General features: G+C 48.6%; 46 protein-coding genes, 25 tRNA genes, 2 rRNA genes, 1 pseudogene and 3 riboswitches (2 of these 77 cut by a window edge). Of the genes and pseudogenes, 68 read left to right on the top strand and 6 right to left on the bottom strand.

All coding sequences use genetic code 11. The features are described from left to right. From ACKPCD_RS03650 to ACKPCD_RS03885, 48 genes are all read left to right on the top strand, one after another. A 23S ribosomal RNA gene (locus ACKPCD_RS03650) occupies positions 1–2,897 on the top strand; it begins 18 nt to the left of the window's first position. Between the two features lie 94 nt (positions 2,898–2,991). After that, positions 2,992–3,107 (top strand): 5S ribosomal RNA (gene rrf, locus ACKPCD_RS03655). 21 nt (positions 3,108–3,128) lie between these two features. Further along, positions 3,129–3,202 (top strand) — tRNA-Asn (locus ACKPCD_RS03660). Between the two features lie 15 nt (positions 3,203–3,217). After that, positions 3,218–3,290 (top strand) — tRNA-Lys (locus ACKPCD_RS03665). 3 nt (positions 3,291–3,293) lie between these two features. After that, positions 3,294–3,375: transfer RNA gene (locus ACKPCD_RS03670), tRNA-Leu, on the top strand. 12 nt (positions 3,376–3,387) lie between these two features. Then, a tRNA-Thr gene (locus tag ACKPCD_RS03675) sits at positions 3,388–3,463 on the top strand. Between the two features lie 3 nt (positions 3,464–3,466). Then, positions 3,467–3,538 (top strand) — tRNA-Gly (locus tag ACKPCD_RS03680). 33 nt (positions 3,539–3,571) lie between these two features. Continuing rightward, positions 3,572–3,645 (top strand) — tRNA-Arg (locus tag ACKPCD_RS03685). A gap of 18 nt (positions 3,646–3,663) precedes the next feature. Then, positions 3,664–3,737 (top strand) — tRNA-Pro (locus ACKPCD_RS03690). A 15-nt stretch (positions 3,738–3,752) separates the two neighbouring features. Beyond that, positions 3,753–3,825: transfer RNA gene (locus ACKPCD_RS03695), tRNA-Ala, on the top strand. Positions 3,826–3,837: 12 nt separating this feature from the next. Next, positions 3,838–3,911: transfer RNA gene (locus ACKPCD_RS03700), tRNA-Met, on the top strand. Positions 3,912–3,925: 14 nt separating this feature from the next. Beyond that, a tRNA-Ile gene (locus ACKPCD_RS03705) sits at positions 3,926–3,999 on the top strand. A gap of 21 nt (positions 4,000–4,020) precedes the next feature. Beyond that, positions 4,021–4,110: transfer RNA gene (locus tag ACKPCD_RS03710), tRNA-Ser, on the top strand. A 103-nt stretch (positions 4,111–4,213) separates the two neighbouring features. Beyond that, positions 4,214–4,286 (top strand) — tRNA-Met (locus tag ACKPCD_RS03715). Positions 4,287–4,323: 37 nt separating this feature from the next. Next, positions 4,324–4,399: transfer RNA gene (locus ACKPCD_RS03720), tRNA-Asp, on the top strand. Between the two features lies 1 nt (position 4,400). Further along, positions 4,401–4,471: transfer RNA gene (locus ACKPCD_RS03725), tRNA-Gly, on the top strand. Positions 4,472–4,482: 11 nt separating this feature from the next. Continuing rightward, positions 4,483–4,556 (top strand) — tRNA-Ile (locus ACKPCD_RS03730). 39 nt (positions 4,557–4,595) lie between these two features. After that, a tRNA-Ser gene (locus tag ACKPCD_RS03735) sits at positions 4,596–4,683 on the top strand. Positions 4,684–4,711: 28 nt separating this feature from the next. Beyond that, positions 4,712–4,783 (top strand) — tRNA-Glu (locus tag ACKPCD_RS03740). A gap of 77 nt (positions 4,784–4,860) precedes the next feature. Further along, a tRNA-Val gene (locus ACKPCD_RS03745) sits at positions 4,861–4,933 on the top strand. Positions 4,934–4,935: 2 nt separating this feature from the next. After that, positions 4,936–5,008, top strand: a tRNA-Asp gene (locus ACKPCD_RS03750). A gap of 18 nt (positions 5,009–5,026) precedes the next feature. After that, positions 5,027–5,099 (top strand) — tRNA-Phe (locus tag ACKPCD_RS03755). A 14-nt stretch (positions 5,100–5,113) separates the two neighbouring features. Beyond that, positions 5,114–5,194: transfer RNA gene (locus ACKPCD_RS03760), tRNA-Tyr, on the top strand. Positions 5,195–5,205: 11 nt separating this feature from the next. Then, positions 5,206–5,278: transfer RNA gene (locus ACKPCD_RS03765), tRNA-His, on the top strand. Between the two features lie 8 nt (positions 5,279–5,286). Then, positions 5,287–5,358 (top strand) — tRNA-Gln (locus ACKPCD_RS03770). Positions 5,359–5,390: 32 nt separating this feature from the next. Further along, positions 5,391–5,461, top strand: a tRNA-Cys gene (locus ACKPCD_RS03775). 39 nt (positions 5,462–5,500) lie between these two features. Beyond that, a tRNA-Leu gene (locus ACKPCD_RS03780) sits at positions 5,501–5,584 on the top strand. Positions 5,585–5,744: 160 nt separating this feature from the next. Next, complete coding sequence (locus tag ACKPCD_RS03785) at positions 5,745–6,083, top strand: winged helix-turn-helix transcriptional regulator (RefSeq protein WP_068561675.1); 339 nt, start codon at positions 5,745–5,747, stop codon at positions 6,081–6,083. 400 nt (positions 6,084–6,483) lie between these two features. Further along, positions 6,484–6,774 carry a hypothetical protein gene (locus ACKPCD_RS03790; RefSeq protein WP_276641010.1) on the top strand — a complete coding sequence of 97 codons (291 nt, stop codon included), beginning with the start codon at positions 6,484–6,486 and terminating at the stop codon, positions 6,772–6,774. A 13-nt stretch (positions 6,775–6,787) separates the two neighbouring features. Next, positions 6,788–7,417 (top strand): ABC transporter permease, encoded by a 630-nt coding sequence (locus tag ACKPCD_RS03795; protein ID WP_321434035.1) that lies wholly within the window; start codon positions 6,788–6,790, stop codon positions 7,415–7,417. Beyond that, on the top strand, positions 7,418–8,326 hold the full coding sequence (locus tag ACKPCD_RS03800) for a glycine betaine ABC transporter substrate-binding protein (protein ID WP_321434036.1): 909 nt from the start codon (positions 7,418–7,420) through the stop codon (positions 8,324–8,326). It abuts the gene before it with no gap. A 17-nt stretch (positions 8,327–8,343) separates the two neighbouring features. Next, positions 8,344–9,117 carry an ABC transporter ATP-binding protein gene (locus ACKPCD_RS03805; protein ID WP_068561671.1) on the top strand — a complete coding sequence of 258 codons (774 nt, stop codon included), beginning with the start codon at positions 8,344–8,346 and terminating at the stop codon, positions 9,115–9,117. Then, positions 9,114–9,737, top strand: coding sequence for an ABC transporter permease (locus ACKPCD_RS03810; RefSeq protein ID WP_321434037.1), 624 nt, complete (start codon positions 9,114–9,116; stop codon positions 9,735–9,737). Before ACKPCD_RS03805 ends, ACKPCD_RS03810 begins: the two co-directional genes overlap by 4 nt. Before the next feature lie 21 nt (positions 9,738–9,758). Then, on the top strand, positions 9,759–10,634 hold the full coding sequence (locus tag ACKPCD_RS03815) for a DUF5131 family protein (RefSeq protein ID WP_321434038.1): 876 nt from the start codon (positions 9,759–9,761) through the stop codon (positions 10,632–10,634). Positions 10,635–10,657: 23 nt separating this feature from the next. After that, positions 10,658–11,641 carry a zinc-binding dehydrogenase gene (locus ACKPCD_RS03820; RefSeq protein WP_321434039.1) on the top strand — a complete coding sequence of 328 codons (984 nt, stop codon included), beginning with the start codon at positions 10,658–10,660 and terminating at the stop codon, positions 11,639–11,641. Between the two features lie 36 nt (positions 11,642–11,677). Next, positions 11,678–11,780, top strand: a riboswitch (TPP riboswitch). A 62-nt stretch (positions 11,781–11,842) separates the two neighbouring features. Next, a riboswitch (TPP riboswitch) is annotated at positions 11,843–11,944 on the top strand. Positions 11,945–12,075: 131 nt separating this feature from the next. Then, a complete protein-coding gene (gene thiW / locus ACKPCD_RS03825; protein ID WP_321434040.1) occupies positions 12,076–12,567 on the top strand; it encodes an energy coupling factor transporter S component ThiW in 492 nt (163 codons plus the stop codon). Between the two features lie 219 nt (positions 12,568–12,786). Continuing rightward, a complete protein-coding gene (locus ACKPCD_RS03830) occupies positions 12,787–13,602 on the top strand; it encodes a MurR/RpiR family transcriptional regulator (protein WP_321434041.1) in 816 nt (271 codons plus the stop codon). A 68-nt stretch (positions 13,603–13,670) separates the two neighbouring features. Beyond that, on the top strand, positions 13,671–14,816 hold the full coding sequence (gene nagA, locus ACKPCD_RS03835) for an N-acetylglucosamine-6-phosphate deacetylase (protein ID WP_321434042.1): 1,146 nt from the start codon (positions 13,671–13,673) through the stop codon (positions 14,814–14,816). 10 nt (positions 14,817–14,826) lie between these two features. Continuing rightward, the gene (nagB, locus tag ACKPCD_RS03840) at positions 14,827–15,534 is read left to right on the top strand and encodes a glucosamine-6-phosphate deaminase (protein ID WP_321434043.1); all 708 of its coding nucleotides are present in this window, start codon (positions 14,827–14,829) and stop codon (positions 15,532–15,534) included. A 127-nt stretch (positions 15,535–15,661) separates the two neighbouring features. Then, positions 15,662–16,249, top strand: coding sequence for a dihydroxyacetone kinase subunit DhaL (gene dhaL / locus ACKPCD_RS03845; RefSeq protein WP_321434044.1), 588 nt, complete (start codon positions 15,662–15,664; stop codon positions 16,247–16,249). Beyond that, the gene (dhaM, locus tag ACKPCD_RS03850) at positions 16,242–16,616 is read left to right on the top strand and encodes a dihydroxyacetone kinase phosphoryl donor subunit DhaM (protein WP_068561662.1); all 375 of its coding nucleotides are present in this window, start codon (positions 16,242–16,244) and stop codon (positions 16,614–16,616) included. The genes dhaL and dhaM overlap by 8 nt, the downstream gene beginning before the upstream one ends. 220 nt (positions 16,617–16,836) lie before the next feature. Further along, positions 16,837–18,279, top strand: a complete 1,443-nt coding sequence (locus ACKPCD_RS03855; RefSeq protein ID WP_321434045.1) for an oxaloacetate decarboxylase subunit alpha — start codon at positions 16,837–16,839, stop codon at positions 18,277–18,279. Between the two features lie 18 nt (positions 18,280–18,297). Continuing rightward, the gene (locus tag ACKPCD_RS03860) at positions 18,298–18,594 is read left to right on the top strand and encodes an OadG family transporter subunit (RefSeq protein ID WP_321434534.1); all 297 of its coding nucleotides are present in this window, start codon (positions 18,298–18,300) and stop codon (positions 18,592–18,594) included. A 34-nt stretch (positions 18,595–18,628) separates the two neighbouring features. After that, positions 18,629–18,976, top strand: coding sequence for a biotin/lipoyl-containing protein (locus ACKPCD_RS03865; protein ID WP_321434046.1), 348 nt, complete (start codon positions 18,629–18,631; stop codon positions 18,974–18,976). Between the two features lie 16 nt (positions 18,977–18,992). Next, positions 18,993–20,123: a sodium ion-translocating decarboxylase subunit beta gene (locus ACKPCD_RS03870; protein ID WP_321434047.1), complete on the top strand. Its 1,131-nt coding sequence runs from the start codon at positions 18,993–18,995 to the stop codon at positions 20,121–20,123. 154 nt (positions 20,124–20,277) lie between these two features. Beyond that, positions 20,278–21,786 (top strand): multicopper oxidase family protein, encoded by a 1,509-nt coding sequence (locus tag ACKPCD_RS03875; RefSeq protein WP_321434048.1) that lies wholly within the window; start codon positions 20,278–20,280, stop codon positions 21,784–21,786. A 33-nt stretch (positions 21,787–21,819) separates the two neighbouring features. Next, positions 21,820–22,503: a response regulator transcription factor gene (locus ACKPCD_RS03880; RefSeq protein WP_321434049.1), complete on the top strand. Its 684-nt coding sequence runs from the start codon at positions 21,820–21,822 to the stop codon at positions 22,501–22,503. After that, positions 22,500–23,894 carry a sensor histidine kinase gene (locus ACKPCD_RS03885; RefSeq protein WP_321434050.1) on the top strand — a complete coding sequence of 465 codons (1,395 nt, stop codon included), beginning with the start codon at positions 22,500–22,502 and terminating at the stop codon, positions 23,892–23,894. Before ACKPCD_RS03880 ends, ACKPCD_RS03885 begins: the two co-directional genes overlap by 4 nt. A 213-nt stretch (positions 23,895–24,107) precedes the next feature. Here ACKPCD_RS03885 and ACKPCD_RS03890 read toward each other — a convergent pair whose 3' ends face one another. Together ACKPCD_RS03890 and ACKPCD_RS03895 are read right to left on the bottom strand one after the other, a co-directional pair. Beyond that, a complete protein-coding gene (locus ACKPCD_RS03890) occupies positions 24,108–24,302 on the bottom strand; it encodes an SHOCT domain-containing protein (protein ID WP_321434051.1) in 195 nt (64 codons plus the stop codon). A 144-nt stretch (positions 24,303–24,446) separates the two neighbouring features. Then, positions 24,447–26,432 carry a copper-translocating P-type ATPase gene (locus ACKPCD_RS03895; protein WP_321434052.1) on the bottom strand — a complete coding sequence of 662 codons (1,986 nt, stop codon included), beginning with the start codon at positions 26,430–26,432 and terminating at the stop codon, positions 24,447–24,449. A gap of 893 nt (positions 26,433–27,325) precedes the next feature. Here ACKPCD_RS03895 and ACKPCD_RS03900 point away from each other — a divergent pair. The 7 genes from ACKPCD_RS03900 (at position 27,326) to ACKPCD_RS03930 (ending at position 37,326) form a co-directional block, all read left to right on the top strand. Next, positions 27,326–28,882: a PTS transporter subunit EIIC gene (locus ACKPCD_RS03900; RefSeq protein WP_321434053.1), complete on the top strand. Its 1,557-nt coding sequence runs from the start codon at positions 27,326–27,328 to the stop codon at positions 28,880–28,882. Positions 28,883–28,919: 37 nt separating this feature from the next. Then, the gene (locus tag ACKPCD_RS03905) at positions 28,920–30,257 is read left to right on the top strand and encodes a 6-phospho-alpha-glucosidase (protein WP_321434535.1); all 1,338 of its coding nucleotides are present in this window, start codon (positions 28,920–28,922) and stop codon (positions 30,255–30,257) included. Between the two features lie 93 nt (positions 30,258–30,350). Next, positions 30,351–31,118, top strand: coding sequence for a MurR/RpiR family transcriptional regulator (locus tag ACKPCD_RS03910; protein ID WP_321434054.1), 768 nt, complete (start codon positions 30,351–30,353; stop codon positions 31,116–31,118). Positions 31,119–31,483: 365 nt separating this feature from the next. Continuing rightward, positions 31,484–31,640, top strand: a riboswitch (adenosylcobalamin (AdoCbl) riboswitch). Between the two features lie 87 nt (positions 31,641–31,727). Further along, the gene (locus ACKPCD_RS03915; RefSeq protein WP_168173257.1) at positions 31,728–32,150 is read left to right on the top strand and encodes a DUF4430 domain-containing protein; all 423 of its coding nucleotides are present in this window, start codon (positions 31,728–31,730) and stop codon (positions 32,148–32,150) included. After that, positions 32,129–32,680 (top strand): ECF transporter S component, encoded by a 552-nt coding sequence (locus tag ACKPCD_RS03920; RefSeq protein WP_321434055.1) that lies wholly within the window; start codon positions 32,129–32,131, stop codon positions 32,678–32,680. Before ACKPCD_RS03915 ends, ACKPCD_RS03920 begins: the two co-directional genes overlap by 22 nt. A 120-nt stretch (positions 32,681–32,800) precedes the next feature. After that, positions 32,801–34,996 carry a DNA topoisomerase III gene (locus ACKPCD_RS03925; RefSeq protein ID WP_321434056.1) on the top strand — a complete coding sequence of 732 codons (2,196 nt, stop codon included), beginning with the start codon at positions 32,801–32,803 and terminating at the stop codon, positions 34,994–34,996. A 155-nt stretch (positions 34,997–35,151) separates the two neighbouring features. Continuing rightward, complete coding sequence (locus ACKPCD_RS03930) at positions 35,152–37,326, top strand: type IA DNA topoisomerase (RefSeq protein ID WP_321434057.1); 2,175 nt, start codon at positions 35,152–35,154, stop codon at positions 37,324–37,326. A 50-nt stretch (positions 37,327–37,376) separates the two neighbouring features. Here ACKPCD_RS03930 and ACKPCD_RS03935 read toward each other — a convergent pair whose 3' ends face one another. Both ACKPCD_RS03935 and ACKPCD_RS03940 read right to left on the bottom strand, forming a co-directional pair. Further along, positions 37,377–37,718 carry a heavy metal-binding domain-containing protein gene (locus ACKPCD_RS03935; RefSeq protein WP_086989737.1) on the bottom strand — a complete coding sequence of 114 codons (342 nt, stop codon included), beginning with the start codon at positions 37,716–37,718 and terminating at the stop codon, positions 37,377–37,379. A 463-nt stretch (positions 37,719–38,181) separates the two neighbouring features. Then, positions 38,182–39,416 (bottom strand): annotated as a pseudogene (locus tag ACKPCD_RS03940) (RNA-guided endonuclease TnpB family protein). Between the two features lie 190 nt (positions 39,417–39,606). Between ACKPCD_RS03940 and gloA2 the strand changes: the two are divergent. The 11 genes from gloA2 (at position 39,607) to ACKPCD_RS03995 (ending at position 53,002) form a co-directional block, all read left to right on the top strand. Beyond that, complete coding sequence (gene gloA2, locus ACKPCD_RS03945) at positions 39,607–39,987, top strand: SMU1112c/YaeR family gloxylase I-like metalloprotein (RefSeq protein ID WP_321434059.1); 381 nt, start codon at positions 39,607–39,609, stop codon at positions 39,985–39,987. A 208-nt stretch (positions 39,988–40,195) separates the two neighbouring features. Next, on the top strand, positions 40,196–41,545 hold the full coding sequence (locus tag ACKPCD_RS03950; RefSeq protein ID WP_321434060.1) for a PTS sugar transporter subunit IIC: 1,350 nt from the start codon (positions 40,196–40,198) through the stop codon (positions 41,543–41,545). Between the two features lie 30 nt (positions 41,546–41,575). Beyond that, positions 41,576–42,991 (top strand): glycoside hydrolase family 1 protein, encoded by a 1,416-nt coding sequence (locus tag ACKPCD_RS03955; protein WP_321434061.1) that lies wholly within the window; start codon positions 41,576–41,578, stop codon positions 42,989–42,991. Positions 42,992–43,096: 105 nt separating this feature from the next. Continuing rightward, the gene (locus ACKPCD_RS03960) at positions 43,097–43,828 is read left to right on the top strand and encodes a GntR family transcriptional regulator (RefSeq protein WP_321434062.1); all 732 of its coding nucleotides are present in this window, start codon (positions 43,097–43,099) and stop codon (positions 43,826–43,828) included. Positions 43,829–44,116: 288 nt separating this feature from the next. Further along, positions 44,117–45,106 (top strand): L-glyceraldehyde 3-phosphate reductase, encoded by a 990-nt coding sequence (gene mgrA, locus ACKPCD_RS03965; RefSeq protein WP_321434063.1) that lies wholly within the window; start codon positions 44,117–44,119, stop codon positions 45,104–45,106. A gap of 169 nt (positions 45,107–45,275) precedes the next feature. Further along, entirely contained in the window at positions 45,276–46,172 is an 897-nt protein-coding gene (locus ACKPCD_RS03970; protein WP_321434064.1) for a DMT family transporter, read from the top strand. Between the two features lie 144 nt (positions 46,173–46,316). Further along, entirely contained in the window at positions 46,317–47,303 is a 987-nt protein-coding gene (locus ACKPCD_RS03975; protein ID WP_321434065.1) for a LacI family DNA-binding transcriptional regulator, read from the top strand. Between the two features lie 178 nt (positions 47,304–47,481). Further along, positions 47,482–48,774: a galactooligosaccharide ABC transporter substrate-binding protein GanS gene (locus tag ACKPCD_RS03980; RefSeq protein ID WP_321434066.1), complete on the top strand. Its 1,293-nt coding sequence runs from the start codon at positions 47,482–47,484 to the stop codon at positions 48,772–48,774. A 33-nt stretch (positions 48,775–48,807) separates the two neighbouring features. Next, positions 48,808–50,070 carry an ABC transporter permease subunit gene (locus ACKPCD_RS03985; RefSeq protein WP_321434536.1) on the top strand — a complete coding sequence of 421 codons (1,263 nt, stop codon included), beginning with the start codon at positions 48,808–48,810 and terminating at the stop codon, positions 50,068–50,070. Positions 50,071–50,072: 2 nt separating this feature from the next. Beyond that, entirely contained in the window at positions 50,073–50,921 is an 849-nt protein-coding gene (locus ACKPCD_RS03990; RefSeq protein WP_068561638.1) for a galactooligosaccharide ABC transporter permease GanQ, read from the top strand. A gap of 29 nt (positions 50,922–50,950) precedes the next feature. Beyond that, positions 50,951–53,002 carry a beta-galactosidase gene (locus ACKPCD_RS03995; protein WP_407702689.1) on the top strand — a complete coding sequence of 684 codons (2,052 nt, stop codon included), beginning with the start codon at positions 50,951–50,953 and terminating at the stop codon, positions 53,000–53,002. A 259-nt stretch (positions 53,003–53,261) separates the two neighbouring features. Here the strand turns inward: ACKPCD_RS03995 and ACKPCD_RS04000 are convergent, their stop codons facing one another. Beyond that, complete coding sequence (locus ACKPCD_RS04000) at positions 53,262–54,311, bottom strand: aldose epimerase family protein (protein WP_321434068.1); 1,050 nt, start codon at positions 54,309–54,311, stop codon at positions 53,262–53,264. A gap of 345 nt (positions 54,312–54,656) precedes the next feature. Between ACKPCD_RS04000 and ACKPCD_RS04005 the strand changes: the two genes are divergently transcribed. Together ACKPCD_RS04005 and ACKPCD_RS04010 are read left to right on the top strand one after the other, a co-directional pair. Next, the gene (locus tag ACKPCD_RS04005) at positions 54,657–55,517 is read left to right on the top strand and encodes an ROK family protein (RefSeq protein WP_321434069.1); all 861 of its coding nucleotides are present in this window, start codon (positions 54,657–54,659) and stop codon (positions 55,515–55,517) included. 42 nt (positions 55,518–55,559) lie between these two features. After that, positions 55,560–56,525: a Gfo/Idh/MocA family protein gene (locus ACKPCD_RS04010; RefSeq protein WP_321434070.1), complete on the top strand. Its 966-nt coding sequence runs from the start codon at positions 55,560–55,562 to the stop codon at positions 56,523–56,525. Positions 56,526–57,129: 604 nt separating this feature from the next. On the opposite strand, the gene manA is transcribed toward ACKPCD_RS04010, so the two are convergent. After that, positions 57,130–57,671 carry the 3' portion of a mannose-6-phosphate isomerase, class I gene (gene manA / locus ACKPCD_RS04015; protein WP_321434071.1) on the bottom strand. Its footprint extends 421 nt past the window's final position, so only the last 542 of its 963 coding nucleotides appear in the window; its start codon lies beyond the right edge, outside the window; it ends in the stop codon at positions 57,130–57,132.

Raw genomic sequence — 57,671 nt, forward strand, 5'->3', positions numbered from 1 at the left:
GCACGGTGGATGCCTAGGCACTAGGAGCCGATGAAGGACGGGACTAACACCGATATGCTCCGGGGAGCTGTAAGTAAGCTTTGATCCGGAGATTTCCGAATGGGGCAACCCAATATCTTTGATAGGATATTACGTTACACTGAATACATAGGTGTATCGAGGAACACGCAGGGAACTGAAACATCTCATTACCTGCAGGAAGAGAAAGAAAATTCGATTCCCTTAGTAGCGGCGAGCGAAACGGGAAAAGCCCAAACCAAAGAGCTTGCTCTTTGGGGTTGTAGGACTGGGACATGAGACTGCAATGGATAGCAGAAGCCAACTGGAAAGTTGCGCAACATAGGGTAATAGCCCCGTATGCGAAATCCAAATCAGCTCTACCAGTATCCTGAGTACGGCGGAACACGAGAAATTCCGTCGGAATCCGGGAGGACCATCTCCCAAGGCTAAATACTCCCTAGTGACCGATAGTGAACCAGTACCGTGAGGGAAAGGTGAAAAGCACCCCGGAAGGGGAGTGAAACAGTACCTGAAACCGTGTGCCTACAAGTAGTCAAAGCCCGTTAATGGGTGATGGCGTACCTTTTGTAGAATGGACCGGCGAGTTACGATTTCATGCGAGGTTAAGTTGAAAAGACGGAGCCGCAGCGAAAGCGAGTCTGAATAGGGCGAATAAGTATGAGGTCGTAGACCCGAAACCAAGTGACCTACCCATGTCCAGGTTGAAGGTGCGGTAATACGCACTGGAGGACCGAACCCACGCACGTTGAAAAGTGCGGGGATGAGGTGTGGGTAGCGGAGAAATTCCAATCGAACTTGGAGATAGCTGGTTCTCTCCGAAATAGCTTTAGGGCTAGCCTCGGATATGCGAATCATGGAGGTAGAGCACTGTTTGGACTAGGGGCCCTTCTCGGGTTACCGAATTCAGATAAACTCCGAATGCCATTGATTTAGATCCGGGAGTCAGACTACGAGTGATAAGATCCGTAGTCAAAAGGGAAACAGCCCAGACCACCAGCTAAGGTCCCAAAGTATCTGTTAAGTGGAAAAGGATGTGGGGTTGCACAGACAACTAGGATGTTGGCTCAGAAGCAGCCATCATTTAAAGAGTGCGTAATAGCTCACTAGTCGAGTGACCCTGCGCCGAAAATTTACCGGGGCTAAACAGATCACCGAAGCTGTGGATGGAACCCAATGGGTTCCGTGGTAGGAGAGCGTTCTAAGGGCATCGAAGCCAGATCGTGAGGACTGGTGGAGCGCTTAGAAGTGAGAATGCCGGTATGAGTAGCGCAAGACGGGTGAGAATCCCGTCCACCGAATAACTAAGGTTTCCTGGGGAAGGCTCGTCCTCCCAGGGTTAGTCGGGACCTAAGCTGAGGCCGATAGGCGTAGGCGATGGACAACAGGTTGATATTCCTGTACCAGTTGCTTTTGTTTGAGCGATGGAGGGACGCAGGAGGCTAAGGAATGCACACGATCGGAAATGTGTGTCCAAGCAGCAAGTCTGAGAACGAGTGAAATGCTTTTTCTCTCAAGGACAAGCTGTGATGGGGAGCGAAATTTAGTAGCGAAGTTCCTGATGTCACACTGCCAAGAAAAGCTTCTAGTGAGAAAGTAACTGCCCGTACCGCAAACCGACACAGGTAGTTGAGGAGAGAATCCTAAGGTGTGCGAGAGAACTCTCGTTAAGGAACTCGGCAAAATGACCCCGTAACTTCGGGAGAAGGGGTGCTGACCGCAAGGTCAGCCGCAGTGAATAGGCCCAAGCGACTGTTTATCAAAAACACAGGTCTCTGCAAAATCGAAAGATGACGTATAGGGGCTGACGCCTGCCCGGTGCTGGAAGGTTAAGAGGAGAGGTTAGCGCAAGCGAAGCTTTGAATTGAAGCCCCAGTAAACGGCGGCCGTAACTATAACGGTCCTAAGGTAGCGAAATTCCTTGTCGGGTAAGTTCCGACCCGCACGAAAGGCGTAACGATTTGGGCACTGTCTCAACGAGAGACTCGGTGAAATTATAGTACCAGTGAAGATGCTGGTTACCCGCGACAGGACGGAAAGACCCCATGGAGCTTTACTGCAGTTTGATATTGCGTGTTTGTATCACATGTACAGGATAGGTAGGAGCCGAAGATACCGGGACGCCAGTCTCGGAGGAGGCAACGGTGGGATACTACCCTTGTGATATGACCACTCTAACCCGCTGCTCTTAGCGAGCAGGGAGACAGTGTCAGACGGGCAGTTTGACTGGGGCGGTCGCCTCCAAAAATGTAACGGAGGCGCCCAAAGGTTCCCTCAGAATGGTTGGAAATCATTCGTAGAGTGTAAAGGCAGAAGGGAGCTTGACTGCGAGACCTACAAGTCGAGCAGGGACGAAAGTCGGGCTTAGTGATCCGGTGGTTCCGCATGGAAGGGCCATCGCTCAACGGATAAAAGCTACCCTGGGGATAACAGGCTTATCTCCCCCAAGAGTTCACATCGACGGGGAGGTTTGGCACCTCGATGTCGGCTCATCGCATCCTGGGGCTGTAGTCGGTCCCAAGGGTTGGGCTGTTCGCCCATTAAAGCGGTACGCGAGCTGGGTTCAGAACGTCGTGAGACAGTTCGGTCCCTATCCGTCGCGGGCGTTGGAAATTTGAGAGGAGCTGTCCTTAGTACGAGAGGACCGGGATGGACACACCGCTGGTGTACCAGTTGTTCTGCCAAGAGCATCGCTGGGTAGCTATGTGTGGACGGGATAAACGCTGAAAGCATCTAAGCGTGAAGCCCCCCTCAAGATGAGATTTCCCATCACTTTAAGTGAGTAAGACCCCTGAGAGATGATCAGGTAGATAGGTTGGGAGTGGAAGTACAGCGATGTATGGAGCGGACCAATACTAATCGGTCGAGGACTTAACCAATTTTTAAAAAGAAGAAAACTCAAGCGGTGTTTTCGGAATCCCTTTACTTTTGTAGATTCAGTTTTGAGAGAACAATGTTCTCTAATTAAAAATGTGCGGTGACGATGGCAAGAAGGTCACACCTGTTCCCATCTCGAACACAGAAGTTAAGCTTCTTAGCGCCGATTGTAGTGAAGGGTTTCCCTTTGTGAGACTAGGACGTTGCCGCGCTTTTTTTGTATAGTTAATTATTCCGCAATAGCTCAGTTGGTAGTAGCGCATGACTGTTAATCATGATGTCGTAGGTTCGAGTCCTACTTGCGGAGTTTTTTTCTTAGGATGAGTTATTAGCTCAGTTGGTAGAGCATCTGACTTTTAATCAGAGGGTCGCAGGTTCGAGCCCTGCATAACTCATTTGCGGGTGTGGCGGAATTGGCAGACGCACTAGAATCAGGGTCTAGCGCCGCAAGGTGTGGGGGTTCGAGTCCCTTCACCCGCATTAATTGAATACGCCGGCTTAGCTCAGTTGGTAGAGCATCTGATTTGTAATCAGAGGGTCGAGGGTTCGAATCCTTTAGCCGGCACCATTCGCGGAAGTAGTTCAGTGGTAGAACATCACCTTGCCAAGGTGGGGGTCGCGGGTTCGAACCCCGTCTTCCGCTTCAATTTTTTGATAGTGCTCTGCACTATCTTTTGCACCCATAGCTCAATTGGATAGAGTACTTGACTACGAATCAAGCGGTTACAGGTTCGACTCCTGTTGGGTGCATTTTTACATAATTATCACCGGGAAGTAGCTCAGCTTGGTAGAGCACTTGGTTTGGGACCAAGGGGTCGCAGGTTCGAATCCTGTCTTCCCGATTCAACAATCTTCACGGGGCCTTAGCTCAGCTGGGAGAGCGCCTGCCTTGCACGCAGGAGGTCAGCGGTTCGATCCCGCTAGGCTCCATTTTTCATTTTTGGCGGTGTAGCTCAGATGGCTAGAGCGTCCGGTTCATACCCGGGAGGTCATGGGTTCGACCCCCTTCGCCGCTATTATACCTTGCTGCGGACCTTTAGCTCAGTTGGTTAGAGCAGACGGCTCATAACCGTCCGGTCGCAGGTTCGAGTCCTGCAAGGTCCATGAAAAAATTTATCAGCTTATGGAGGATTACCCAAGTCCGGCTGAAGGGAACGGTCTTGAAAACCGTCAGGCGTGTAAAAGCGCGCAAGGGTTCGAATCCCTTATCCTCCTTTAGTGGCCTCAGGCCATTGTATTGTCATGGCTGTTGGCGCTTTAGCGACATTACAGACATGATACACTTGAGCGAAAGCTCACAGTGTTTCCTTATTATTATCGCGGGGTGGAGCAGTTGGCAGCTCGCCGGGCTCATAACCCGGAGGTCACAGGTTCAAGTCCTGTCCCCGCAATTGGATGCAAGTCCACAGTGTTACTTTTTTAACGCATGGTTCCGTGGTGTAGGGGTCAACATGCCTGCCTGTCACGCAGGAGATCGCGGGTTCAAATCCCGTCGGAGCCGCCATGCGGGTGTAGTTTAGTGGTAAAACCCCAGCCTTCCAAGCTGATGTCGGGAGTTCGATTCTCCTCACCCGCTTTTTTTAAGAAGGGCCTATAGCTCAGCTGGTTAGAGCGCACGCCTGATAAGCGTGAGGTCGATGGTTCGAGTCCATTTAGGCCCATTGATAAAGCAACAATATTAACAGAAAATTTCTTGTTATGGGGAAGTACTCAAGTGGCTGAAGAGGCGCCCCTGCTAAGGGTGTAGGTCGTTAACGCGGCGCGAGGGTTCAAATCCCTCCTTCTCCGTAGCTTTATCAAAAAAATAAAAAAACATGGTCCGTTGGTCAAGCGGTTAAGACACCGCCCTTTCACGGCGGTAACACGGGTTCGATTCCCGTACGGATCATTGTCATGGCTGTTACAGCTTCAGCTGTTTTACAGACATGATACACTTGAGCGTTAGCTCACAGTGTTTCTACACCTGGAGGTTTAGCTCAGCTGGGAGAGCGTCTGCCTTACAAGCAGGATGTCGGCGGTTCGATCCCGTCAACCTCCATTGGTTCCGTGGTGTAGGGGTCAACATGCCTGCCTGTCACGCAGGAGATCGCGGGTTCAAATCCCGTCGGAGCCGTTTTTACAATTTTATTCTGGTCTGATAGCTCAGTTGGTAGAGCACTTGATTGAAGCTCAAGGTGTCGGCGGTTCGAATCCGTCTCGGACCATTTTTTTATATGATGGAGGGATAGCGAAGTGGCTAAACGCGGCGGACTGTAAATCCGCTCTTTCGGGTTCGGCAGTTCGAATCTGCCTCCCTCCATTCTTATGATGGCGATCGTGGCGAAGTGGTTAACGCACCGGTTTGTGGATCCGGCATTCGTGGGTTCAATTCCCATCGGTCGCCCTCTTTATTGGGCTATCGCCAAGCGGTAAGGCAACAGACTTTGACTCTGTCATTCGTTGGTTCGAATCCAGCTAGCCCAGTTTTTTCAAACATTTTCAAATAGCAACATCTCGGCGGTATAGCCAAGTGGTAAGGCACAGGTCTGCAAAACCTCTATCACCGGTTCAAATCCGGTTACCGCCTTTCCATGAGTAAGATGGAAAATTGCATTCTTCATATCATGCCGGCGTGGCGGAATTGGCAGACGCGCTGGACTCAAAATCCAGTGCCCGCAAGGGCGTGCCGGTTCGACCCCGGCCGCCGGTATCACACAAAACAGGCTCCTGACGATGACATCATCGTTGGAAGCCTGTTTTTTTGCATAGTTACACCCGAAACTGAAAGGAATATTTGAAATTGTTTTATTTCAAGTATATAATTCGTTGTAACTTACAAAAAGAAACTTACTATCTATGAGGTGGAAAAGATGCTGACCAAAGAAGAATTGCCATTCTGCCCGGTTGCGACAACCGTCGATCTGATCGGAAATAAATGGAAACTGCTGATAATGCGCGAATTATTGACGGGAACCAAGCGTTTTAATGAAATGCACCGATTGGTTGATGGCATCAGCCAAAAAGTATTGACTGAAAATCTCCGGAAAATGGAGTCTGATGGGATTGTTAAACGGGAAGTATTTCCTGAAGTGCCACCCCGCGTGGAATATTCATTAACCGATCTTGGTGACTCCCTAAGACCGATCATCAACAGCATGAGTGATTGGGGAACGGATTATATCAAAAATAATCTCTTGGAACAAAAATAAGCCAGCATAGGAAGTAGGAAAGCGGGTTGCAAATCCGACCTTTTCTGTGATCCCATACGGGTGCCAAAAGTTGTATCATTTTCATACTCCCTTTTGAAGCGTTATAATGCTTCAAAAGGGATTTTTTTTTACAATTTTTTGTTGTAGGTATCATTGTAGCTGTAGCTTACAAAAAGGTAAGTACCTGATAAAAAAGTGCGTACTTTTACGGGCGCATCTTTATGGTTATAGTTAGAGTATGGGAACCCATCCATCAGCAGTCAAAAAGAGTATTATCAGGGAGGCATTAAGTAAGGAGCGCAAACACGAAGGGGCCACCATGACAGTAGTTCATGTGCGAAGAAGTTTATTCAGCGGTAATTATCGATGTGAATGTTTTGAAGGAGGCGGAATGCAGGTCATGATAGATCCTTTATTAGTATTTGCGGCAACCTTTGACACTGATATCAAGATTGCCATAATGTACCTGTTCCTTTGCTATCCGACAATGAGCTGCAATGATATCGTCCTAATGACGGGTGAAAAAAAAGAAAGTGTGGTCACCAGTCTGTGGAGACTGCAAATGGATACGATTGTGGTCAATAAGATTGAGGACGACAGAAACTGCTATTATTCCTTGACGAGCAGCGGTACAGCGAGTTTGAAGGTATTTAGCGAGATGGCAGATTTTTCGGATCGTTGTTTAAAATGAGAGGAGGTCCAAAATGCTAATTGATGACATACTGCAATACTTTCAAGAGAATTTCAGTCAATATTTGATTTACGTTTACCAACACCTTGGATTGAGTATCCAGGCAATCGGAATTTCTTGTCTGATCGGTATTCCGCTGGGATACATCAGCCACAAGCACCGGAAACTCAGCCAGATGATCACCCTCAGTTCCCAAGCCTTGCGGATCATCCCCAGTTTGGCGGTCCTCTTTTTGTTGATCTCCATTATTGGGGTCGGAAGGGCTCCAGCGTTGATCGCATTGGTGTTGTTGGGTATCCCGCCGATATTAGTCAACACAACGGTCGGATTCCTGGAAGTCCCCGCTGTGATGATCGAAACGGGGAAGGGGTTGGGGATGACCGATCGGGAGCTCCTGAAAAGGGTGAAGATTCCGCTGGCTTTTCCTTTTGTGATGACCGGCGTGAAACTGGCGTTGGTGGAAATTATCTCGAGTGCGACGCTGGCTACATACATCGGTGCGGGTGGTTTGGGGACACTGATTTTTACAGGATTGGGTTTGAACAGGATGGATTTGCTTATCATTGGAGGAGTATCGGTAGCGATGATTGCCTTCACGACAAGCATCTTTCTTGATTACATAATTAAAAGGAGCATCAATTAAATGAAAAGAAAAAATATCATCAGTACGATTGCAATGTTGGCCGTAACACTTATGGTCTCAGGTTGTTCAGGCCTGACTGGCGGAAGCGATAGCAGCACGGAAGATACAGCCATCCGCGTGGGTTCAAAGGACTTCACCGAAAACTTGGTTGTTTCGGAAATTTATGCGTTGGCTTTGGAAGATGCCGGCTATGAGGTTGAAAGAATTCCGAATATTGCCAGCTCGGTTGTTCACACATCGATCACCAATGATGAAATCGACCTTTATCCGGAGTATACAGGGACAGGCCTGTTGGTAGTACTGGAAATGGAGATAGAAACCGATCCGCAGAAAGTCTATGACACAATCAAAGCAGAATATGATGAGCAGTTCGATCTGACCTGGTTGGATTATGCGCAAGCCAACGACAGCGCTGGTCTGGTCATCAAAACGAGCGTAGCCGAAAAATACGGCATTGAGACCATTTCCGATCTGCAGGAAAATGCTTCAGAGCTGCGTTTTGCATCCCAAGGTGAATTCGATCTGAGGGAAGATGGCCTTCCTGGTTTGACCAAAGCATACGGAGAATTCAATTGGAAGAGTTCGACAGTCTACGACAACAGTTTGAAATATGAAGTCTTGAAAAATGATGAAGCGGATGTCGCTCCGGCCTATACGACAGAAGGACAACTGACAAATAAAGAAGAATTTACCGTCTTGGTGGATGATAAAAAATTCTGGCCGCCTTATAACTTGGCTCCAGTAATCCGAAATGAAGTGTTGGAAGTGAATCCTGACATTGCGGAAATTCTGAACAACATCAGCAGTACTTTGGATACGGAGACTATGACGAATCTGAATGCTAAAGTGGACGTCGATGGACAAGAATATGAAGCGGTCGCGAAAGAGTACTTTGATTCGATAAAATAAGGAGGCGTTGAGGCCGCATGGAGCAAACCGCGATAGAATTCAAAAATGTGACGAAGCTCTACGGGGAAGGGGGCACGAAGGCAGTCGATGATATCTCTTTTGAAATTAAGGAGGGGGAGTTCATCACTGTCCTGGGTTCTTCCGGCTCCGGCAAAACGACGACTTTAAAAATGATCAACCGGTTGATCCGTGAAGATGAAGGGAACATAACCTTCTTCGGAGAGGACATCAGCGGAATGAACGAAGTGGATCTTAGACGGAAAATCGGTTATGTCGTCCAACAAATCGGTCTGTTTCCGCACATGACCGTTGCCCAAAACATCGCGACAGTCCCGGAACTGCTGAAGTGGGACAAGAAGGAAATCCAAGCCCGCGTCAAAGAATTGCTGGAGCTTGTCCAACTGGATCCGAATGTGTTTGCCGACAGAAAGCCGAAACAATTATCCGGCGGTCAGCAACAGCGTATCGGCGTTGCGAGGGCGCTTGCCGCCAATCCGAAAGTGATGCTGCTGGATGAACCATTTGGAGCGGTCGATGCAATCACGCGCCTACAACTGCAGAATGAACTGCAAAAGATCCACAAAGAATTGGGAGACAAAACCTTTGTGCTGGTCACCCACGACATCAATGAGGCGTTCAAGCTGGGGACGAGAGTGCTGGTAATGGACAAAGGCAAGATTTGTCAATTTGATGCACCGAGGGAAATCATGCGCAATCCGAAAACGGAGTTTGTCGCAAATTTGATTGCCACCGTAAAGGAACAAGAGGCATTTTGGAGTGAGCTGAAATGATTGCATACTGGAATACTTACCATGAAAAACTGTTGCTTGCCACGATGCAGCATATCGAATTAGTGGGGACGACGCTGACGATCGCCATCCTCATCGCTAGTGGCATAATCCTGGCCTGCATGCATCAGGAACGCGTGATGAACGGCTTGATCTATCTGACCTCTTTGCTTTATTCGATCCCGAGTCTTGCTCTATTTGCCATCTTGATTCCGTTGACGGGACTGGGAAGGAACACGGCCATCATCGTATTGGTGATTTATTGCCAATATGTCCTGTTGCGCAGTTTTTCCGCAGGGATCAAGGAGATCGATCCGACAATCATCGAAGCCGCTGGAGGGATGGGCATGACGAGGAATCAAATGTTCCGGAAAATCCAACTGCCGTTGGCAATGTCATCAATCATCGCAGGGATACGGATCGCTGCGACCTCCACAATCGGCATCGCAACCATCGCCGCAACGATCAATGCGGGCGGGTTGGGAACTGTCCTTTTCGATGGCTTGCGGACATTCAGCGTCGTAAAACTGTTGTGGGGCACTGTGCTGTCGATGTTGTTGTGTCTGCTTGTCAATGTCATCCTGTACTTACTTGAGAACGCGTTGCGACGGAGATTTGCCTGATCTTTTCAAAGGAGTGGTCGCTTGAGTGATATCTGGAACCCGTGGCACGGCTGCAAAAAGGTCAGCCCGGGATGCCAAAATTGTTATATGTTTCATTTGGATAGTCAACGAGGAAAAGATGGCGCGCTGATTTATAAAGTCCAGAGCAGCTTCGATCGACCGTTGAAAAGAAACCGGCGCGGCGACTTTGTCATACCTCCTGGTTCCACGATACGCGTCTGCATGACTTCTGACTTCTTTCTTGAGGAAGCGGACGAGTGGCGCGGGGAAGTCTGGAAGATGATTGAGAAGCGTTCGGACGTGCTGTTCTACTTGTTGACGAAAAGAATCGAACGCGTGAAAGATTGCCTTCCTGAAAATTGGGGAGACGGTTGGGAAAACGTGTGGATGAATGTCTCTGCCGAAAACCAAAAGATGGCCGATAGGCGGATCCCGGTACTCCTGGATCTGCCTTTCAAACACCGAGGCATCATGGCCGCACCGTTGATCGGCGAAATCGACTTGACGAAGCATTTGTCGTCCGGAAAAATCGAACGCGTCATCGTTGGCGGGGAAAACTATGATGGGGCAAGGGAATGCCATTATGAATGGGTGCACAGGATGCACCAAGATTGCGTGGACCAGCATGTGAACTTCGAATTCATCGAAACCGGGAATCATTTTGTGAAGAACGGACGGAAGTATGAAATTTTGGACAAAAGAAAGCAGCAGGAGCAGGCAAAGAAATCCGGCCTGTCTTATGAAGGGCGTGCGGTTTCGGTTCAACTGACGGAGGTTGCCCAGGGCGAATCGGTGCCGCTTTTTCAAACAGATGCCGTGACTTTGTGCGACTCCTGTGCCTACAAGAAATTTTGCGGTACGCAATCGGGAAGACCCAGCTGCATGCTGTCGCTATGAAAATAAGAAAGGAAGTCGGAGAAATGAAGGCAGTCGTAGTGCATGAAGCGGGCGGACCGGAAAAACTGGTGCATCAGGAAGTTCCGCTTCCGGAAATCCGGGAAGGCTGGTCGCTCGTGAAGGTCATGGGCTTCGGCATCAACCATTCGGAAATCTTTACGCGGGAGGGGAAATCCCCCTTGGTCAAATTTCCCCGCATTTTAGGGATTGAATGCGTAGGGATAGTGGAGCGTTCGAGCGACGAAGAGAAATTGCCTCTCGGTCAAAAAGTGGTGTCGATCATGGGAGAGATGGGGAGGGCCTTCGACGGGAGTTATGCGGAATATGTCCTGTTGCCGAATGACCAAATCTACCCCATCCACACCGATTTGCCCTGGGCCCAACTGGCGGCCATTCCGGAAACCTACTATACGGCTTTCGGTTCCATGAAGAATCTGAGGATCCAAGCATCCGATCAAATTTTGGTTCGGGGTGCAACGAGCGGAGTAGGGGTTGCCTTTGCCAAGTTGGTCAAAGCCCAATTCCCGGATATCAGGATTTATGGGAGCACGCGGAAAGCCGAAAAGGGTGAGAGATTGAAAGAAGCCGGCTTCACCGACTACGTCGAAGACCGCAACGGCGTGTTGGAAACGGAAGAGACTTTCGACAAAATTCTGGAATTGATCGGCCCTGCGACGATCAAGGACAGCCTTTCCCATATCCGGGAAGGCGGCGTTGTCTGCAGCACCGGTCAACTGGGCGGGAAATGGTTCCTGGAGGATTTCGATCCCATCATGGAATTGAAGCATAACAGCTACTTGACTACTTTCCATTCGAGTGACGTCTCCGGCGAGAAGGTGAATGAACTGCTGGAGTACATTGAAGAAAAAGGCATTGCTGTGGATCCCGAGCGAGTCTTCCCGCTCGAAGAGGTTGCCCAAGCCCATGCCTTTTTGCAGAGCCAGGACAGTTTCGGAAAAGCCATTGTGTTGGATCCGAGCGCTGCGGGAGAGAAAGCTTCAGAATAGGGTTGCGTTTCCGCGGATTATTGGTTAGAATCAAATGAGAAACACTGGGGGTGCGCTATTGCGCTGAGACCGGCATTGCCGGAACTCTTTGTACCTGATCTAGTTCATACTAGCGGAGGGAATGTGGCGTTTGACTATTCGCATAATAGACATCAAAACGTTATATTTTCTGATTTTCGCATCAGATCATATAGCGTTTTTTATTTTCAGTAGGGGTGCGCGCGAGCGCTGAGACCGAAACTGTCGGAACCCTTCAAACCTGATCCAGTTCGTACTGGCGGAGGGAACTGAGCTCGGTCTGGAGTCCGTACGTATATCCAAGACATCTCAGGGGAGGTGTCTTTTTATTTTCGTTCAATTCAGGGAGGAGGGGAAACAGTTAGGAAAGAGCAAGATGCAAAAATAATAAATCAAACTGAAAAGGGGAAAATAGTATGAACACAAAGAAATTAGTCACCACTGCCTTGATCATCGCCATGGGGGTGGTCAGCAACAGCATCTTCGTCATTCCGATCGGACTGGCAAAAGTAGCGCCGGTGCAACATCTTTTGAACGTATTGACCGCTGTCTGGTTAGGACCGGGGTATGCCGTCCTGCAAGCCTTCAGCGTATCCTTGCTGCGCAACCTGTTGGGGACGGGAACCATATTTGCCTTTCCTGGCAGCATGATTGGAGCTGTTTGCGCAGGTCTGTTTTATGCCAGAACGCAAAAGCTCGGTTACGCGGCACTGGGTGAATGGATTGGCACCGGAATTCTGGGCTCGTTGGTGAGCACTTTGCTGGCGCAGTTCTTTATGGGCATGGAAGCTGCACTGATGCTCTTCCTGCCGAGCTTCGCGATCAGTTCCGCCATCGGAGCCGGGATGGCATATTTTATCATCCTGGAAATGGAAAAAAGAAGCGTATTGGACCGGAACATAATCTGAAGCATCTGCTTATGAAGGAAGCCGCTCTCGGAAGGGGGCGGCTTTCTGCTGTCTAAAAGTGTCTCCAATAGATAAGTTAAAGAAAATAATTTTCAGTAAATAATAATTGAAAAAACTATTTTCATGTGTTATTCTATCAGCATAGAGGGAAAAGGCGAAGGGAAGAAATGCGCAGTGCGCTTTTGGTGGTTGCGCAAAGCAGGCGGAGGCAACAAGTAAATGACAATCATCGAAGAAATACAGAATCAGTATTCTACTTTTTCCGCGAACGAGAAAAAGATTGCGGATTACATTCTGCAGAACAAAGCATCCATCAAAAATATGAACATCAAGGATTTGGCAGCGAAGGCGGATACCTCGACTTCCAGCATCACCCGGTTCTGTAAACGCATCAACATCGATGGGTTTGTGGACATGAAGATTGCGCTGCGTTCATTGGCGAGCGGTCATCCTTCGAAAGAAATGCCGACCGTCTATGACGATATTTATGGCTATTATACACAAGTCATCGATGAAACCAATCAGATGATCGAGGATCAGGCAATCGAAACGGTTGGTGATTGGATCAAAAACGCAAACAAAACAGTCATCTACGGCATCGGCAGTTCCGGTTTCACGGCCGCGGAATTGGCGCAACGCTTGATCCGGATGGGGCTGAATACTACGGGGGTTACGGATTCCCACCTGATGATCATCAACAGTTCGATCATCAAGGAGGGCGAATTGGTGATCGCCATTTCAAATTCGGGAGAGACCCCTGAACTGATTGCATCTTTGGAGATCGCGAAGAAGAAAAAAGCGAAGATCATCGCCCTGACGAGCTTCAAAAACAGTTCGCTGACGAAACTGGCGGATGTCACGTGCTTCGGTTATCACTCGCGTTTCGTCAACAACACGGTGTTCGTCAACACGCAGTTCGGGATGATGTACCTGATCGATGTGATTTCGACCTTCCTGTTGCAGGACCATGATTTCCAATACAATATGGATCTGACGAGAGCAAATGTGCAAGGTTATTCAAAAAAAACAGAATAGCGCGATGTGCTGTTTGAGTCATGCAAGTGGACAGTGAAAAAAGTTCACGATCAAAGAGGGGGATACAAATGAAAAGAGTGATCATCCATGCAGAAGTTTATACCGGAGAAACAGTCATTTTTGATGGATTCGTCCGGTTTGAAAAAGAAATCAGCGCAGTCGGAAAGATGTCGGAGTACGTTCCTGAATCAGGCGAAGAAGTGATTGATGCAGCCGGAAGCAGACTGGTGCCCGGATTCATTGATGTCCACAGTCATGGCGGATATGGTGTGGACAACATGGACGGTGATGCGGAAGACATCAATCGGATGATTGCAGCGATGCACCGGGAAGGGATCACCAGCTATTTTCCGACGACGATGACGCAATCTTCTGAAAATATCGAGAGGGCATTGATCGGCATCCGCAAGGCTTCAGAAAAAAATCCAGTCATCCAAGGCATCCACCTCGAAGGGCCATTCATTTCTGTCGTCCATAAAGGGGCGCAACCGGAAGAACACATCAAACTGCCGGATGCTGCCTTAATGCGCAAATGGCAGGACTTGAGCGGCGGCTTGATCCGTTTGGTAACCTATGCGCCGGAGACCACTGATGCGACGGCATTCGAAAAGTATTGTCTCGATAACCGCATCGTGCTTTCGGTCGGGCATTCGGATGCTCTTCGCAGCCAGCTGAGAAAATCCAAGGCAGCGCATGTCACCCATCTCTTCAATGCGCAAAGGGGACTCCATCACCGTGAGCCCGGTGTGACCGGACATGCGTTCCTGGAGGATGGTATCTATGCGGAAATGATTGTCGATGGTCTGCATATCGATCCGGAAATGGTGAAGATCGCCTTCAAACAGAAGGGCGCAGACCGCATCGAATTGATTACCGATGCTATGCGCGCCAAAGGGATGGGCGACGGCATCAGTGAATTGGGCGGACAGAAGGTCATCGTCAAAGAAGGCCAAGCCCGTCTGGAAAGCGGAAATCTAGCAGGAAGTGTGCTGGAATTTCAGGATGCCTTCAGGAACATCATCGCTTTTACCGGCTGCAGCATCTTGGATGCGGTAAAGATGAGTTCGGTCAATCAGGCCCGGGAATTCGGTCTAGTTCGAAAAGGGGGTATCGCTCCGGGAAAAGATGCCGATATGGTGCTGCTTTCGGAGACATTCACAGTGGAGCGGACAATCAGTTATGGACAGACAGCATACAAAAATAACAGAAAGTAGGTTACAGATCATGGAAATAATCATTAAAGCGACTCCTGAAGAGGCAAGCCGTTACGCATTCGAAAAAATCCGCGAGGAAATGGAAAGAGGTGCGAAAGTGCTCGGGTTGGCAACCGGCAGCACGCCGGAGAGGCTGTACCGGATCATGCGGGAAAGTGATCTTGATTTTTCGGGGATGACATCGATCAATCTGGACGAATATATGGGTCTTTCCGAAGACAATCCGCAGAGTTATCACTATTTCATGCATAAGCATTTGTTCGATGCAAAACCGTTCAAGAAAAACTATCTGCTGGACGGATTGGCGGATGAAACGGAAGAATGCGCGCAATTCGAAGAAATCATCGCCGCGAATCCGATCGATGTGCAGATTCTCGGCATCGGCACGAACGGGCATATCGGTTTTAACGAGCCGGGCACATCTTTTGATTCCCGTACCCAGAAAGTGGCACTATGGCAATCCACGATTGATTCCAATAAACGTTACTTTGCGGATGAGAAGGATGTCCCGCGGTTTGCCTATTCGATGGGGATCCAATCGATCCTCTCTTCAAGAAAGATCATCCTGATGGCTTTCGGGAAAGAAAAAGCCGCTGCCATCAAAGCAGCGTTGGAAGGACCAATCACAGAAGAACTGCCTGCTAGCGTTCTGCAGACGCACAAGGATGTGACCGTGATACTGGACGAAGAAGCAGCGCAAATGCTCAGCAAAAAATAGTGAATCAGACAATCCGCAGGCTACTCCCCATGAGTCTCCGGATTGTCGTTTTTGATTAAAACGTTTACAATGGAAGCAGAGGTAGCGTGGAAAGCATGTGATCCAGGAATCCAAGGCGGTGATGTAAATGTTGACTGTTGAGACGGTCAGATCGTGGCTGAGCTTGTTCATCGAAAAGCTGGAAAAAAATGAGAAGTATCTGAACACGCTGGATGAACCCATCGGTGACGGCGATCACGGGGCCAATATGCTTCGGGGCGCGAAAGACCTAAGGGGGAAATTGGCAGAAGGGCTTCAGGCAGGGGTGTCAGATCTGTTCAAAATGGCCGGGATGTCCTTCGTCCAGAAAACGGGCGGGGCAGCCGGACTCCTTTATGGGCAAATCTTTCTGCATATGTCGGAGGCTTTTCAAGAAGATAACGATCTGATGGACAGCCTGACAAGCGGGCTTGAAGGCATCCAAACGTTCGGCCCTACGGAACTGAAGGAAAAGACCTTGGTTGATGTTTGGATTCCGGTCATGGAAGACATCCGGAATAAGCGTCTGACGTTGGAAAAAATCAATGAATATGTCACAAGCACGAAGGATTTCCAGGCGAAAAAGGGACGCGCGGTCTATGTGTCGGAACAACTGAATGGCCATATCGATCCAGGTGCAGCCTCCTGCGGTTATTTCTTTGAGGCCATGCTGGAAGCGGGTGTGTACGATGAGTGAACAGTACGGCATCTTATTGGTCTCACATGTTGCGGAGCTCGCTGACGGGCTGACCAGATTGCTGAAACAGGTAGCAAAGGACGTCACCGTGAAAGCGGTCGGCGGAGCGGAAGGCGGCGGCATCGGCACGAGTTTTGATAAAGTCATAGCAGTGCTCAATGAAATGGAGGAGCCTGAAATATTTGCTTTTTATGATCTGGGCAGCGCCAAGATGAATCTTGAGTTGGTAAGTGAAATGACCGAAAAAAACCTAATCATTTGCGATGCGGCATTTGTGGAGGGCGCCTATCTGACAGCAGCTTTGCTGCAGGCGGATACGCCCTATGAAAAAATCTGTGAGCAGTTGCAGGAATTGTACGTAAAATGAAACACTGAGCAAAATTGTAGTGACAAACACAATTAAGAAAAAGACTGCCAAGGTGCAGTCTTTTTTATTTACGGTTTCCCCCTATTGAAGGTGTATTGTTTCTATATTCTTTCTCGTATTTTTTATCTACAGATTGAAATATCGGTCAATTTAGTGTAAGCTAAAACTACAGAAAACGCTTACAATTTTAGCGCTAAAGAAAAGAATGGATGTGTTCGGATTGGAAAAAGAAAAAAAAGTGCTTTTTACTGAGACCGTTCTGCGTGATGCGCATCAAAGCTTGATGGCGACACGTATGTCTACGGACGACATGCTCCCGATTGTTGAGAAAATGGATGAAGCCGGGTATTACGCGCTCGAGTGCTGGGGCGGGGCCACTTATGATGCGGCTATCCGTTTTCTGCATGAAGATCCGTGGGAAAGACTGCGGCAAATCCGCAAGCGTGCTCCGCATGCAAAGCTGCAGATGCTGCTTAGGGGACAGAACTTGATTGGCTACCGCCATTATGCAGATGATATCGTGGATCGTTTTGTAGGCAAAGCTGTCGAGAATGGCATCGATATTTTTCGGATTTTTGATGCCTTGAATGACACGAGAAACTTGAAGGCATCACTTGAAGCCGTCAAAAAATACGGCGCCCATGCGCAACTGACGATCTGTTACACCATCAGCGATGTCCACACGATCCCATTTTACACCGACTTGGCAAAGGAATTGACTGAAATGGGTGCAGACTCAATCTGCATCAAGGATATGGCTGGTATATTGACGCCGAAAGTAGCCAAAGAGTTGATTCCGGCCATCAAAGCCGTTATCGATGTGCCGCTGAATATCCACACGCATGCCACCAGCGGCGTTTCACAGATGACCTACATGGCTGCCATCGAAGCGGGTGCGGACATCATCGACTGTGCCATTTCGCCTTTTGCGGAAGGAACAAGTCAACCGCCTACCGAATCGATGGCGCTAGTGCTTGAAGAACTCGGATACAGTACGGGCTTGGACATTGCCAAATTGGAAGAGATTGCTGATTATTTCAAACCGATTCGCGACAAGTACATCGCTTCGGGTGTGCTGGACCCAAAGATGCTGTCAGTCGATCCCAAAGCGCTCATCTATCAAGTACCGGGCGGAATGCTGTCGAACTTGAATTCGCAACTCAAACAGGCAAATGCCAGCGATAAGTACGAGGCTGTGCTGCGGGAAGTGCCCTGCGTCAGAGCGGACTTGGGCTTTCCGCCGTTGGTCACCCCAATGAGCCAAATGGTCGGGACGCAGGCTGTTTTCAATGTTCTGACGGGAGAACGTTACAAAATGGTCCCAAATGAAGTGAAGGATTACTTGCACGGAAAATACGGAAAGACACCGGTCCCGGTGAGCGACGCGTTCAGACGCAGCATTATCGGGGATGATGCCGTCATCACGGATCGCCCGGCAGACCATCTGGAGCCGGAGTTCGAAAGATTGAAGGCGGAGTTGGGTGACTTGGCGCGTACGGACGAGGACGTATTGACTTATGCTTTGTTCCCTCAGGTCGGAAAGGCGTATCTGCAGGAAGTCTACTATCCGACCATTCCAGAAGAACAAGCAGAAACAAAAGCGCCATCTCCAGGCGAGACGACGGAAACAGTGGTTCGGATCCAAGCCCGCTATCGCAGCTAAGAGGAAGAGGTGAGGAAAATGGAAACATTCAATTTAGGTGATGGTCTGATTGTCACGGTAGTTGCGATGATCGTCGTGTTTGCTGTTTTGACAAGTCTTTGGTTCTTGGTCGAACTGGTGCATAAGCTGGTAGCGGAACCAGCACCGGCAACTACAGTACCGATTGATCGCGAAGAAGCTAGTCAGCCCGTCCTGCTGGATTCGGGTGTGGATGAGCAACGAGCTAAAGCAGCGGCAATCACGGCATTGGTCGCGGCTTATGAAGCCCATCCGGCCAAGAAGTTCGAGATTGTTGATGTAACGCGTATCAAATAAATTCCATCTGCTGATTATAAAGGGAGGATTTTTTATGAAAAAGTATGAAATCGAAATCGACGGACAAGTGTATCATGTCAAAGTAAGGGAGTTGCCGGATGATGCAGTCATGACAGAGCAACCTAAGGCCGGCAGCAGCAGAAATACAGCGGATTCCGCTCCACCAGCAGAGGGAAAAACAATGCTGGCGCCGATGGCCGGGACCATCTTGCGCATCCTCGTAAAAGAAGGTCAAACAGTAAAAAAAGGTGAAAACCTTATTGTCCTCGAAGCCATGAAGATGGAGAATGAAATCGTTGCGGACAAGGATGGCATCATCAGAAGTATTTTGGTGAAAGCAAATGATAGTGTCGAATCCGACCAACCGTTGCTGATTCTCTAGAAGGGGAGGGATTCCTATGGTACAAGCTTTGACGGATCTGATCCGGACATCCGGATTGGTTAATCTTACGTATAAAGAAATCATTATGATCATCATTGCCTGCATTTTCCTTTATTTAGCCATCAAAAAGGGCTATGAACCGTACTTGCTGATACCAATCGCATTCGGTATCCTCTTGGTGAATCTGCCGTTAGCCGGATTGATGACGCCGCCTACCGAAAGCGAACCGGGAGGGCTGATCTATTACCTCTACCAAGGTACTAATCTGGGCATCTATCCGCCCTTGATCTTCCTCTGTCTGGGGGCAGCGACCGATTTCGGGCCGCTCATCGCCAATCCGAAAACGTTGTTGTTGGGCGGGGCAGCACAGTTCGGTATCTTTGCGGCATTCTTCGGGGCCTTGGCCTTGGGAATGACACCCCAGGAAGCAGCTTCGGTCGGCATCATCGGTGGGGCAGACGGACCGACTGCCATCTATTTGACGACAAAATTGGCCAACCATCTCTTGTCAGTCATCGCGCTGGCGGCCTATTCCTATATGGCCTTGGTTCCCCTCATCCAGCCGCCGATCATGCGCCTGTTGACGACCGAAAAAGAGCGGCAAACGGTCATGAAGCAGATGCGCGCCGTGTCCAAAAACGAACGCATTTTGTTCCCAATCGTCACCACCATTTTCGTCAGCCTGGTCGTCCCATCAGCCACAGCGCTTGTGGGGATGCTGATGCTGGGTAATCTGATCCGGGAAAGCGGTCAGGTTCCGAAACTGACGGAAACGCTGCAGAATGCCATGATGTACATCGTCACCATACTTTTGGGGGTAACAGTCGGAGCCAAGGCGAACGGCGAGTTGTTCTTGTCGCTGACAACCATAAAAATCATCGTTCTTGGCCTTTTTGCTTTCTCGATTGGGACCGCTGCCGGAGTCCTGATGGGTAAACTGATGTACAAATTGACGAACGGTAAAGTGAATCCGTTGATCGGGGCAGCCGGTGTTTCGGCCGTACCGATGGCTGCGCGGGTCGTGCAGAAGGAAGGCATCAAATACAACCCTTCCAACTATTTGCTGATGCATGCGATGGGACCGAATGTGGCGGGCGTCATCGGATCGGCTGTCGCGGCCGGTGTCCTGTTGGCTTTCTTCGGTTGAGTGTGGATTATTAATTATCTCCTTCTGATGTTTCATGTCAGAAGGGGATTTTTTTATTGTTTCGAGGCTACACGATTGCTAAATCCATCTGTTCTACACATGAAGGATGTATAATGAAGGCAACAAAAGAGTCAGAAAGGAAGGACGGATTAAAATGAGCAGGAGAACCTCGTTGATTGTCGCTTTGGTTGCTTCGCTGGCGTTGTTGCTGTTTGTATCAGCCAATCTTTTCTCGACGTTTTTCAATAGCGGGGATAATCGGGTAACAACTATTGATACGGATTCGAGCAGCACAGGGAATTTTAGCGGGATGGGGCATATGATGGGAGGAGAGCAGTCTGTCGTACTGGATGAAAGTGGGCAGCCAATGACTGCACTGCAGTTGCCGGAACTATTGGAACCGGATTCCGAATCCGCTAGCGAAATCACCTATACGGTCACAGCGCAAGCGGGGGAAACTGCCTTCTTGGAAGGGAAAACGACGCAGACGCTCGGTTATAATGGTTCTTATCTTGGACCGGTTTTGGTCGTGCGTGAAGGCCAAGAGGTGCATATCAAGACCGAGAACCAGTTAGCCGAAGCAACCTCTTTCCATTGGCATGGCGTAAAGCTGCCTTCTGATATGGATGGTGGGCCGCATCATCCGGTCGGACCGAATGAAACGATGCAGGTGGATTTCACGGTCAATCAGGAGGCGGCGACGTTGTGGTTCCACCCGCATGCCTTAGGAACGACGGCTGAACAGGTCTATGCCGGTCTGGCCGGATTGATCTTTGTCGAGGACGACAATTCTGATCAATTGGATTTGCCGAAGGACTATGGGGTGAATGACTTCCCTTTGATTATCCAGGACCGGACCTTCGATGCGGACAATCAATTCGATTACGCAGGGACTTACAATCCCGACGGTACCTATGGCGATACCTTGCTGATCAACGGGACCATCAATCCCTACGTTGAGGTAAAAAATGAACAAATCCGCTTGCGGTTGGTGAATGGTTCGAATGCCCGCAATTACACATTCGGATTGGAAAATGGCGCGGAGTTCCATCAGATCGCCAGCGACGGCGGCTTTCTTGAACAGCCCGTAACGTTGACAGCCGTGACATTGACACCCGGAGAACGGGCGGAAATCATCGTGGACCTGAGTGAGTACGCTGAAGGGGATACTTTGAAATTGATGGACGGGAATGTAACCGTCCTTTCCTTGAATGTCACGGAGGAGACGGACGCACAGACGGCCCTCCCGCAAACTTTGAATGAGATCACTGAATTGACGACGGAGGGAGCGGCTGTCCAACGGTTCACGTTGAGCAGCATGTCCTTCATGGTCAACATCAACGGCAGCCAGTTCGATATGGAGCGGATCGATACCGAACAGCGCCTGAATGAAACCGTCATCTGGGAAGTCCACAATGCGCAGGATATGATGGGCAGCATGATCCATCCTTTCCACATCCATGGCGTCCAATTCCAGGTGCTCTCGCGTGATGGAGCAGAGCCGCCGCAGAATGAACAAGGCTTTAAGGACACCGTCGCCGTTTATCCTGGCGAAACGGTCCGGCTGGCGGTGACTTTTTCTGAGCAGGGCGTCTTCATGTATCACTGTCATATTTTGGAGCATGAGGACAATGGCATGATGGGACAGGTCAGTGTACAATAAAGATCAGGAAAAATAAGATGGAGGTGGATGCCCATGAAGGTTTTGATCGTGGATGATGAACCAAATATTTTGGATATCGTGGAGGCCTATCTGGCCGCCAAAAAATATCAAGTGTACCGTGCCGAGTCCGGGGCGGAGGCGTTGGAGAAATTTCATGCTTTCCATCCGGATCTGATCGTGTTGGATCTGATGCTGCCGGATATGACAGGCGGAGATATCTGCACCAAAATCCGCGAAGAATCCAATGTGCCCATCATCATGCTGACGGCAAGGTCATCCGAAAAGGATATCCTGAGCGGCTTGCGGATAGGCGCCGATGATTACATGGTCAAACCATTCAGCCCCAAGGAACTGGTGGCGCGGGTCGAGACGGTGCTGAGGCGCGCTGCCCCAGCCGATGCTGAAGACAAATGGAACTTCGATGGCGGGCAGTTGGTCATTCATCCTAAAACGAAGCAAGTTTTCGCGCGGCAGCAGGAAGTCGCCTTGACGGCTACCGAATATGAACTGTTGACTTTGTTGGCCAAGAATCCCAGCCGGCTCTTCACGCGGGAAGAATTGCTGGAGAGCGTAAAAGGGATGGATTTTGAAGGTTTGGACAGGGTAATCGATACGCATATCAAGAATATCAGACAAAAGATAGAGCCGGAACCGAAACAGCCCATCTATATTTTGACTGTCCGGGGAAGCGGCTACCGGTTTGGAGGAAAGCGATGAGGCGGACAATCAGTTGGCACCTGATCCTTTCCTTCTTGCTTTTTTCAACCGTCATCATCGGGTTGTTCGGATGGTTCAGCATGCAGTTGGTGAACAGTCACTTCTCGGAATATGTCAGCGAACGGCGTACGGAAGAAATAACCGGCTACACAGATGAAATTGAGGCAGTTTTTGCTCAAACGGGGAGCTGGGACGAGGATGCGATAGCGGTCATCGGCAGGCAGGCGTTGCAGGACGACATCGTCCTGAAAGTCTACGATAGTCAAGGCCGGCTGATTTGGAGCCCCAGCGTGATGGAGGAACAAGAAAACCGCCAGATGATGTCCAGCCATATGTCGCAGATGAGCGAGATGATGGGCGGAACAGAAAGCGAATATTCGGTGACCACGGTTGAACTTGATGAGGGCTCCCGGACAATCGGCAGTCTGGAAATCGGTACGATGGGGACGTATCTCTATACAGAACACGATGTATCATTTGTGAGTGACATCCGAAATAATCTGATGATTGTAGCACTGTTTGCGTTCGCCTTATCGCTGTTTTTCGCTGTCTGGATCGCCAGAAAGTTAAGTGTGCCAGTCTTTGCGGTGAGCCGTTTTACGGGAGAAATCGCCAAAGGCAACTACACGGAGCAGGCACCGAAGGAAACGAATATCGTTGAGATCGATGCGCTGATCCGTTCGGTGGACAGTCTTTCCCGTCAACTGGACAGCCAACAGGAAATCCGGAACCGCCTTTCTTCCGACATCGCCCATGAAATCCGGACCCCGCTTACGACGTTGAAGGGTAATCTGGAAGCGATGCTGGACGGCATCTGGGAGCCGAGCAACGAGCGTTTGAAGATCTGTTATGATGAAGTGAACCGGATTTCCCGCCTGATCGGGAATATCGATAAAATCAATGAAATGGAAAGCAGTCACGAGAAATTGGCATTCAGCCGTTTTGACCTGCAGGCTTTGAGCAAGAAAGTCGCGACGAACTTTACGGCTGCAGCCGCCAAACAGAATATCATTTTGGTGGTTACTGGGGAGCCGGTGATGATAACGGCGGATCAGGACAAAATCAGTCAAGTGCTGACGAATCTTTTGGCGAATGCGATCAAGTTCACTCCGAAGCAAGGGAGTATCCATCTCGAAATCCATCAGGAGGGTAACCAAGCGGTGCTGAAAGTGTCCGATGACGGCATCGGCATCGATCCGGAAGACCAGAACAAGATTTTTGAGCGCTTCTATATGACGGAGCCGTCGCGCAACAGCCGATCCGGAGGGCAAGGGCTCGGTCTGGCCATCGTCAAAAGCATCGTCAAGAAGCACAACGGGACTGTGCGGGTTGCCAGCGATGTCGGCAAAGGAGCCACGTTCACAGTCACGCTTCCGATGGATCAGAACTAGTATGATTTCTTCTGGTTTTGATCCATTTTTTTGATTCCATAAAGTAATTGAATTTATGCTCAGAAAGAACCTGCCGAAACCACTTTGGCGGGGAATCCCAACGGCGAATGAACACAAATCCGAATCCAGAATCAAAACGCTCCATACCGCTAAATTGCGAAGAGACCGGCTCATTGTACTGAGTCGGCCTCTTCGTTGCGTATTCGTCTTGGATCACAGCAGTTTTTTCTTGCGGTCGAACTCTTCCTCGGTAATGTTCCCTTTCGCCAGTTCCTTCTTCAGGATGTCCAAAGCGGATTCTTCCGTGGAAGCTTTACTGGATTTGTCGTTCATGAGCTTACTCACCAAGTAAACGACGAGTACGATCAGAGCGATCCAGAAAATACCCATAAACATCATGCCTCCCATACCAAAACCTCCAAAATATTGTAGGCATCTGCCGAACATGCAAAGCCCCCCTTTTCTTCTCTTATGCAATCATTGTACAGCGATAATGTGTAGATTGGATGTAGTTTTGCTATTTTCTGTGAGGAAGGCGCGCATGTCAGAGAATCACTCAATCTTCAGCAGCCGGGCGTTGACCGCGCAGATGATGGTGCTGATCGACATGACAGCCGCTCCGATGGCGGGAGTGATGACGATGCCTTGATTGTTCAGTAAGCCAGCGGCAAGCGGGATAGCGATCACGTTGTAGCCTACCGCCCAAATCAGATTTTCGACCATTTTGCGGTAGGTTGCTTTGGATAAGCGGATGATGGTCAAAACGTCTTTCGGATTGCTGTCCACCAGAATGACGTCGGCTGTTTCGATGGCGACATCCGTTCCGGCGCCGATGGCAATACCAAGATCAGCTTCCGCCAGAGCGGGCGCATCATTGACGCCATCCCCGACCATCGCGACTTTTTTGTTTCCGGATTTCAGTGCGGCGATGTGTTCCGATTTCTCGGCAGGCAGCACCTCCGCAAATACTTGATCCAGCCCTAACTGATCGCCCACGTATTGCGCTGCGCGGCTATTGTCGCCAGTCAGCATGATAGCTTCGATGCCTTGCTCTTTCAAGGCAGCCACGACTTCTTGCGATGACGAACGGATGATATCAGCGTTGGCGATCATCCCCTGCAGGCTCCCTTCCTTCAGGACGAAGACAACGGTTTTGCCTTGTTGGGCCAAGCCAGTGAATGTCTCCTTGTCATATGCGATGCCGCGCTCGTCCAAGGTTCCGGGGCTGACGACAGCAATCTGCATGCCGTCCACAGTGACCTGCAAGCCTTGGCCAGTGAGGTTTTGAAAATCAGTTGCCGGCAGGAGGGTGACAGCTTCTGCTTTCCCTTTACGGACGATTCCTTTTGCGATCGGGTGTTCCGATTGACTCTCGGCAGAATAGGCCAACGTCAGCAATTCCTTCTCGGAGACGCCTGCCGCGGGAAGGATGTCGGTTACGCCGAAATTGCCTTCCGTCAAGGTACCGGTCTTGTCGAAGACGATCCGATCGACATTGCGCGCCTCCTCGAATTGGGTACGGTTGCGGATTAGCAAACCGTTTCGGGCGGCAAGCGAAGTGGATACCGCATTCACCAAAGGAACAGCCAGCCCGAGTGCGTGGGGGCAGGCGATGACAAGGACCGTCACCATCCGCTCCAAGGCGAAGGATAAGTCGGCTGCGAAGATCCAATAAAGGAAAGTGAGGGCACCGGCGATGACTGCGATATAGAATAGCCAGCCAGCCGCTTTGTCGGCCAAACCCTGCGATTTGGATTTCTGCTGCTGGGCTGCCTGAACCATGTTGATGACCTGAGCCAAGTAGGTTTCATTCCCGACTTTTTCCACAATCAGCTTTAGGACGCCTGATCCGTTGATGGAGCCGCCGATGGCCTGCATGCCCGGTTGTTTTTCGACAGGCACTGATTCGCCTGTCAGCATCGATTCGTCAACCGTTGATAGGCCCTCGTAGATTTTTCCGTCTAAGGGGACCTTTTCACCAGGCTTGATAAGGATGCGCTCACCCGGAACGAGAGCTTCGATCGACACTTCTTCGACATTCCCTGCCGCATCCAACCGATGGGCTTGCTTCGGCATCAGTTTGATGAGTTCTTCCAACGCTTTGGATGCCCCCATCTGGGATTTCATCTCGATCCAATGCCCCAGCAACATGATCAGGATCAAGGTCGCCAGTTCAAAATAAAAGTCCGAACCTTCTATAAAGAAGGCGGTGAACGTGCTGTAGATATACGCAGAAATGATCGCCAAGGAAATCAGCATCATCATGCCGAGTGAACGGCTTTTCCATTCCTGCCAAGCGTTTTCCAGAAACGGTTTGCCGCCGTAAAAGAAAATCACGCTGGACAAGCCAAATACGATGAAATTGGCTCCGGGAAATTCAAAATGGTAGCCGAAGAGCATCATGATCATTGGGGACAACAAAGTGACGGGGATGGTCAGCAACAATACGATCCAAAATCTTTTCCTGTAATCAGCCACCATCTGTTCGTGGTGGCCTGCATGCCCTGTGGCGCCATGCCCGGCCGGACCGTGCGCCATATGTTGTTCATGCTGTTCGTGGCTCTAGGGAGCGGCCTGTTTAAGTTGAGGCTCATGTGCCTCTGTATGCGCATGAGCTGCGTGCTTTTCTGACTGTGGTTCGGCAGCAACCGGCTGGGATGGGGCCATATGATGGCCCGAATGGTCGTGCCCAGCGTGCGGATCGATCGGTTTTGGGACCTCTAGAGTATGGTCTGTGTGCGTGTGCTCCGTATGTTTATGTTCATCCATCTTGTCACTCCTCCTTTGTTTCAAAACATCCAAACAATAAGGTATATAAAAATGACTGCAGTTTCTTATGCTTATCATAGCAGAATTCGATACTTGGATGGTAACAGTTTCATTTGTGCAGACAATCTGAAAAGAAACATCGGAAATCGTAAATTGCAGAAATAAGGGTAAATGTTTTGGAGTTTATCTTACCAACGACACCTGGATTGCTCATATATACACAAGATAATGAGTTTAGACTTGATTAAGGCATGATGTTGGCTGCGGGCCATCTATCATCTGCCTACAATGACGTCAAAGATTTTTTAAACCATGGTGGAGCCGAACCTGAAGATATCATCTATATTATGGAAAATCAGTAGGAATACAGGAGCAAACATGTTGTGTGTCGAGAGGGTGCTGACTTGATCAATATCCATGCTGCGGATACGTCAGGTTCTCAGTCTTTAGATTTAGAAGGACGATTTCCTAATCACATTTCCAATCCGGATCATAAGGGCGCGATGGCCAATATCAAGGGGAAATATGTGGCCTTCATAGCATGATGGTCTCAGCCGGCGGACCTTGGTCCAGAACGTATACAGACCATTGTAAAGGATTACATCACTTGCTATGATGTATTTAGAGATACGTATACTCAATAATCTGAACGGAGAAAAAATATGAAGAGTAAGGTTTCACAAACGATGCAGAATTTTTCCCGAGCGGTAATCATTCCGGTGAAATTCATGGCTGTAATGGGGCTTTTTCTAGCTGTTTCTGTAATTTTGCAATTAGACTTCATGCCTGGAGGAATTCAGACTTTCGGTGGTCTCATCAAGACCATGATGGATGCTATGTTGAACAATCTGGCGTTGATCTTCTGTGTGGGGATTGCCTCTTCCTTGGCTAATAAGAAAAAAATTGAAGCGGCACTTATTTCGTTAGTCGCATTTTTATTCTTTTTAGCAGCCAACAATGCTTGGCTGAGCTTAACTGACCAATTGGCAGAGGCTGGAGAGATGGGGCTTTTTGGTACCGGACAAGGTGTGGTGCTAGGGTTCCAAGTTGTTGACATGAATGTTTTCTTAGGGATGATCGTCGGATGCTTGGTAGCCTTTATACATAATCGCTTCTCTGACAAAGAGTTTTTTGATTTTCTAAGCATCTACGGAGGTTCGAGACTGTCATTCATGATCCTGATACCAGTCATTTTAATCTTAGCTGTCGCTATGTGTTATATCTGGCCGGTTGTTAATGGGTGGATTTCTTCACTATCCGGTTTCATTTTGACCACAGGATTACTGGGGGTCTTTATTTACTCCTTTGGTAACCGGTTCTTGATTCCTACGGGATTACATCATTTGTTATGGATGCCGTTTTGTTTCACAGCATTGGGTGGGACAGCTGAAATCAACGGTCAGATATATTATGGTGCGGCTAACATTTTCTATGCAGAGATGGCTAATGCTGGTACGATTACAGCGCTAGATCCATCATTGAGGTTTGCAACATTTGGATTTGTGAAGATATTCGGCTCTATCGCTGTATCCTTGGCTATTATCTATTCTGCCCATAAGAAACGGAAAGAGGAAGTCAAAGGAATGATTTTGCCTTCCATGGTTGTGGCCTCTGTTGCCGGAATCACGGAACCGCTAGACTTCTCTTTTCTGTTTGCATCACCGTTATTGTGGTTGGTGCATAGCGTATTAACAGCGGTATCTGAAACTGTATTATGGGCTATTGGCGCCAGAACATACATGCTCTACGGCCTGATTGACACTGTCGTTTCAAATTCAGTCTTTAGCCCGAACGTCACTAAGTTTCATTTGGTAATCATTGTTGGCCTTATTATGAGTGTGGTTTGGTTCTTCGTGTTTGTCGTGCTGATCAAAAAGTTAGACATCAAAACACCAGGTCGTGAAGGCGAAGAATCAGAATTAACGAATGTTGGAGGGGAAACTGATACTAGAGCGGTAATCGACAGCGGTGACTCAGATTTCCAACTGGTTATTGCGGGCATGGGTGGTAAAGACAATATCGAGACAATCACCAACTGCTTCACACGCTTGCGGGTCACGGTCAAAGACGAGTCTCTGGTAGATCGTACCAAACTAGAACAGATCTCTCAGCAAAAAGGAATCGTTTTGAATGGTGCCAATGTCCAAGTAATCATCGGGATGGGTGTACAAGGTTTCAAGGATGATATCTGTGAGAAACTAGGAATTGTAGATGCATAAAAATAGTTCGAAAAATGGAGGATGTAAAATGGGTAAAATGGGACTAAAAAAACAATCAGTCGTTATTGCTGGGGGTGGAAGTACCTATACAGCGGGGATCGTAATGATGCTTATCGAAAATCAGGAAAAGTTTCCACTGCGTAAATTGAAGTTTTATGATAACGATGGGGAACGCCAGTCGATCGTTGCTAAAGCCTGTGAGGTGATTGTAAAAGAACGGGCACCGGAGATTGAATTTTCGGCAACTACTGATCCTGAAGAAGCTTTTTCCGATGTTGACTTCGTGATGGCGCATATCCGCGTAGGTGGATTGCCAATGCGGGAACAAGATGAAAAAATTCCACTCAAGTACGGCGTCGTGGGGCAGGAAACCTGTGGGCCAGGGGGGATGGCATACGGGATGCGCTCAATTCCTGGAGTAATAGAGTTGATCGATTACATGGAAAAATATTCTCCTGATGCTTGGATGTTGAATTACTCCAATCCGGCGGCCATCGTTGCAGAGGCGACACGTCGGTTGCGACCTGATGCTAAGATCATCAATATTTGCGACATGCCGGTAGCAATCAAAAAATCCATTGCGGAAATTTTAGGATTGGAAAACGAACATGAGATTGTCGATCGTTATTATGGCTTGAACCATTTTGGTTGGTGGACCGAGATGACCGATCGCCAAGGAAATGATTTGATGCCTCGATTGAAAGAGCATGTCGCTAAGCATGGCTATGCTGCAGCGGCTGCAGAAGGTAATCCCCTGTTGGAGGAAGCCAGTTGGATGGATACTTTCCAAAAAGCGAAAGATGTGTATGCTGTGGATCCTCAAACCGTTCCTAACACTTACTTGAAATACTATTTGTATCCCGACTACGTAGTGGCACATGCGGATCCAAATCATACTCGAGCGAATGAGGTCATGGAAAATCGTGAAAAGAATGTCTTCGCGGAGTGCAAACGGATCACGGCAGCCCAAACAGCCAAGGATACCACTATCGAGGCTGGGGAACATGCGGAGTTCATCGTTCAGTTAGCAGGGGCATTGGCGTATAATACATACGAGCGCATGCTGCTGATCGTTAAAAATGAAGGGGCAATCGCAAACCTAGATGATGATGCAATGGTGGAAGTACCTTGCATTGTTAGTAAACGAGGCTATGAACCGCTGTGTATGGGCAAAATCCCATATTTTCAAAAAGGGATGATTGAACAGCAAATAGCGGTAGAAAAGCTAGTTGTCGATGCCTATCTTGAAAAATCTTATCAAAAGCTTTGGCAAGCTATGACATTATCCAAAACGGTACCGTCTGCTTCCGTTGCTAAGCAGATATTGGATGAGATGATTGTTGCTAATGCTGGCTGGTGGCCAGCACTGAACTAGATAAACTGCGGATGGAGCATTCTGGCTCCTTCCGATTTTTGCATTTCCAGACCAGAGTCGATAAAATTAAGGAAAAAGATGTGAGGTGGCCACATGCATTTCTCAGATATTGTTAATCAGCATTACGATGAGCTAAACGAGGTAGATCTCATCATGGGAAAATACATTAACAGTAACGTTAATCAAGTGATTTTGATGAGTACGAACGAGTTTGCCAAATCCTGCCATACCTCCAAGTCGTCGGTGATTCGTTATTCACAAAAGCTAGGCTTTACCGGATTCAGTGAGCTGCGTAATTTTTTGAAATGGCAAAAAGATCCTAAAACCGAAACGGCATTTGAAGCATTTGCCAGTCGGGTATGCGATGATGCTTCTCGTACGATAACCTATATAAAAGATGCAAACTGGAAGGAAATCTATCAAAAACTGGAAGAAAGTGAAAATGTCTATCTGTTGGCTACCGGCGTTACCCAGCAAAGCCAAGCAACTGAGCTACAGCGGCTGTTATTGCTGATTGGAAAGCCGGCACAGTTAATCCCCGCTTCTTCGCAATCCAATGAGTTTAGGCGTATCGTCGAAAGGCTATCCGAACGAGATCTAATCTTCATTTTGTCTTTGTCGGGCGAGAATCAACATCTTTCCAATGTATTGAATATTCTTTCGGTCCAGCAATCGACGCTGGTTTCCATCACCAATATGCAAAACAATTGGTTGTCTGGACGCGCTGACTATAGTTTGTACGCTTCGAGTAGCCGAAGTCCAATACCGAACGATTGGTGGTTGCAAACAGCATCTTCCTTTTTTTTAGTAATCGAAGCTTTTGCGTTTGGGTATATGGATTATCTGCGGGATGTGAACTGACCAACACGCTCTCACAAAAAATAGGATATAAAGGGTTCCTATTGCTGTTAATTTTGAATAGATTGGCTGATTGGCCATTGGTCAGCTGTCTGTTTTGCTGAAAATCGCTTAGCTCAAGCAAAGGACAAGACTATTTTGGGAGAGAAGCCACCACGACGACGGGTCCGGCACGCTGAACCGTTACAAGAAAAAATCATTCTATTGGTATAAAGATGTTATTGCAACCAATGGCGAAAGCTTGAAGGCGTAACAGGGAACCGAATATTGACTTGACACACTAATTATCAATTGCAAGGCCAGACTGCACTGAAATGCGCAACTGGTCTTGTATTTTTTTTTCCTTTGGGTAAAATGGAAGGGATAGGAAAACCATTCAAAGACACTTGGAATTTGGAAGTTTGGTGAAAATCCAACGCGGTCCCGCCACTGTGATGACGTCCCGGAACGTCTTAGTCAGGTCTTCATTCCAAGCTGCTATTTTTTGCAAGCGTGCCGTTTCGAGGTAAAACGGTCCCGTTACTTGTCTATGCGATGGCGCATGGGCTTTTTTTGCATGATCCCGGCCGTTGGCGATGCAACCCCTGTCGAATACAGATTAGGAGTGGAGAAATGAAAAAATTATTGTTGGCCTTATCGTTGAGTTTGGTATTATTCGGGTGCTCCCCGACGGAAGAAACGGAAACAAGCTCCGTCCTGCAAGAGTCGACTGCTGCAGTCAGCTCCGAAGCGGCGGAGACAGTCAGCGTATCAATCTCCTTGACGGATGGCGGTACTATCATTGCAGGCTCAGAAAAAACGCTGGAAGTTGAAGCGGGCACGAACTTGTTGGATGCCATGAAAGACAACTATGCTATCGAAGAAGCGGACGGCTTCATCACAGCTATCGACGGGTTGGCACAAGTGGAAGAAACAGCCGAAACCAAAGCGAAATATTGGTTATTTGATGTAAACGGCGAGCCTTCAATGGTCGGAGCCGCTGACGTGGCGCTCCAAGAAGGAGACGTAATCGTGTGGAACCTGACAGAAATGTAAAGAAGACTGTGGGATTCGGCGTGAGACGACTGGCGCTGCTGTCGATTTTGACGGCTTTGTGCTATGTCGGGAGAATGATGTTCCAGTTCATCCCGAATGTCCAGCCTGTAACAGCCGTCCTGATCATCCTGACGCTGACATTGGGCATGACGGACGGCTTTATTGTGGCCATCCTGTCGATTATTTTGACCAACTTCCTGCTGGGGATGGGGCCGTGGACGATCGCCCAGATCACCAGTTTTGGTGTTCTGATTGTGGTCACGGGGCTGTTCATGAAGCCATTCTACAGCACAAACCAAAAGAGAGGCCGGAGAATCTTTTTCGCGCTGTTCGCCTTTTTTGGGGGTCTGCTTTACGGGTTCGTCATCTCCATCATTTCCGTAAAAATGCTGGGCATCAGCAGTTTTTGGGCTTATTACATTGCCGGGATCCCTTTCGATCTTCTGCACGGCATGGGGAATGCCGGGTTCTATCTGATACTGGAGCCGATTTTGGCGCCCTTACTGTTGGCGCAAAAGAAAAAAGCATAGAAATTTAGAAGACTGTAACGGACTCCCGGCATGGGTATCCGCTATAGTTTTTTCTGTTTTAGCGTCATTTGTGATATAGTAGGACACGATAATCGAGAGATAAGGGAGCAAATATAAATTATGGGAAAGAGTCTAGTATTAGCTGAAAAACCATCGGTGGCGCGCGATATTGCCCGCGTGCTGCAGTGCGAGAAACAGGGTCAAGGGTACCTGGAAGGGAAAGACTATATCGTCACTTGGGCCTTGGGTCATCTGGTGACGTTGGCCGATCCGGAAGCCTATGACGTGAAGTACAAAAACTGGAACTTGGCGGATCTGCCGATGCTTCCGCAAGACCTGAAGTTGACTGTCATCAAGCAGTCCGGCAAGCAGTTCAATGCCGTCAAGTCCCAGTTGGTGCGGAATGACGTTTCCGACATCATCATCGCAACCGATGCCGGCCGCGAGGGTGAACTGGTCGCCCGCTGGATCATCGAAAAGGCGAAAGTCAAGAAACCGGTCAAACGCCTGTGGATTTCATCCGTGACGGACAAGGCCATCAAAGACGGCTTCCAGAACCTGAAGCCGGGCAAGGACTATGAGAACCTGTATCAATCGGCTGTAGCCCGTTCGGAAGCGGATTGGTATATCGGCTTGAATGCAACCCGAGCGCTGACGACGAAATTCAACGCCCAATTGAATTGCGGCCGCGTTCAGACGCCGGTTGTCGCCATCATCTCCAGACGCGAAGAGGAAATCAAGCAATTCCAGCCGAAGACGTATTACGGCATTGAGGCACAGACAGATTCGAAGCTGAAACTGATTTGGCAAGACGCCAAGACGAACGACACGAAGAGTTTCGAGCGTGACAAGGTTACAGCCCTCGTCAAAAAGCTGGATAAGCAGCAAGCGACGGTTGTGGCTGTCGACCGCAAACCGAAAAAAGCCTATGCAACCGGCTTGTACGACCTTACGGAACTGCAACGCGATGCCAATAAGCTTTTTGGCTATTCCGCCAAAGAGACATTGAACATCATGCAGAAACTCTATGAACAGCATAAATTATTGACTTATCCGCGTACGGATTCACGCTACCTGTCGAACGACATCATAGCCACGCTGCCTGACAGACTGAAAGCCTGCGCCATCAAGGAATACCGACCGCTCGTGAACAAGGTATTGGCGAAACCGATCAAGGCGAACAAGTCGTTCGTCGACGACAGCAAAGTTTCCGATCACCATGCCATCATCCCGACGGAACAAGTCGTCCAAATCGGGAAGCTTTCAGCTCAAGAAATCAAGATCTATGACCTGGTCGTGAAACGCTTCTTGGCTGTGCTATTCCCGGCTTACGAATACGAGCAGCTGACTCTGCGCGCAGAAATCGGGGGCGAGCGCTTCGTGGCCCGCGGAAAGACCGTCATAGCTGCCGGCTGGAAAGAAGTCTACAGCAACCGCACGGAGGATGAGGAGTCCGAAGACGGTCTCCAGGAACAACTGTTGCCGAAAATCGAAGCAGGCGATGTGCTGGCGGTCCGTTACGTAAGCGAAACATCCGGCCAGACGAAACCGCCTGCCTACTTCAATGAAGCGACGCTGTTGACGGCGATGGAAAATCCGGCAAAATACATGGAAACGACGGACAAAGCTTTGGTGCAGACGCTGAAGGAAACGGGTGGTTTGGGAACCGTGGCGACGCGCGCCGACATCATCGAGAAGCTGTTCAATTCCTTCTTGATCGAAAGACGCGGACAAGAAATCCACATCACTTCAAAAGGCAAGCAATTGCTGGAGCTTGTTCCGGAAGAATTGAAATCACCGGCCCTTACTGGCGAGTGGGAGCGGAAGCTTGAACAGATTGCTGCCGGCAAGCTGAAGAAGGATGCCTTCATCAACGAAATGAAGGCCTACACGAAAGAAATCGTTTCGGAAATCAAAACGAGCGACGGCAAGTTCAAGCACGAGAACATCTCCACCAAAACCTGCCCGGATTGCGGCAAACCGATGCTGGAAGTGAACGGGAAAAAAGGTAAGATGCTTGTGTGCCAGGACCGCGAATGTGGATACCGCAAAAATGTGGCGCGGGTCACCAATGCCCGCTGCCCGCAGTGCATGAAGAAAATGGAACTGCATGGCGAAGGCGACGGCCAGATTTTCACCTGCAAATGCGGTTACCGCGAAAAACTTTCGGCCTTCAATGAGCGACGCAAAAAAGGCACCGGCGGAAAAGCCGCGAAGCAAGATGTCCAAAAATATCTGAAGAAACAAAATCAAGTTGAAGAGCCAGTAAATAATGCCTTGTTCGAGGCGCTTAAGAAACTCAATCTGGGGGAATAAGCATAATTAGGTCGATAAGGACTGCAACGGCGCTTTTTGTGCCTGTTGCAGTCCTTTTTCGATCGGGTTTCGGGAATGTGCGTATGTTATAATCGTAAGGTATCGATTGCCTTAAAAGTCTCAGACGGCAATCCTGTCAGGGAGGGAATTTCAGAATGAAAACAGTCATTTTAGCCGAGAAATCATCGCAGGCGGCTGCCTACGCGAGCTCTTTTCAAAAGAAGGCGACGGTTGCCGGGAACTACGTCATCCAGGACAGTCTGTTCGATGGCGAAACGGTCATCGTGCATGCCTCGGGACATCTTTTGGGGCTGCTGCAGCCGGAAGAATATGATCCGAAATGGAAAAAATGGAGCCTGGACCACTTGCCGATTTTCCCGGAAAACTACAAATACAAGATCCAATACGGTAAAGGCAAGCAGATGGCGAACATCAAACAGCAGCTCAAGGAAGCCGACCGCATCATCATCGCCACCGACTCGGACCGTGAAGGGGAAAATATCGCCCGCTCGATCATCCGCCATGCTGGTGCCGAAAAGAAGGAAATGAAACGTCTCTGGATCAACAGCCTAGAATCCAATGAAATCCGTCGCGGGTTCAGCGAATTGCTGGACGGGAAAGATACCTATCCATCCTACATCGAGGCCCAAAGCCGGGAAATCGCCGACTGGCTGGTTGGCATGAACCTGAGCCGACTCTATACCATTGCGCTCCAGAAGGCCGGGATCAAAGAAGGTGCCTTTTCGGTCGGACGCGTGCAGACACCGACGCTCTTCATGATCTATAAGCGCATGAAGGAAATTGCCGCCTTTAAGGAAGAGACGCATTATGAGTGTTTGGCCCGGATCACGGTCACAAACGGGGCATTCGAAGCCAAGTATCAGCATGAATTTGAGTCAAAACAAGAAATGAAAACCTTCATCGCGACGCACGGCTTGGCGGCTGAGATGCCAGCCGTCATCAAACGCTATGAAGCCAACGAGAACAAACGCGAGTTGGCACCGCGTCTGTATTCGCTCAGCGATCTGCAGCGGGCAGCCAATGCCAAATTCAAGATGGGTGCGAAAGACACATTGGCAACCGTGCAGTCTTTGTATGAAGCAAAACTGCTTTCCTATCCGCGGACGGACGCGACGGTCATCACCAAAAATGAGTTTGTCTATTTGAAGGATAACCTTTCCGGCTATCTGGGCATCCTAGGTCATACCATCGACAAGCCGAACTTGACTCCGCGCAAAAAATACGTCGATGATGCCAAAGTACAGGAACATTATGCCATCATCCCGACGAAAAAAGTGCCGGATCAGGCCCGGATCGCGAAATTGAATGTGAACCAGCAGAAAATTTATGATCTCGTCCTGCGCCGGACCTTGGCGATGTTCGAAGAGGATTTCATCTACGATGAACCGACCATCATTACGGATATCGGCGGACTGGACTTTGTGGCATCCGGTAAGATCATCAAGAATCTCGGATGGAAGAAGCTGGAAGGCAACACAAGGAAAAAAGGCGAACCGGAGGACAAAATCCTGCCGATGGTTACGGTAGGGGAAACCGGAACAGCCATTTTGGCCACGAAGGAGAAGAAGACTACCCCTCCTAAGCCTTACACAGAAGGCACGCTGATCGCAGCCATGAAGAACGCCGGCAAAGAAGTGAATGATGCCGAAGACAAGGCGATCCTGAAGGAAACGCACGGTATCGGAACCGAAGCTACCCGCGCTGGGGTCATCGAAAATTTGAAGGACAGGGGCTACATAACGGCTTCGAAGAATCAGCTGGCAATCACCGAAAAGGGGACTCTACTTTGTGAGGCCGTGGCCGGCAACAAGATGAGCGATGTCGCCTTCACGGCAGAATGGGAAAAGTATTTGGCAAAAATCCATAAAGGCGAGGGCGACCAGGCTTATTTCCTGGAGAACATCAAACACTTCGTCCTGGAAATCCTCGGTACGAAGAACGAGATGCTGCAGTCCGAAGGGATCGCGGAGCGCATCGATGCTGCAGGCGACGGTGCGGTCGTAGGCGTTTGTCCGGTCTGCGGGAAAGAAGCGATCATCAAGGGCAGTTACCTACAATGCCAGGACTACGGCGAGGCGTGTTCATTCCGGATTTCCCGCTATATCGCCCGCCGCTATCTGTCCCCGGAGGAAGCCAAAGAGCTTTTGGCCCGAAAAGAAACGAAGCGCCTTTCCGGTTTCAAGAAAAAAGACGGCAAGAGTTTTTCGACGGCATTGCTCTTGGGGAAAGACGAAGCCGGCAATTACGCCGTTTCCTTCAAACCGTTCGCTCCGAGTAAGAAAAAACCGGTACGCAAAAAAACACAATGAACAGAAAAAGGTATCCGGAAAATTGCTTCCCGGATACCTTTTCTGATTTTTTAGCCTAAATATTCTGATTCATCCATCAATTTCACAGCTGTACCACTGCAGGTGACCATCAGCATGCCATTATCGGCTCCCAGTACTTCGTAATCCATTTTCATGCCGACGATGGCGTTCGCGCCTTTTGCGACTGCACGATCTTCCATTTCTGCCAAGGCATTTTCGCGTGCAACAGTCAATTCATCCTCGTAACTCTTTGAACGTCCGCCAACGATGTTGCGGATGCCGGCTCCGAAATCTTTGAACACGTTGATGCCTGTGATGACTTCTCCGAAAACGATGCCTTTATAGGCAGTAATTTTTTTGCCCTCGATATGAGCGGTTGTTGTAATAATCATGTGACTTACCATCCTTTCTCCTGACGGTGAAACAATCAGTTCAACAAATCGATTATAACTTTCTGGTGATGCCTTCATTATATCAAAAGTTCGGCTTGAAAAGATACAGAAACCTGCCATCTTGGTGGCCGCTGGGCAGAAAAATGTTGTGGGTAAAATTGTACAGATTGTTGCTTAATGGTAAAATCAGAGAAGACTCGAAACAGAAGGGACGGTTACTGTCAACTACCAATGACTGAAGTCACGGCTTGCCTCTCGCCATTTCGTGACGAGTGCATTAGCTTCGCTAAGACTTTTAGGTTTACGCCTAACGCTACGCAGTTCAAACGTCCTGCGGACTCCTGAGTAGTTTGAGATCGGTTGGTCTCTCAAAATGTTGGCGTTACTCACTGCTCCATTCTTATTCAACCGGAATGGAGCAGCCCGACAGCTGACTTTGCCGGCAACCCAGCACATTTATGCACTAGGAATTTGCTTTTTGTTTCTCAAATTTGGGATTCTCTACGCCGCTTACGTATTGTGTTCCTAGTTGTTGAATATTCATTGCTGCAACACGGTCATCGTTTGAGCGATACCCGCATGGACAATGATATTCGTGGTTGTGGGTATCCCGATTGGATTTTTTGATTGTGCCGCACTTAGGACAACGCTGACTTGTATACGCGGCGCTTACTTCAACCACCATGGAGCCAACTTTGTTGGCTTTGTAAGTGAGCATTTGCCCGAATTGAAAAAACGCCCACGACACGTGCTCATAGCGTTGTGATTTCGCAACTTGTTCCGTAGCGAAACGCACGCCAATCAAATCTTCCAACACAAATACCGTATCGGAACCATATAGGAAAACGAGTGTCTTAGACAGGCAGTGGTTCACATCTGCCATCCAGCGGTTCTCTCGACTTTCCATTTTCCGGATACGACGTTTGGAGTTCCTGGTGTTGCGTGCTTGCAAACTACGGCGCAGTTCTTTGTAGTGTCTGCGCTTTTTCAAGACTGCGTTTCCGTTGAAGAAAGTGGTTTTATCTTTTTCGTCATAGGTTGTCACTAATTGACGCAACCCTCTGTCGATTCCGACAACGTGTTTGACGTCTGTCAATTCCATTTCGGCGATTTCTTTTTTTACCGAAATATGCAAGAACCAATGCTTGCCTGACTTGACCAATTTTGCCAAACCAAACGCCCAGGTACCATCAAAATACTCTTCAAAGCCGTTGAGGAAAAAACCGCACTTCACGCGCCCCTTCAGCGTATTGATTGAGAATGTTTTGCCATTATCGACAATGCTCCAATCGCGATTGCGCACTAAATCTGCTTGTGGTTGAGAAAACAGGATGGGGTGCCATAGCCAATTCAAGTCCTTTTGAACTTGCATGTGTACTTCCTTTCCGTCTCCATCTTTTTACCGCTGTCATATTTGTTGGGACTGCGACGGAGTTGTGTTTGGACGGTTTTGTATCGGGCCGTAACAGTCCGAAAGGTTGATTGGGTCAATTGGGATTTCAAATGGAACCGCTGGCGAACATCATGGTACAAAACTTCGTTTAATTTAATCGAATTTAACTCGAAATCGTGGTGAAAAACATAATCAGATACGTAATTGCATGCCTGCCTATACTGTTCGCAGACTTCTTGAAACGCCAATGCATCTTTGGGGTTCGAGAGCTTCAATTTAACTTTGATTGTTAGACTTAGTTCCACGGAATTTACCACCCTTCAATAAGCCTATTATACTACAATCGCAATTGAAAGCATATTAAAAATAGAACGTAAGTTCGCTTAAAATAAAAGAGGAAGGAGCTCGGAAATCAAGGAGATCTTTTGATCCGCTGGGCCAATCGGTTTCTCCTCCCACGACTGAAGTCGTGGGTTTCCGAAAACTATAAAAATCATGAAATTTGAAAAAATTCACCATGTCGCAATCATCGCCTCCGATTATGAGGCATCCAAATCTTTCTACACTGAGGTGTTGGAATTGCCGATCATCCGCGAAAACTATCGAGCGGATAGGGATTCCTATAAACTTGATCTAAAGCTGGGGGAGAGCGAAATAGAGTTGTTCTCTTTTCCGAATCCGCCTGAGCGGCCAAGCGGTCCGGAATCAGTCGGGCTCCGCCATCTTTGCTTCTATGTGGAGGATGTCGAGGCGACTGTGGCGGAATTGAACCGTAAAGGCGTGGAGACTGAGCCGATCCGCTTGGATGACTACACGAACAAGAAATTCACTTTTTTCAAGGATCCGGACGGCTTGCCGCTGGAGTTGCATGAATGATCTATGTATTTTAACCAGGGATGTCTCATTTGAGACGTCTCTTTTTTTCTTGCACGCCTTACGAGAATACATTTAACGATAATTTGTAAATACAAATATAAAATAGGTATTTACAATAATTAAGAAAGGGGTTACAATGTGAAAAAGAGAGTTGAAGGAGGCAACTCAGCTAACGGACAGAAGGACAAATAGTTTAGGAGGAAAAAGAATGGAGAACGCGAAGTGGATTGAACGATTAAATTTGATTGCCTATAAAATCAATGATTTGAAATACATCATCGCAATCAAAAATGCCTTTTCAATGTTATTGCCGGTCATCATCACAGGTGCCTTTGCCACGTTATTTTCGAATATGGTTTTCGACTCGACCAACGGGTTGGCTCAGTTTGAGGCTTTACGTTTCTTGGAACAAATGAAACCGATTACTCAAGCGATCAACTATGCCACCATGAATCTGATGACGATCGGGGCCGTCTTCCTGATCGGGATCGAAGTCGCCAAACTGAACAAAGTATCCGACCATTTCGCCGGTCTGTTGGCGGTCATCAGCTACATTGCAACGATCCCGACAGCGATCGAAGTTTTGTTTGAAGAGACGCCGGTTCCGGTCACGAATGTCCTTTCCAGCAATTATACAGGGTCGCGCGGCTTGTTCCTGGGCATGTTCATCGCCATCCTATCCGTCGAACTCTACACTTGGTTGAGCAAACAGGAAAAACTGAAAATTTCGATGCCCGATACCGTACCTACGAACGTCTCCCGCGGTTTTTCCGCCTTGATTCCGACCATCCTGACGGTTTCCATCATTGCGGCCGGCGCGCATCTGATCTACCTGATCACCGGATTGACTTTGTACGACATCATCTATACGACGATTCAGTCGCCGCTTGCGAAAGTCGTCCAAGGCTTGCCGGGCATTCTGCTTTTGATGTTCGTCTCACAGATTTTCTGGGTAATCGGGATCCACGGCAACCAGATGATTAAACCGATCCGCGAGCCGATCTTGTTGGCTGCCATCGCTGAAAATACTGCCGCTTTTGAAGCCGGCAAGGAAGTGCCGCACATCATCAATATGCCGTTCTGGGACATGTACATGAGTATGGGCGGCTCCGGCGTCACGATCGGTCTGCTGATCGCCGTCTTCCTCGTTTCGAAACGTGCTGACTTCAAGGAAATCGGCAAACTTTCCGTGGGACCTGGCATTTTCAACATCAACGAACCACTCATCTTCGGCATGCCGATCATGCTGAACCCGATCATGGCGATACCATTTATCCTGACGCCGCTGGTCACAGGCACAATCGGTTACTTCGCGACAGCGATCGGATTCGCCGGCAAAGCGGTCGTGATGGTTCCGTGGACAACACCACCGTTGATCAGCGGTTACTTGGCGACAGCCGGAAGTCTCGGTGCGGTCGCAACGCAATTGATCTGCATCGTCGTTTCCGCACTGATCTATCTGCCGTTCGTGAAGGCCAGCAACCGTGCGCTTGCGGTAGATACAGAGACAGAGACAGAAACAGAAAGAAATACAGAAGCGGCAACTGCCGTTGAATAATGGATGATCCGAACGGAAAGGGGAATGAGAATGATTAAAAAGATACCTGAAGGATTCATGCTTGGCGCGTCCTCATCCGCCTGGCAGACGGAAGGCTGGAAAGGCAAAAAAGAAGGACAGGATTCCTACCTGGACATGTGGTACAAGGAGGAGCCCTTCGTCTGGCATGAAGGCTACGGCCCTGCCGGGGCTACCGAATTCTATGAACGCTATCAAGAGGATATCGATATGATGAAGGAAATCGGACTGACGCATTACCGGACCTCGATCAACTGGGCGCGCTTCTTCACGGACTATGAAAATGCGGTAGTCGATGAAGATTATGCACAGCATATCAGTGATGTCGTAGATGCCTTGATTGAAGCCGGCGTCGAGCCGATGCTGTGCCTCGAGCACTACGAAGTCCCGGCTTATTTGATTGAGAAATACGAGGGCTGGGGCTCGAAGCATGTTGTCGAACTTTACGCGAAATACGCAGAGCTAGCCTTCGAGCGCTATGCGGACCGCGTCAAGCATTGGTTCACTTTCAATGAGCCGGTCGTCGTCCAGACGCGCGTCTATCTCGATGCAATCCGTTATCCGCATGAACAGAACACTTCAAAATGGATGCAATGGAATTTCAACAAGGTGATCGCTACGGCCCGAGCAGTCCAAATTTTCCACGAAAAAGGCTACAGCGGCCAGATCGGCGCCATCCTGAATCCTGAGGTGACCTATGCGCGCTCCTCGTCGCCGGCTGACCAAAAAGCCGCGCGGATGTACGATCTGTTGTATAACCGGATCTTTTTGGACCCATTGGTGAAGGGGGAGTACCCCGAAGAATTGTTCGGCTTGCTTGAAAAGCACGGCGTTGCGGTTGAATATACGCAGGAAGAGCTGCTCATCATCAAAGAGAACACGGTCGATTATCTGGGGATCAACCTCTACTTCCCGAAACGGGTGCGTTCTCCGCGCTACGAGTGGAACAAGGAGACGCCGTTCCATCCGGAATACTATTATGAAGATTTTGCTTTGCCGGGCAGGCGGATGAACACCTCGCGCGGCTGGGAGATCTACCCGCAGATTATGTACGATATGGCCATGCGCCTGAAATCGGAATACGGGAATATCCCGTGGTTCATTGCGGAAAGCGGAATGGGCATTGAACAGGAAGAGCGTTTTGCCGACAGCGAAGGCACCATCCAGGATGATTACCGCATTGCCTACATCACCGAGCACTTGAGTTCCTTGCTGGATGCCGTCCGTGAAGGCGCGAACTGCAGCGGCTACATGCTGTGGGCGTTCACTGATTGCGTCTCGCCGATGAATGCCTTCAAGAACCGCTACGGACTCGTGCGGATCGATCTGGAGGATGACCGGAAGCGCTCCTTGAAGCAGTCAGCCTATTGGTATCGGGGGCTGATCCAAAGTGGAGAGCTGGAAGTGGCTGAGCACGCATACAAGTGAGTTTTGATTTGTCTATTGCCTTCCGGCCGGTTGTCTATGTTATAATGAACAAATAGAGATTTGTAAATACAAATTTCCAAATCACATAGATAAGTGGTGAAGGACATGGCAAAATACAAAGAAGTCGCAAACGAAATCAGAAAAAGAATCAAAAGTAGGATTTATCATTCCGAAGAAAAAATTCCCGATCAGGAATCTTTGGCGAAGGAATTCGGGACCAGCCGCGTGACCATAAAAAAAGCGTTGGACTTGTTGAGCGTCGCCGGCTTGGTGTACACAATCCAAGGTTCGGGGACCTATGTGAAGAAAAATGCGGTCAATCTTGCCGAGAGCAGCATCAAAATCGGCCAGAATGTCGGTTTGACAGCCGCAGCCGGGGAACAGCTGGAGCTGAAGACGGAAGTCCTTGACTTCAACGTCCGTTTCCCGGATGAGGAAGAGTGCAACCAACTGAGCATCACGATGGAAGAACCGGTCTATGATATCAAGCGCCTGCGGATTCTGGACGAAAAACCCTATTCGTTGGAGCATACGATCATCCCGATTGCGCTGGCGCCCAACATCACGAAAGAAATCCTGAACCGCTCGCTGTACGATTATCTGCAAAGCGACTTGGGCATCGTCTTCGGGGATAATCGACAGACAGTTCGCGCAGTCAAACCAGATGAGAACGATAAGCAATACCTGCAGTGCTCTAAAGAGGATCCGGTGCTGGAAGTCAATAAAGTCATGTTCCTGGAAAGAGGAACGCCGCTGGAATATTCGGTCGTACACCACCGCTATGACATGGTCGAGATGTCTTTTGTCAACGTCAGCCGGGATGGTTTATTGGGCTGATCCAACCTGTGATTTTATGAGGGAATCAAAGGAATGCTCAGAGATAGCCCACTGAAACCACGTTGGCGGGGAAAAATGTCCGTAGGCAACACAAGGTTCCCCGTCAAAACCATTTTGCGGGGAATTTTGCTGTGGATTCGACCCAAAGATCAAACATGCATTTGGCTAAACCACAAAGGAACAGGTTAAGTGAATGATAAGACGATCCGTTCAGCTTTTCTCGTAAATGCTTTGCGTTGCATTGATGTAAACGCTATACTGGATATATTAACTTGTTGAGGTGATGACATGTATCAACCGGCTCAAAACAGATATGATAAAATGATCTATAACCGCGTAGGCAACAGCGGACTGAAACTGCCTGCCATTTCCCTAGGGCTTTGGCATAATTTCGGCGAGGTGGATCTGTTCGACAACTCGCGCAAAATGGTCCAACGCGCCTTTGATCTGGGGATCACCCATTTCGATCTGGCGAACAACTACGGTCCGCCTCCGGGCAGCGCGGAAGAAACATTCGGTAAAATCTTGAAAAAGGACTTCCTGCCTTACCGGGACGAACTGATCATTTCCAGCAAGGCCGGCTATGATATGTGGCCCGGCCCATATGGGGAATGGGGCTCCAAAAAATATTTGACGGCGAGCCTTGATCAAAGCTTGAAGCGGATGGGGCTTGATTATGTGGATATTTTTTATTCGCATCGTCCAGATCCGGAAACACCTTTCGAAGAGACTGCGCAAGCATTGGATCTGATGGTCCGTCAAGGAAAAGCGCTGTATATCGGCATCTCCAACTATTCTGCGGAGCAGACCGCTGAAATAGCCGCCATCTTCAAAGACCTGAAGACGCCGTTCATCATCCACCAGCCTGCTTACAACATGTACAATCGTTGGATCGAGGATGGCCTGCAGGATGTCCTGACGACCAACAAATTAGGCACTATCGCCTTCAGCCCGTTGGCGCAAGGCATGCTGACCGACCGCTATCTGCATGGCATTCCGGAAGATTCGCGTGCGGGGAGACCCTCTTCGCCATTCCTGAACGCGGAGCGGGTGCAAGAAACCATCGAAAAATCACGCGCTTTGAATGAAATCGCCCAGAGACGCGGCCAAACCTTGGCTGAGATGGCTGTGGCTTGGATTCTCCGCGACGGGAAAGTCACGAGCGTACTGATCGGCGCCAGTAGAGTGAGCCAAATCGATGATAACGTGAAAGCGTTGGAAAATCTTGCCTTCAGTAATGAAGAATTGGATGAAATCGAAGCGGTATTGGCAAAATAAGAAAGCGACATAGGCTTCCTGTCCCAGCGAATTTGCCGGACGGGAAGCTTTTTTGTGCAGAAATCTGCTTGCCGGGGGAGGGATTGTCGGGTAAAGTGGAAGTCGTATGCTTGTAATGTCGAATATGCTTATCGCAGTTTTACTAATTTTTCAGAAATGGAGTGATTATGTGACAGACAGAAGAAAGGGACAAATCGGACTTATTTTTGTGACGATGATATGGGGTTCAGGATTCGTCGTGAGTGCCATATCGTTGGAGTATTTTTCTCCATACCAAATATTGACACTGCGTTTTTTGCTGGCATTCATACTGATGGGAGCACTCTTTTTCAGTCAGCTGAAGCATGCTGGAAAAAAGACTTATCTGAAAGGTATCGGCCTGGGAAGTATCCTTTACTTGGCGTTTCTCTTTCAGACTGTGGGACTGGTCTATACAACACCTTCGAAGAACGCCTTCCTGACAGCTTTCAATGTCGTTTTGGTGCCGTTTATAGGGGCACTGTTTTTCAGAAGGAAAGTGACAGCCCCTGCCATCATAGGCGCGTTGTTGTCGATCAGCGGTATTGCCGTCATTTCCCTGACCGATTTCAATGGCGTAAACTTTGGGGATATGCTGACACTCGTTTGCGCGCTGTTCTTTGCCTTGCAGATCATCTTCACAAATCGGTTTGTATTGGGTGAAAATATTTATGCATTGACCACCATCCAGATGGGAACAGCTGCTGTGTTGGGAATAATCGTATCGCTCGCAAGAGGAGAATTCGCATTGCCGGCAGCCGGAGAAGGCTATTATTCCATCTTGTATTTAGGTGTAATCAGCACGATGCTGGCTTTTTTGGTCCAGACAGCTTCACAACAGTTCACCAAAGAGACGGAAACAGCGATCATCCTGTCGATGGAAGCTGTGTTCGGAATGGTCGCCTCGGCTCTATTTTTGAAGGAAGCGATAACGTTACGGATGCTTATCGGAGCAGTGCTGATTCTGGCGGGTGTTTTGGTTGTGGAACTGAAACCGAAGAAGAAAGAAATTAACCAGTCATTCAGGAATCTGGATATTCGGGAGTGAACGGGATAGGTATCGACGGAATCGCAGGACACCCGGCGGAAAGCTAGTATGGTTCGTTTTCTTGTGTTTTTGTTGGTGTTTGACGATTCAGAATGTTTCGGGTATGATTAAGGTGAATTTTTTTACTGAAAAGTGGGTGAATATATGGCAACGTTAAGAGATATCGCTAAAAGGACAGGATTTTCGATCACAACTGTTTCGCGTGTATTGAACAATGATCCGACATTGTCTGTTCCGGAAGAGACCCGTGATCGGATCTATGAAGCGGCTACAGATTTGGAATACCGTAAAAAAGTTTCCCGGCCACTCGTCAAAAATGTTGCGCTGTTGTATTGGGTTTCCGATATGGAAGAATTGCAGGATGTCTATTTTAAAACCATGCGTACAGAGTTGATCCGACAAGCGGATAAACAAAATGTCTCGGTGACTGTATTCAAAAGATCCCAAGGTATGGAGATGATTCCGCAAGACATCAACGGTTTCATTGCAGTGGGTTCGTTCAGCAATAAGGAAATCGCTTATCTTGAAACTCTGACAGAAAACGGGGTATTTTTGGATAGTTCACCGTATTCGGACATTTATGATGCCGTTCGTCCGGACTTGGATTATATCACCCGGAAAGCAGTCCGTTTTTTCAAGGAAAAAGGCCATAAGGAAATTGGATTTGTGGGCGGTACCTATGTGAATCCAGATACGCATTTGGACGAGATGGATATACGGGAACGGTCTTTCCGCGATGAGATGCAGCAACAGAATATGTTGGATGAAACACACATCTATATCCGGAGAGGATTTTCGTTGGAGACCGGTTATCAGTTGATGGATGCAACCTTGAAGGCCGGGAAAAAACTGCCCGGTGCCATTTTTGCGGCTTCGGACCCCATTGCGGTGGGTGTGCTGCAGGCTCTGAATGAGCATCACATCCGTATTCCGCAGGATGTCAGTGTCCTGAGCATTAATAATATATCGGTTGCAAATTATGTTTCGCCGCCTTTAAGCACATATGCCATCGATATGAAGGAACTTTGCCATACGGCAGTTTCCTTACTGTTGGAGCAACTGATCGACAAAAGAGTCATCACCAAAAAAGTACTATTGAATGCTTTTCTTATCGAAAGGAAAAGTACCTAGTGTTATAGATAAGGCGCTTTCGAACATCTGAATAGATGGGCGGAAGTGTCTTTTATTTTTGAATAAACAAGTAAAATGTTTTACCAAATAATAGGTGAAATTTTGTTTACTTTATTTAACTCATTTGGTATTATAATTTTAGTAAAGCGATTACATCTAATAGAGGAGTGTTTCGGATATGAAGAAGAAAGCCTTATTTTTATCACTCAGCAGTGTAGTTTTATTATCTTTGGCAGCGTGCGGTCCAGCCGAAAGTAATTCGGATTCCGCCAATGCAGCTGATTCGGCTGCTGGCCAAGAGGGGAATTTTGAGGGGCAAACTTTGGTCGTGTGGGAAGACATTGACAAATCAGTGGGTATCGAGGAGGCCATCGCCGAGTTCGAAAGTGAATACGGTGTCACTGTGGAAGTGACCGAAAAAGCATACGGAGGTCAATTGGAGGATCTACGCTTGGACGGACCTGCCGGAACGGGACCGGATGTATTCACGATACCAGGAGATCAAGCCGGAACTGCTGTAGTTGAAGGCTTGCTTAAAGAGTTGACAGTAGAAGAGGATGTTCAGAATCTCTATACAGATGTAGCTTTGGAGTCGCAGATGGTTGATGGAAAACTTTACGGATTGCCGAAAGTCGTCGAAACGACCATTCTTTATTACAACAAGGATCTTATTTCTGAAGCGGAAGTGCCTACGAATATCGAAGAATGGTATGAACTTTCGAAAACAGCGACAGCGGATGGACAATACGGATTGCTGGCTTTATGGGATCAGATTTATTATGCGCAAAGCGTAATCGGTGGCTATGACGGCTATATTTTTGCTAAAGATACAGACGGGAAATATGACACAGCCGATATCGGTTTGAATACGGATGGCGCGATCGAAGCGGCTTCCTATATCCAAAAATGGTATGAAGAAGGGTTATTCCCATCCGGTATGATCGGAGAGCAAGCCATCAATGTGTTGGATTCCTTGTTCAGCGAAGGGAAAGCGGCAGCTGTGATTTCAGGCCCATGGAATCTGGAGCCATTTTCCAGTGCCGGCATTGATTATGGTGTCTTGCCTTTGCCGGAATTGCCGAACGGAAATCCTATGAGTGCCTTCGTTGGCGTGAAAAGTTATAACGTGAGCAGCTATTCAAAAAACTCGGAATTGGCAGAATTATTCATCGAATTTATCACAAATGAAGAAAATTCGCTTCGCCGTTACGAAACAACCAAAGAAGTACCGGCTGTGAAATCTCTGGCTGAAGGGGATGCCTTGGCGGATGATCCTGCAGCCCAAGCAGTCGCACAGCAAAGTCTGCATTCGGAATTGACACCGAATGTGCCTGAGATGAATGAAGTTTGGTCTCCTGCGGATGCGGCACTACAAACCATCGCTACCGGAAAAGCAAAACCGAAGGAAGCATTGGATCAGGCTGTAGAAACGATCAAAAATCAAATCGAAGCGAACCATGGCGGACAATAAGGAATCCGGCACATAAAGAAAATGAGGTGAGAAATATTGAATCATAGTAAAACGGCAGCTGTCCTCTCTCTCTTACCGGGAGGGGGGCAGTTTTACAATAAACAGTGGCTTAAGGGCCTGCTCTATCTGATTGCGACAGTAAGCTTCGCCTTTGCTTTTGGAGATCTTTTGAATATTGGCTTATGGGGCATCGTCACCTTAGGAGAACAAATCCCGCGCGATAACTCGGTGTTTTTATTGGCTGAGGGCATTTTGGCAATCATCATCCTTTTCTTTGGAGTGACCCTTTACTGGTTGAACATACGGGATGCCTACAAAAATGGCCAAAGAAGAGATCTTCAACTGCCGGTTACCTCGCTAAGAGAGAGTTATCTCAATCTGGTTGAGCAAGGATATCCCTATGTCATCAGCGGTCCGGCAATCCTGTTGCTTATATTTGCGGTCATCTTCCCGATCATGTTCAGTTTTGCGTTGGCTTTCACCAATTATGACCTATACCACAGTCCGCCGGCACATTTATTTGATTGGGTGGGATTCAAGACCTTCGCGAATATTTTCACTGTCGATATTTGGCGTTCCACCTTCTTTGATGTCTTGGGTTGGACCGTTGTCTGGACATTGTTGGCTTCGACTTTACAGATCACTATTGGAGTATTTTTGGCTATATTGGTGAATCAAAAGGATTTGAAGTTGAAACGCTTCATCCGCACCATGTTCGTTTTGCCTTGGGCAGTGCCCGGGTTTGTGACGATTTTGGTGTTTGCCGGCATGTTCAATGATAGCTTCGGAGCAATCAACAACGATATCTTGGCTTTCTTCAGTATCAGTCCGATCCCTTGGATGACCGATGCGTTGTGGACAAGGGTAGCTCTGATCTTTATTCAAGGCTGGCTGGGTTTTCCTTATATATTCATCGTCACGACCGGCATTCTGCAGTCGATTCCGGAGGATCTTTATGAAGCAGCAGTCATTGATGGGGCGACGTCATGGGATAAATTCATGAACATCACGCTGCCTGTGATACTGACTTCGATGGCACCGACGTTGATTACGCAGTACACCTTCAACTTTAATAACTTCAATATCATCTATTTGTTCAATGGCGGAGGACCAGCGACTCCCGGCTCTACGGCGGGGGGGACGGACATTCTTGTGTCTTGGATCTACAAATTAACGATGCAGTCCAGCCAATATGCTTTGGCTGCGGCGCTCACGATCCTGTTGTCTGTTTTTGTCATCGCGATTGCCATGTGGCAGTTCAGAAAATCCAATTCGTTTAACCAAGAGAGGAGATAAGTATGAAGACGACAAAAAATCGCAGATATGCACGCTTATTCTTTTCCTACCTGATCATTGCATTCTTTGTTGGGATCATTGCCTACCCTCTTTTGTGGACGGTGGGCGCCAGTTTTAATCCTGGGAACAGCCTGATCAGCACAAGTATGTTTCCGGAAAATCCAACACTGGACCATTATCGGGAACTCTTCGCCGGCAAGAAAAGCTTGCCTTATGGGACCTGGTATTTGAATTCCCTTAAGATCAGTCTTTTCACGATGATCGGAACAGTCATCAGTGTGAGTCTGACGGGTTACGCATTCTCGAGATTCCGTTTCAAAGGAAGGAAAAACGGGCTGACGCTGTTTCTGTTGCTGCAGATGATTCCGCAATTTTCGGCCTTAGTCGCGATATTCGTGTTGGCGCAATTGCTGGGGCTCGTCAACAGTCATGTGCTGCTGATCCTGTTGTACATCGGTGGACAGATTCCCATGAATACCTATCTGATGAAGGGCTACATGGATACGATTCCGTATGATCTGGACGAAAGCGCGCGTATTGACGGCGCGAGCCATACAAAAATATTTATCGACATCATTCTGCCGCTGTCCAAACCGATGATAGCGGTGGCGGCCATGAATGGATTTACGGGACCGTTGGGGGATTTCGTCATTTCCTCGACGATATTAAGGAAGACGGAGGCGTATACGTTGCCGATCGGACTCTATAATTTAGTCAATGACGTGATGGGGGCCAGTTACACAACGTTTGCGGCAGGTGCCATTTTGATCAGCTTACCTGTAGCAATTATCTTCATACTGTTGCAAAAGAATTTTGTATCCGGTCTGACCGCAGGCGGTACGAAAGGTTAATCTTATTAAAGGAGTTTTCGACTATGGCAATGAGAAAATACGTCACCAAGAAGAAACAATTTCTTCATGGTGGTGATTACAATCCGGATCAATGGCTGGATCGACCGGATATACTGGCGGAAGATTTGGAATTTATGCGTCTTTCCAAAACAAACACATTTTCCTTAGGGATATTTGCATGGAGCGCTTTGGAACCGCGTGAAGGCGAATATGATTTTGGTTGGCTGGATGATCTTTTTGAAAAAATCCATAACAATGGCGGCAACATCATTTTGGCCACCCCAAGTGGAGCAAAACCAAGCTGGATGGCAAAAAAATATCCGGAAATCCGCCGGGTCACAAGCAAACGCGAGCAGGAACTTCAAGGGCGGCGGCATAACCATTGTTTCACAGCGCCTGTTTATCGTGAAAAGACGGCCCAAATGAACCGGAAATTGGCTGAACGATATGGGCAACATCCGGCTTTGTTGATGTGGCATGTTTCGAATGAATACGGTGGAGAATGCCATTGCGATCTATGCCAAACTGCATTCCGCGGCTGGCTGAAAGAGAAATACGGAAATGATCTGGAAAAACTGAACCAAGCTTGGTGGACCAGCTTCTGGAGCCATCGTTACCAAGAGTGGGATGAAATCGAATCGCCTTCACCTATAGGGGAGCATGAGATGCACGGCTTGGTTCTCGATTGGCGACGTTTTGTCACGGACCAGACGATCGCTTTCTACGAAAACGAAGCCAGCCCCTTGAGAGAATTGACGCCTGATGTGCCGATCACGGTCAATTTTATGGCGGACACGGACGAGCTGATTCCATTCCAAGCATTGGATTACAGCAAATTCGCTGAACATGTCGATGTCATCAGCTGGGATGCCTACCCGGCTTGGCATAAAGAAGGCGTCACGACAGCGGATTTGGCGATGCGGGTCGGGTTTGTCGATGACTTGTATCGGTCGTTGAAAAAACAACCCTTTCTCTTGATGGAATCAACCCCTAGCGGAGTCAATTGGCATGGTGTGAATAAAACAAAACGCCCCGGCATGCATCTCTTGTCATCCATGCAGATGCTTGCGCACGGATCGGACAGCATTCTGTATTTCCAATGGCGAAAATCACGCGGGTCATCAGAAAAATTACATGGTGCGGTAGTGGATCATGACCGTGATCCAAACAATCGTGTCTTCCAGGATGTGACGGAGGTAGGGAACGTGCTGGAACGACTCCAACCTGTTGCCGGCAGCTTCCGTGAGGCAGAAGTGGCTGTCCTTTATGATTGGGACAATCATTGGGCTCTTCAGGAAATTCAGGGCTTCAGCAAGGAAACGTTGCGTTATCCGCAAACGGCGCAAGAACATTACCGCTATTTCTGGGAACAGGATATTCCTGTGGATGTGATCACCGAGAAACAAGATTTTTCGAACTATAAAGTGCTGGTTGCGCCGATGCTGTATATGTTGCCGATAGCCATGCAGGAGCGCTTGAAAGCCTTCGTGGCCGCAGGTGGAACGCTGGTGACCACCTACATCACAGGTATTGTGGATGAAAATGATTTGACTTATTTAGGCGGCTGGCCGGAGATCATGCAGGAAATCTGCGGAGTAAAATTGGGAGAAACGGATACTCTTTATCCATCCGATAGCAATCGGATAACCTATGCCGGGCAGACTTTTGAAGTCAAAGATTACGCTGCTTTGCTTAAGGTAACGGATGGCGAAGTGCTTGCGACCTATCAGGATGATTTTTATAAGGATACGCCAGCTGTGACGAGACATAGCTTTGGAAAAGGCCGAACCTACGTGATAGGTGCCCGCACGGAACAAGCGTTTCATGAAATGCTTTACAGAGAAATTACCGAAGAAGCAGGAATCGGGGCACCTTTCGCGATTGAACATGAGAAGGGCGTTTCTGTACAAGTACGGACTGCGGATGAGGAAGCATATGTATTCGTGATGAACTTTACGGAAGAAGAACAGACGATCCTTTTGCCCTTCGAACTCGAAGACATGCTTACGCAGCGGAAAGAAGGCGGACAAGTCAGATTGGAAAAGTATGCTGTAAGGGTATATGTCCATAAGGGAATATAAATTGAAAGAGCCTGAGATGCGTTGATTCTGGCGGGTGTTGTGCTTGTGGAACTGAAACCGAAGACAACTGTGACAGACCAAAAATCCATTACGGATGTTCAGAACCAAGAAGATGCCGGAGACAGCACAGGGCATGCGAAAGGCTAAATTTTCCCGGTGAGGGGACTCTCGCCGGGTTTTATGCTGCGATCACACGAGCAAAAGAAGGTGGACCGTAAATCATCTGGATGATTTACGGTCCACCTTCTTTTTTCAACAATCACTCCTGCACTTCAAACTTGTAGGTGGTTTCAGCCGAATAGATTTCGCCCGGACGGAGTACAATATCGCCGAAGCCTTCTTGATTGATTGCATCAGGCAATGCCTGCGTCTCCAAGGTGATGCCAGCGTACTGGATGACCGGACTGCCGGCAATCGTGTACTTATCGATAGCGCCGTTGTGCATAAAGATCACGACACAATCCTGATCCGTATACATTTTGACGCTTCGGCCGGATTCTAGATCGCTCAGGACCGCATCAGGCTTTCCAGTATCGTGCTGCAGCAGGAAAGGGTGATCGAAACCGGCGACTTTTTGGGTCTGCGGGTGGTTTTGTTCAGCGGCAATCGCAAGTTTTCCTCCTTTGCGGAAATCAAAAGGAGTCCCTTCCGCCGGCAGCAACGCTCCGGTAGGAAGATTTCCGTCGCCTAATTCGGCAAAAACCGCGCTGTTCAGTTGCAGCTCGTGCTGCAGAATCGGCTTGTTGATGTCTCCGCTCAGGTTGAAATAGACATGGTTGGTCGGGTTGAACAAAGTTGGTTGATCCGTCGTTGCCCGATAATTAATTTTCCATTCGTTCTCAGCAGTAAGCGTATAGCTGACCGTTACCGACAGGTTTCCGGGATAGCCGTTGGCGCCGTCCGCATCGGTCGTTGTGAAATTGATGCTGGCTTCATCAGCGGAAGCCTCGATTTCCGCATCCCAAACATGCGTGTCCAATCCGGCGGGACCACCATGGAGTTGATTTTCCTCCTCGTTCACGATCAATTGATGCCTTGTTCCGTCCAAATCAAAAGAACCTTTTGCGATGCGTCCGGCAATCCGGCCGATAGTGGCTCCGTAATACGGGCGATGCGTCACGTAATCGTCCAAAGAATCCATGGCCAAAATCACATTCTCACTCTTTCCGTTTTTGTCCGGCATCATCAGTTCCGTGATGGTGGCGCCATAGGTCATTGCTGTAAGGGAGATGCCGTTGGGATTCGTCAAGGTATAGGCAACGACATCTTTTCCGTGAGCTTGGCCGAGTATTGTTTCAGATACTTTCATTATTTTTCCACTCTCCTAGTTGCGTAGTTGCAGATAGATCAGTCAATCTGCTATTTTTTTAAAGTATATTATCGTCTCCTTTTCATTGTAAGCGTTTAAATTTCGTAAAGCAACAAAAAGAGTAAAAAAAATTTCAAATTAAGTAAATATTTACTGAAGGCGTTTGCCCATCAGGGAAATGTTGAAATTCAGAGGAAAATGCCAGAAAAACGTGATTCCGCCAACTGAAAGCGTTATAATAGGAAAAGGTGCGAGCGTGCTCTTTCAGGACAAATCGGATGGATATCAAATGTACTCCGATGATGGCGACGCACACGAAAACTAACTAATTGGAGTGAGAAATTTATGCTAGTAGGTGGAATTGAAGCAGGCGGAACAAAATTTGTGTGCGCCGTCGGAAACGAAAATAATGAGTTATTGGAACGGGTTGCATTCCCAACGACTACGCCGGAAGAAACATTGGCGCAGGTATTTGCTTTTTTTGATCGTTTTGACTTAGCTGCAATCGGAATCGGTTCCTTCGGGCCGATTGACGTCAATAAAGACTCGGAAACATATGGATATATTCTTTCTACACCAAAGTTGGCGTGGAAGGATTTTGATTTTCTTGGCGCTATGAAGGAGCGTTATGCAGTTCCGATGGGGTGGACGACGGATGTGAATGCCGCTGCCTTGGGTGAATCCGCGTTAGGTGCCGCTAAAGGATTAAAGAACATGATGTATATCACGATCGGTACGGGCGTGGGCGCCGGTGCGATCGTGGACGGAAAAATTTTGGAAGGCATCGGTCACCCGGAAATGGGTCACATACTGGTGCGTCCGCACGAGGCTGACCATTATGCCGGGTTCTGTCCATATCATGGAAATTGCCTGGAAGGCATGGCAGCTGGTCCTTCAATCGACGGACGACTAGGTAAAGCCGGCAAAGATGTTGCGCCTACCGATGCGGTCTGGGATTACATCGCTTATTACATAGGTCAAGCTTTGGAAGCCTACACGGTTATCCTGCGTCCGGAGCGCATTGTCTTGGGCGGGGGTGTCATGAAAGTGCCGGGGATGCTTGATAACATCAAAGCTAAATTTGCGACGCTGCTTGCCGATTATGTGCCGGTTCCGGCAGTCGATGATTACTTGGTGACGCCAGGATTGATCGATGATGCCGGCATCACCGGGGCGCTCATTTTGGCGAATGAGATGAAAGGGTAAACGATAACCGATCAGATTGATAAAAAGGGAGCGTGTATTTGTATGAAAATCAGATGGGCAATACTTGGAACAGGGACTATCGCAACGGAGTTCGCTTCCCATTTTCAAGCGGACAATGCGGAATTGATCGCGGTAGCCTCCCGATCCAAAGAAAAGGCACAAGGATTTGCCGAACAGTATGGTATTCCCGCTTATTATGACGATTATATGGAACTGCTGGCGGATGAGGCGGTAGACGCTATTTACATCGCCTTGCCGCACAGCCATCATCATCAATGGATCAAGGCCAGTCTGGAAGCCGGCAAGCATGTCCTTTGCGAGAAAGTCATCACAGTCAACAAAATCCAGTTGGATGAACTTGTCCAGTTGGCTGAAGAAAAGGGGCTCTATTTAGCCGAGGCCATGACCATTTACCATATGCCGCTTTACCGCAAGCTGAAGGAATGGATTGCAGAGCAAGACTTAGGACCATTGAAGATGATCCAAGCCTCTTTCGGCAGCTTCAAGGACACGGATCCATCTGTTTATTATTTCAATAAAGAATTAGCGGGTGGCGCGTTATTTGATATCGGGACATATGCCTTGTCATTTGTCCGTAATTTCATGACCAGCAAACCGACTGAAATCATGACGATGGGCAATTTGCACGAATCTGGTGTGGATGAATCCTCAGCAATCATTCTGCGGAATGCTGAAGCAGAACTTGCGACGGTATCCTTGACTTTCCGGGCGAAAATGCCGAAACAAGGGGTAGTCGCCTATGAAAAGGGATTTTTAACGATTATGGATTATCCGAGGTCGACAAAAGCTATCTTCACTTCTTATGATGGAAAAGTAAGCATCATTGAAGCTGGGGATTCTGCGCAAGCCTTGAACTATGAAGTGGCTGATTTCAGCGAACGCATCCTTAATGGAGCAAAAAATGAAACGCTCACTTACACCGTGGACGTTTTGGAAATCATGGATAAGGTCCGCAAAGACTGGGGTCTAGTCTATCCATTTGAGTAACTAACAGAAACAGGCTGTCTCTCAAAAAAGAGGCAGCCTGTTTGGTGCGTGTGCTGACCGGAGGCGTGCGTGTAATCGCGTTGTTTCCCAGCTTCGGTTAAGGTTTGCTTCGCCGGAGTAGGCACGAGATGGAGGGTGCGTACCTCCGACGAGCCCTCGTTCGTCGGAGGACAGCCTGCGTCTGCATGCTCAGCTCCGGCAAACATTCCCTCACAGGAGGAAGATGAATACCGAAGCGCGCAACTCCGTCGAGAAGCCCGCTCACCGGAGGAGAGCACCAGCTCCCGTTAAGCTTTGCTTCGCCGGAGCAGGCGCAAGATGGGGATGCGTACCTCCGACGAGCCCTCGTTCGCCGGAGGACAGCCTGCGTCCGCATGCTCAGCTCCGACAAACATTCCCTCACAGGAGGAAGACGAATACCGAAGAGCGCAACTCCGTCGAGAAGGGCGCTCACCGGAGGAGAGCACCAGCTTCGGTTAAGGTTTGCTTCGCCGGAGCAGAAAAGGATAGATAGCCTTATTTAATGCACGCTCAGCTGTTGAGTGGGCTTCAAAAACAAGCAAAAGAGGCCGGCTCATTGGATTATGAGCCGGCTTCATTTTTCTTAGCTGTTTTTCGGGCCGGGTGTGGAGGCGATCAGTTCCATATTGCTGCCGGACAGTGTCCAAGCGGAAACAGTCGCAGGCAGGATAAAGTGGTCGCCCTTGTGCAACGGATAGACTTTTCCGGCGACAGTCAGACTGCCGCTGCCTTCGATGACGCTTCCCAAGGTGTAGGGAGCAGTTTTCTTGAAGGCCAGTTCAGAAAGGATGTTCCACTTGTAGACAGTGAAATAGTCGCTTTCGATGAAAGTCGTCACGGTGTTGCCGTCGACTGTGCTGGTTTCGAAGTGGTTCGCAGGATCCTTGTGCGGAATCATCGACACATCGATGGATTGTTGGATATGCAGGTCGCGTGTGTTGCCTTGATCGTCCTTGCGGTCGAAGTCGTAGACGCGGTATGTCGTGTTGCTGCTCTGTTGCGTCTCCAGAATCGTGATGCCGCCGCCGATGGCATGGATGGTGCCGCTCGGAACGAAGAAGAAGTCGCCTTTCTTCACTTTGATGTGGCGCAGCAGCCCCTCCCAGTCGCCTGCATCGACCATTT

Origin of the sequence: Trichococcus flocculiformis, from assembly GCF_963662535.1 — a bacterium.
Classification (GTDB): Bacteria; Bacillota; Bacilli; order Lactobacillales; family Aerococcaceae; genus Trichococcus; species Trichococcus flocculiformis.

Bases quoted from the DNA above. Each gene is read 5' to 3' on its own strand.
- ACKPCD_RS03870 (WP_321434047.1), top strand. From the start codon at position 18,993: ATGGTACAAGCTTTGACGGATCTGATCCGGACATCCGGATTGGTTAAT.
- ACKPCD_RS03880 (WP_321434049.1), top strand. From the start codon at position 21,820: ATGAAGGTTTTGATCGTGGATGATGAACCAAATATTTTGGATATCGTG.
- ACKPCD_RS03995 (WP_407702689.1), top strand. From the start codon at position 50,951: ATGAGAAAATACGTCACCAAGAAGAAACAATTTCTTCATGGTGGTGAT.
- gloA2 (WP_321434059.1), top strand. From the start codon at position 39,607: ATGAAATTTGAAAAAATTCACCATGTCGCAATCATCGCCTCCGATTAT.
- ACKPCD_RS03975 (WP_321434065.1), top strand. From the start codon at position 46,317: ATGGCAACGTTAAGAGATATCGCTAAAAGGACAGGATTTTCGATCACA.
- ACKPCD_RS03795 (WP_321434035.1), top strand. From the start codon at position 6,788: ATGCTAATTGATGACATACTGCAATACTTTCAAGAGAATTTCAGTCAA.
- ACKPCD_RS03935 (WP_086989737.1), bottom strand. From the start codon at position 37,718: ATGATTATTACAACAACCGCTCATATCGAGGGCAAAAAAATTACTGCC.
- ACKPCD_RS03960 (WP_321434062.1), top strand. From the start codon at position 43,097: ATGGCAAAATACAAAGAAGTCGCAAACGAAATCAGAAAAAGAATCAAA.
- nagB (WP_321434043.1), top strand. From the start codon at position 14,827: ATGGAAATAATCATTAAAGCGACTCCTGAAGAGGCAAGCCGTTACGCA.
- ACKPCD_RS03820 (WP_321434039.1), top strand. From the start codon at position 10,658: ATGAAGGCAGTCGTAGTGCATGAAGCGGGCGGACCGGAAAAACTGGTG.
- dhaL (WP_321434044.1), top strand. From the start codon at position 15,662: ATGTTGACTGTTGAGACGGTCAGATCGTGGCTGAGCTTGTTCATCGAA.
- ACKPCD_RS03915 (WP_168173257.1), top strand. From the start codon at position 31,728: ATGAAAAAATTATTGTTGGCCTTATCGTTGAGTTTGGTATTATTCGGG.
- ACKPCD_RS03950 (WP_321434060.1), top strand. From the start codon at position 40,196: ATGGAGAACGCGAAGTGGATTGAACGATTAAATTTGATTGCCTATAAA.
- ACKPCD_RS03990 (WP_068561638.1), top strand. From the start codon at position 50,073: ATGAAGACGACAAAAAATCGCAGATATGCACGCTTATTCTTTTCCTAC.
- ACKPCD_RS03875 (WP_321434048.1), top strand. From the start codon at position 20,278: ATGAGCAGGAGAACCTCGTTGATTGTCGCTTTGGTTGCTTCGCTGGCG.
- ACKPCD_RS03785 (WP_068561675.1), top strand. From the start codon at position 5,745: ATGCTGACCAAAGAAGAATTGCCATTCTGCCCGGTTGCGACAACCGTC.
- ACKPCD_RS03900 (WP_321434053.1), top strand. From the start codon at position 27,326: ATGAAGAGTAAGGTTTCACAAACGATGCAGAATTTTTCCCGAGCGGTA.
- ACKPCD_RS03830 (WP_321434041.1), top strand. From the start codon at position 12,787: ATGACAATCATCGAAGAAATACAGAATCAGTATTCTACTTTTTCCGCG.
- ACKPCD_RS04005 (WP_321434069.1), top strand. From the start codon at position 54,657: ATGCTAGTAGGTGGAATTGAAGCAGGCGGAACAAAATTTGTGTGCGCC.
- ACKPCD_RS03910 (WP_321434054.1), top strand. From the start codon at position 30,351: ATGCATTTCTCAGATATTGTTAATCAGCATTACGATGAGCTAAACGAG.
- thiW (WP_321434040.1), top strand. From the start codon at position 12,076: ATGAACACAAAGAAATTAGTCACCACTGCCTTGATCATCGCCATGGGG.
- mgrA (WP_321434063.1), top strand. From the start codon at position 44,117: ATGTATCAACCGGCTCAAAACAGATATGATAAAATGATCTATAACCGC.
- ACKPCD_RS03810 (WP_321434037.1), top strand. From the start codon at position 9,114: ATGATTGCATACTGGAATACTTACCATGAAAAACTGTTGCTTGCCACG.
- ACKPCD_RS04000 (WP_321434068.1), bottom strand. From the start codon at position 54,311: ATGAAAGTATCTGAAACAATACTCGGCCAAGCTCACGGAAAAGATGTC.
- ACKPCD_RS03895 (WP_321434052.1), bottom strand. From the start codon at position 26,432: ATGGCGCACGGTCCGGCCGGGCATGGCGCCACAGGGCATGCAGGCCAC.
- ACKPCD_RS03980 (WP_321434066.1), top strand. From the start codon at position 47,482: ATGAAGAAGAAAGCCTTATTTTTATCACTCAGCAGTGTAGTTTTATTA.
- ACKPCD_RS03930 (WP_321434057.1), top strand. From the start codon at position 35,152: ATGAAAACAGTCATTTTAGCCGAGAAATCATCGCAGGCGGCTGCCTAC.
- ACKPCD_RS03955 (WP_321434061.1), top strand. From the start codon at position 41,576: ATGATTAAAAAGATACCTGAAGGATTCATGCTTGGCGCGTCCTCATCC.
- ACKPCD_RS03860 (WP_321434534.1), top strand. From the start codon at position 18,298: ATGGAAACATTCAATTTAGGTGATGGTCTGATTGTCACGGTAGTTGCG.
- nagA (WP_321434042.1), top strand. From the start codon at position 13,671: ATGAAAAGAGTGATCATCCATGCAGAAGTTTATACCGGAGAAACAGTC.
- ACKPCD_RS04010 (WP_321434070.1), top strand. From the start codon at position 55,560: ATGAAAATCAGATGGGCAATACTTGGAACAGGGACTATCGCAACGGAG.
- ACKPCD_RS03800 (WP_321434036.1), top strand. From the start codon at position 7,418: ATGAAAAGAAAAAATATCATCAGTACGATTGCAATGTTGGCCGTAACA.
- ACKPCD_RS03925 (WP_321434056.1), top strand. From the start codon at position 32,801: ATGGGAAAGAGTCTAGTATTAGCTGAAAAACCATCGGTGGCGCGCGAT.
- ACKPCD_RS03865 (WP_321434046.1), top strand. From the start codon at position 18,629: ATGAAAAAGTATGAAATCGAAATCGACGGACAAGTGTATCATGTCAAA.
- ACKPCD_RS03885 (WP_321434050.1), top strand. From the start codon at position 22,500: ATGAGGCGGACAATCAGTTGGCACCTGATCCTTTCCTTCTTGCTTTTT.
- ACKPCD_RS03790 (WP_276641010.1), top strand. From the start codon at position 6,484: ATGATAGATCCTTTATTAGTATTTGCGGCAACCTTTGACACTGATATC.
- ACKPCD_RS03890 (WP_321434051.1), bottom strand. From the start codon at position 24,302: ATGGGAGGCATGATGTTTATGGGTATTTTCTGGATCGCTCTGATCGTA.
- dhaM (WP_068561662.1), top strand. From the start codon at position 16,242: ATGAGTGAACAGTACGGCATCTTATTGGTCTCACATGTTGCGGAGCTC.
- ACKPCD_RS03905 (WP_321434535.1), top strand. From the start codon at position 28,920: ATGGGACTAAAAAAACAATCAGTCGTTATTGCTGGGGGTGGAAGTACC.
- ACKPCD_RS03805 (WP_068561671.1), top strand. From the start codon at position 8,344: ATGGAGCAAACCGCGATAGAATTCAAAAATGTGACGAAGCTCTACGGG.